Origin of the sequence: Mesorhizobium temperatum, from assembly GCF_002284575.1 — a bacterium.
In the GTDB taxonomy this organism is placed as follows: Bacteria; Pseudomonadota; Alphaproteobacteria; order Rhizobiales; family Rhizobiaceae; genus Mesorhizobium; species Mesorhizobium temperatum.
Genome location: NZ_NPKJ01000062.1, coordinates 55137 through 109730, shown reverse-complemented (window position 1 = coordinate 109730; position 54594 = coordinate 55137). Strand labels below are relative to the sequence as shown.

Annotated in this window: 61 protein-coding genes and 1 pseudogene (2 of these 62 running past the window's edge); 50 read left to right on the top strand and 12 right to left on the bottom strand. The window is 61.9% G+C overall.

Going from position 1 to position 54594, the window contains the following annotated elements:
* The 23 genes from rpsN to CIT26_RS24115 all read left to right on the top strand — a co-directional run.
* Positions 1 to 178: the 3' portion of a 30S ribosomal protein S14 gene (gene rpsN, locus CIT26_RS24230; RefSeq protein ID WP_029352223.1), read on the top strand. 128 nt of this gene lie to the left of the window's left edge; the window shows 178 of its 306 coding nt (coding positions 129-306); its start codon lies beyond the left edge, outside the window; its stop codon occupies positions 176 to 178.
* A gap of 12 nt (positions 179 to 190) precedes the next feature.
* The gene (gene rpsH, locus CIT26_RS24225; protein WP_006205453.1) at positions 191 to 589 is read left to right on the top strand and encodes a 30S ribosomal protein S8; all 399 of its coding nucleotides are present in this window, start codon (positions 191 to 193) and stop codon (positions 587 to 589) included.
* Between the two features lie 112 nt (positions 590 to 701).
* Positions 702 to 1235, top strand: coding sequence for a 50S ribosomal protein L6 (rplF, locus tag CIT26_RS24220; protein ID WP_023799285.1), 534 nt, complete (start codon positions 702 to 704; stop codon positions 1233 to 1235).
* 85 nt (positions 1236 to 1320) lie between these two features.
* Positions 1321 to 1680, top strand: coding sequence for a 50S ribosomal protein L18 (rplR, locus tag CIT26_RS24215; protein WP_029352225.1), 360 nt, complete (start codon positions 1321 to 1323; stop codon positions 1678 to 1680).
* 155 nt (positions 1681 to 1835) lie between these two features.
* Complete coding sequence (gene rpsE, locus CIT26_RS24210; RefSeq protein ID WP_006333394.1) at positions 1836 to 2399, top strand: 30S ribosomal protein S5; 564 nt, start codon at positions 1836 to 1838, stop codon at positions 2397 to 2399.
* Between the two features lie 25 nt (positions 2400 to 2424).
* Positions 2425 to 2622, top strand: a complete 198-nt coding sequence (gene rpmD, locus CIT26_RS24205) for a 50S ribosomal protein L30 (protein ID WP_006205449.1) — start codon at positions 2425 to 2427, stop codon at positions 2620 to 2622.
* A gap of 22 nt (positions 2623 to 2644) precedes the next feature.
* A complete protein-coding gene (rplO, locus tag CIT26_RS24200; RefSeq protein WP_095494913.1) occupies positions 2645 to 3118 on the top strand; it encodes a 50S ribosomal protein L15 in 474 nt (157 codons plus the stop codon).
* A 192-nt stretch (positions 3119 to 3310) separates the two neighbouring features.
* Complete coding sequence (gene secY / locus CIT26_RS24195; protein WP_095494912.1) at positions 3311 to 4651, top strand: preprotein translocase subunit SecY; 1341 nt, start codon at positions 3311 to 3313, stop codon at positions 4649 to 4651.
* Positions 4648 to 5268 (top strand): adenylate kinase, encoded by a 621-nt coding sequence (locus CIT26_RS24190; RefSeq protein WP_095494911.1) that lies wholly within the window; start codon positions 4648 to 4650, stop codon positions 5266 to 5268. Before secY ends, CIT26_RS24190 begins: the two co-directional genes overlap by 4 nt.
* 191 nt (positions 5269 to 5459) lie before the next feature.
* The gene (gene rpsM / locus CIT26_RS24185) at positions 5460 to 5828 is read left to right on the top strand and encodes a 30S ribosomal protein S13 (protein WP_029352234.1); all 369 of its coding nucleotides are present in this window, start codon (positions 5460 to 5462) and stop codon (positions 5826 to 5828) included.
* Between the two features lie 156 nt (positions 5829 to 5984).
* Positions 5985 to 6374 (top strand): 30S ribosomal protein S11, encoded by a 390-nt coding sequence (rpsK, locus tag CIT26_RS24180; RefSeq protein WP_023799279.1) that lies wholly within the window; start codon positions 5985 to 5987, stop codon positions 6372 to 6374.
* A gap of 102 nt (positions 6375 to 6476) precedes the next feature.
* Positions 6477 to 7487, top strand: coding sequence for a DNA-directed RNA polymerase subunit alpha (locus tag CIT26_RS24175; RefSeq protein WP_023799278.1), 1011 nt, complete (start codon positions 6477 to 6479; stop codon positions 7485 to 7487).
* A gap of 96 nt (positions 7488 to 7583) precedes the next feature.
* Positions 7584 to 8015, top strand: a complete 432-nt coding sequence (gene rplQ / locus CIT26_RS24170; RefSeq protein ID WP_023799277.1) for a 50S ribosomal protein L17 — start codon at positions 7584 to 7586, stop codon at positions 8013 to 8015.
* A 191-nt stretch (positions 8016 to 8206) separates the two neighbouring features.
* Positions 8207 to 9694, top strand: a complete 1488-nt coding sequence (locus CIT26_RS24165) for a DegQ family serine endoprotease (RefSeq protein WP_095494910.1) — start codon at positions 8207 to 8209, stop codon at positions 9692 to 9694.
* A gap of 51 nt (positions 9695 to 9745) precedes the next feature.
* A complete protein-coding gene (locus CIT26_RS24160; protein WP_095494909.1) occupies positions 9746 to 11056 on the top strand; it encodes a replication-associated recombination protein A in 1311 nt (436 codons plus the stop codon).
* Between the two features lie 79 nt (positions 11057 to 11135).
* Complete coding sequence (gene crcB / locus CIT26_RS24155; RefSeq protein ID WP_095494908.1) at positions 11136 to 11525, top strand: fluoride efflux transporter CrcB; 390 nt, start codon at positions 11136 to 11138, stop codon at positions 11523 to 11525.
* Between the two features lie 125 nt (positions 11526 to 11650).
* Positions 11651 to 12022 (top strand): fluoride efflux transporter CrcB, encoded by a 372-nt coding sequence (crcB, locus tag CIT26_RS24150; RefSeq protein ID WP_245319538.1) that lies wholly within the window; start codon positions 11651 to 11653, stop codon positions 12020 to 12022.
* Complete coding sequence (locus CIT26_RS24145; protein WP_095494906.1) at positions 12019 to 12357, top strand: DUF190 domain-containing protein; 339 nt, start codon at positions 12019 to 12021, stop codon at positions 12355 to 12357. The genes crcB (CIT26_RS24150) and CIT26_RS24145 overlap by 4 nt, the downstream gene beginning before the upstream one ends.
* Positions 12358 to 12421: 64 nt before the next feature.
* Positions 12422 to 13402 carry an RluA family pseudouridine synthase gene (locus CIT26_RS24140; protein WP_095494905.1) on the top strand — a complete coding sequence of 327 codons (981 nt, stop codon included), beginning with the start codon at positions 12422 to 12424 and terminating at the stop codon, positions 13400 to 13402.
* Between the two features lie 19 nt (positions 13403 to 13421).
* Positions 13422 to 13628 carry a hypothetical protein gene (locus CIT26_RS24135; RefSeq protein ID WP_095494904.1) on the top strand — a complete coding sequence of 69 codons (207 nt, stop codon included), beginning with the start codon at positions 13422 to 13424 and terminating at the stop codon, positions 13626 to 13628.
* Entirely contained in the window at positions 13625 to 14542 is a 918-nt protein-coding gene (locus CIT26_RS24130; RefSeq protein WP_095494903.1) for a DMT family transporter, read from the top strand. The genes CIT26_RS24135 and CIT26_RS24130 overlap by 4 nt, the downstream gene beginning before the upstream one ends.
* 11 nt (positions 14543 to 14553) lie before the next feature.
* A complete protein-coding gene (locus CIT26_RS24125) occupies positions 14554 to 15345 on the top strand; it encodes an ATP12 family chaperone protein (RefSeq protein ID WP_095494923.1) in 792 nt (263 codons plus the stop codon).
* A 278-nt stretch (positions 15346 to 15623) separates the two neighbouring features.
* Positions 15624 to 17513 carry an MFS transporter gene (locus CIT26_RS24115; protein WP_095494901.1) on the top strand — a complete coding sequence of 630 codons (1890 nt, stop codon included), beginning with the start codon at positions 15624 to 15626 and terminating at the stop codon, positions 17511 to 17513.
* An 88-nt stretch (positions 17514 to 17601) separates the two neighbouring features.
* Here CIT26_RS24115 and CIT26_RS24110 read toward each other — a convergent pair whose 3' ends face one another.
* Entirely contained in the window at positions 17602 to 17796 is a 195-nt protein-coding gene (locus CIT26_RS24110; protein WP_095494900.1) for a DUF2735 domain-containing protein, read from the bottom strand.
* A gap of 318 nt (positions 17797 to 18114) precedes the next feature.
* Here CIT26_RS24110 and CIT26_RS24105 point away from each other — a divergent pair, with 318 nt between their 5' ends.
* Positions 18115 to 19155, top strand: a complete 1041-nt coding sequence (locus CIT26_RS24105) for a glutamine synthetase beta-grasp domain-containing protein (protein ID WP_095494899.1) — start codon at positions 18115 to 18117, stop codon at positions 19153 to 19155.
* Between the two features lie 171 nt (positions 19156 to 19326).
* Here the strand turns inward: CIT26_RS24105 and glnA are convergent, their stop codons facing one another.
* Together glnA and CIT26_RS24095 are read right to left on the bottom strand one after the other, a co-directional pair.
* Positions 19327 to 20736, bottom strand: a complete 1410-nt coding sequence (gene glnA, locus CIT26_RS24100) for a type I glutamate--ammonia ligase (protein WP_095494898.1) — start codon at positions 20734 to 20736, stop codon at positions 19327 to 19329.
* 54 nt (positions 20737 to 20790) lie between these two features.
* A complete protein-coding gene (locus CIT26_RS24095) occupies positions 20791 to 21129 on the bottom strand; it encodes a P-II family nitrogen regulator (RefSeq protein WP_095494897.1) in 339 nt (112 codons plus the stop codon).
* Positions 21130 to 21508: 379 nt separating this feature from the next.
* Between CIT26_RS24095 and CIT26_RS24090 the strand changes: the two genes are divergently transcribed.
* Positions 21509 to 23041, top strand: a complete 1533-nt coding sequence (locus CIT26_RS24090; RefSeq protein ID WP_095494896.1) for an NAD(P)H-hydrate dehydratase — start codon at positions 21509 to 21511, stop codon at positions 23039 to 23041.
* Positions 23038 to 25041: a hypothetical protein gene (locus CIT26_RS24085; RefSeq protein ID WP_095494895.1), complete on the top strand. Its 2004-nt coding sequence runs from the start codon at positions 23038 to 23040 to the stop codon at positions 25039 to 25041. The genes CIT26_RS24090 and CIT26_RS24085 overlap by 4 nt, the downstream gene beginning before the upstream one ends.
* 371 nt (positions 25042 to 25412) lie before the next feature.
* Here the strand turns inward: CIT26_RS24085 and CIT26_RS24080 are convergent, their stop codons facing one another.
* Both CIT26_RS24080 and CIT26_RS24075 read right to left on the bottom strand, forming a co-directional pair.
* Positions 25413 to 26138 carry a M48 family metallopeptidase gene (locus CIT26_RS24080; protein ID WP_143747899.1) on the bottom strand — a complete coding sequence of 242 codons (726 nt, stop codon included), beginning with the start codon at positions 26136 to 26138 and terminating at the stop codon, positions 25413 to 25415.
* Between the two features lie 8 nt (positions 26139 to 26146).
* A complete protein-coding gene (locus tag CIT26_RS24075; protein WP_095494893.1) occupies positions 26147 to 27679 on the bottom strand; it encodes an acyl-CoA carboxylase subunit beta in 1533 nt (510 codons plus the stop codon).
* Between the two features lie 388 nt (positions 27680 to 28067).
* Between CIT26_RS24075 and CIT26_RS24070 the strand changes: the two genes are divergently transcribed.
* On the top strand, positions 28068 to 29471 hold the full coding sequence (locus tag CIT26_RS24070) for a DEAD/DEAH box helicase (protein WP_095494892.1): 1404 nt from the start codon (positions 28068 to 28070) through the stop codon (positions 29469 to 29471).
* A gap of 101 nt (positions 29472 to 29572) precedes the next feature.
* On the opposite strand, the gene CIT26_RS24065 is transcribed toward CIT26_RS24070, so the two are convergent.
* Positions 29573 to 30547, bottom strand: coding sequence for an alpha/beta hydrolase (locus CIT26_RS24065; protein WP_095494891.1), 975 nt, complete (start codon positions 30545 to 30547; stop codon positions 29573 to 29575).
* A gap of 96 nt (positions 30548 to 30643) precedes the next feature.
* Positions 30644 to 31465, bottom strand: coding sequence for an SDR family oxidoreductase (locus tag CIT26_RS24060; RefSeq protein ID WP_095494890.1), 822 nt, complete (start codon positions 31463 to 31465; stop codon positions 30644 to 30646).
* 212 nt (positions 31466 to 31677) lie between these two features.
* Between CIT26_RS24060 and CIT26_RS24055 the strand changes: the two genes are divergently transcribed.
* From CIT26_RS24055 to CIT26_RS24025, 7 genes are all read left to right on the top strand, one after another.
* The gene (locus CIT26_RS24055; RefSeq protein WP_095494889.1) at positions 31678 to 32712 is read left to right on the top strand and encodes a cysteine synthase A; all 1035 of its coding nucleotides are present in this window, start codon (positions 31678 to 31680) and stop codon (positions 32710 to 32712) included.
* Entirely contained in the window at positions 32712 to 33455 is a 744-nt protein-coding gene (locus CIT26_RS24050) for an alanyl-tRNA editing protein (protein WP_095494888.1), read from the top strand. The genes CIT26_RS24055 and CIT26_RS24050 overlap by 1 nt, the downstream gene beginning before the upstream one ends.
* A gap of 35 nt (positions 33456 to 33490) precedes the next feature.
* Positions 33491 to 34348, top strand: coding sequence for a 3-mercaptopyruvate sulfurtransferase (gene sseA / locus CIT26_RS24045; protein ID WP_095494887.1), 858 nt, complete (start codon positions 33491 to 33493; stop codon positions 34346 to 34348).
* A complete protein-coding gene (locus CIT26_RS24040; protein WP_095494886.1) occupies positions 34348 to 34911 on the top strand; it encodes a GNAT family N-acetyltransferase in 564 nt (187 codons plus the stop codon). Before sseA ends, CIT26_RS24040 begins: the two co-directional genes overlap by 1 nt.
* A 99-nt stretch (positions 34912 to 35010) precedes the next feature.
* On the top strand, positions 35011 to 35568 hold the full coding sequence (locus CIT26_RS24035; protein ID WP_095494885.1) for an OmpA family protein: 558 nt from the start codon (positions 35011 to 35013) through the stop codon (positions 35566 to 35568).
* 318 nt (positions 35569 to 35886) lie between these two features.
* Positions 35887 to 36693: a 4-hydroxy-tetrahydrodipicolinate reductase gene (gene dapB / locus CIT26_RS24030; protein WP_095494884.1), complete on the top strand. Its 807-nt coding sequence runs from the start codon at positions 35887 to 35889 to the stop codon at positions 36691 to 36693.
* A gap of 77 nt (positions 36694 to 36770) precedes the next feature.
* Positions 36771 to 37238: a DUF1203 domain-containing protein gene (locus CIT26_RS24025; RefSeq protein ID WP_095494883.1), complete on the top strand. Its 468-nt coding sequence runs from the start codon at positions 36771 to 36773 to the stop codon at positions 37236 to 37238.
* Between the two features lie 240 nt (positions 37239 to 37478).
* Here the strand turns inward: CIT26_RS24025 and CIT26_RS24020 are convergent, their stop codons facing one another.
* Both CIT26_RS24020 and ald read right to left on the bottom strand, forming a co-directional pair.
* Entirely contained in the window at positions 37479 to 38780 is a 1302-nt protein-coding gene (locus tag CIT26_RS24020; protein ID WP_095494882.1) for an outer membrane protein, read from the bottom strand.
* A gap of 201 nt (positions 38781 to 38981) precedes the next feature.
* Positions 38982 to 40097, bottom strand: coding sequence for an alanine dehydrogenase (ald, locus tag CIT26_RS24015; protein ID WP_095494881.1), 1116 nt, complete (start codon positions 40095 to 40097; stop codon positions 38982 to 38984).
* A gap of 158 nt (positions 40098 to 40255) precedes the next feature.
* On the opposite strand from ald, the gene CIT26_RS24010 reads away from it, so the two are divergent.
* The gene (locus CIT26_RS24010; protein ID WP_023675099.1) at positions 40256 to 40729 is read left to right on the top strand and encodes an Lrp/AsnC family transcriptional regulator; all 474 of its coding nucleotides are present in this window, start codon (positions 40256 to 40258) and stop codon (positions 40727 to 40729) included.
* On the opposite strand, the gene CIT26_RS24005 is transcribed toward CIT26_RS24010, so the two are convergent.
* Positions 40726 to 41379: a 5-formyltetrahydrofolate cyclo-ligase gene (locus tag CIT26_RS24005; RefSeq protein WP_095494880.1), complete on the bottom strand. Its 654-nt coding sequence runs from the start codon at positions 41377 to 41379 to the stop codon at positions 40726 to 40728. The genes CIT26_RS24010 and CIT26_RS24005 overlap by 4 nt on opposite strands.
* A 262-nt stretch (positions 41380 to 41641) precedes the next feature.
* Here CIT26_RS24005 and CIT26_RS24000 point away from each other — a divergent pair, with 262 nt between their 5' ends.
* Positions 41642 to 42907 carry an NAD(P)/FAD-dependent oxidoreductase gene (locus CIT26_RS24000; protein WP_095494879.1) on the top strand — a complete coding sequence of 422 codons (1266 nt, stop codon included), beginning with the start codon at positions 41642 to 41644 and terminating at the stop codon, positions 42905 to 42907.
* A 132-nt stretch (positions 42908 to 43039) separates the two neighbouring features.
* Positions 43040 to 43250: pseudogene (locus CIT26_RS37895) on the top strand (5'-nucleotidase C-terminal domain-containing protein); the annotation flags it as partial.
* Here the strand turns inward: CIT26_RS37895 and CIT26_RS23990 are convergent.
* On the bottom strand, positions 43251 to 44507 hold the full coding sequence (locus CIT26_RS23990; RefSeq protein ID WP_095494878.1) for an SAM-dependent methyltransferase: 1257 nt from the start codon (positions 44505 to 44507) through the stop codon (positions 43251 to 43253).
* A 240-nt stretch (positions 44508 to 44747) separates the two neighbouring features.
* Here CIT26_RS23990 and CIT26_RS38345 point away from each other — a divergent pair, with 240 nt between their 5' ends.
* From CIT26_RS38345 to CIT26_RS23965, 6 genes are all read left to right on the top strand, one after another.
* Positions 44748 to 44882: a hypothetical protein gene (locus CIT26_RS38345; protein WP_280951127.1), complete on the top strand. Its 135-nt coding sequence runs from the start codon at positions 44748 to 44750 to the stop codon at positions 44880 to 44882.
* A 106-nt stretch (positions 44883 to 44988) separates the two neighbouring features.
* Entirely contained in the window at positions 44989 to 45291 is a 303-nt protein-coding gene (locus CIT26_RS23985) for a Dabb family protein (protein ID WP_095494877.1), read from the top strand.
* A 285-nt stretch (positions 45292 to 45576) separates the two neighbouring features.
* Positions 45577 to 46500, top strand: a complete 924-nt coding sequence (locus CIT26_RS23980; protein ID WP_095494922.1) for a VOC family protein — start codon at positions 45577 to 45579, stop codon at positions 46498 to 46500.
* Positions 46497 to 47327 (top strand): 3-deoxy-8-phosphooctulonate synthase, encoded by an 831-nt coding sequence (gene kdsA, locus CIT26_RS23975; protein ID WP_095494876.1) that lies wholly within the window; start codon positions 46497 to 46499, stop codon positions 47325 to 47327. The genes CIT26_RS23980 and kdsA overlap by 4 nt, the downstream gene beginning before the upstream one ends.
* A gap of 100 nt (positions 47328 to 47427) precedes the next feature.
* A complete protein-coding gene (locus tag CIT26_RS23970) occupies positions 47428 to 47631 on the top strand; it encodes a dodecin family protein (protein ID WP_095494875.1) in 204 nt (67 codons plus the stop codon).
* Positions 47632 to 47817: 186 nt separating this feature from the next.
* Complete coding sequence (locus CIT26_RS23965) at positions 47818 to 48183, top strand: PRC-barrel domain-containing protein (protein WP_095494874.1); 366 nt, start codon at positions 47818 to 47820, stop codon at positions 48181 to 48183.
* Between the two features lie 117 nt (positions 48184 to 48300).
* Here CIT26_RS23965 and CIT26_RS36780 read toward each other — a convergent pair whose 3' ends face one another.
* Entirely contained in the window at positions 48301 to 48573 is a 273-nt protein-coding gene (locus CIT26_RS36780; RefSeq protein ID WP_167391526.1) for a hypothetical protein, read from the bottom strand.
* Between the two features lie 14 nt (positions 48574 to 48587).
* Here CIT26_RS36780 and eno point away from each other — a divergent pair, with 14 nt between their 5' ends.
* The 7 genes from eno to CIT26_RS23935 form a co-directional block, all read left to right on the top strand.
* Positions 48588 to 49862, top strand: coding sequence for a phosphopyruvate hydratase (gene eno, locus CIT26_RS23960; RefSeq protein ID WP_095494873.1), 1275 nt, complete (start codon positions 48588 to 48590; stop codon positions 49860 to 49862).
* A gap of 173 nt (positions 49863 to 50035) precedes the next feature.
* On the top strand, positions 50036 to 50359 hold the full coding sequence (locus CIT26_RS23955; RefSeq protein WP_095494872.1) for an FtsB family cell division protein: 324 nt from the start codon (positions 50036 to 50038) through the stop codon (positions 50357 to 50359).
* A 171-nt stretch (positions 50360 to 50530) separates the two neighbouring features.
* Entirely contained in the window at positions 50531 to 51571 is a 1041-nt protein-coding gene (gene pdhA / locus CIT26_RS23950) for a pyruvate dehydrogenase (acetyl-transferring) E1 component subunit alpha (RefSeq protein WP_095494871.1), read from the top strand.
* 15 nt (positions 51572 to 51586) lie between these two features.
* Entirely contained in the window at positions 51587 to 52972 is a 1386-nt protein-coding gene (locus CIT26_RS23945) for a pyruvate dehydrogenase complex E1 component subunit beta (RefSeq protein ID WP_095494870.1), read from the top strand.
* Between the two features lie 18 nt (positions 52973 to 52990).
* Positions 52991 to 54364 (top strand): pyruvate dehydrogenase complex dihydrolipoamide acetyltransferase, encoded by a 1374-nt coding sequence (locus CIT26_RS23940; RefSeq protein WP_095494869.1) that lies wholly within the window; start codon positions 52991 to 52993, stop codon positions 54362 to 54364.
* 14 nt (positions 54365 to 54378) lie between these two features.
* Positions 54379 to 54513: a hypothetical protein gene (locus CIT26_RS38340; protein WP_280951126.1), complete on the top strand. Its 135-nt coding sequence runs from the start codon at positions 54379 to 54381 to the stop codon at positions 54511 to 54513.
* Positions 54510 to 54594: the 5' portion of an SGNH/GDSL hydrolase family protein gene (locus tag CIT26_RS23935; RefSeq protein ID WP_095494868.1), read on the top strand. Its footprint extends 554 nt past the window's final position; the window shows 85 of its 639 coding nt (coding positions 1-85); its start codon is at positions 54510 to 54512; its stop codon lies off the right edge, out of view. The genes CIT26_RS38340 and CIT26_RS23935 overlap by 4 nt, the downstream gene beginning before the upstream one ends.

Sequence of the window (54594 nt, the reverse complement as noted above, 5' to 3'; positions counted from 1 at the left end):
CGCTCAGCTGAAGCTTGCGGCACTGCCGCGCAACTCGGCCAAGATCCGCATCCGCAACCGCTGCGAAGTCACCGGACGCCCGCGTGCCTACTATCGCAAGCTCAAAGTATCGCGCATCGCGCTTCGGGATCTCGGCAACAACGGCCAGATCCCGGGCCTGGTCAAGTCGAGCTGGTAAGGAGGACATAACATGTCATTGAGCGATCCTCTCGGCGATATGCTGACCCGCATCCGCAACGCCTATGGCCGCAAGAAGTCGAGCGTTTCGACGCCGGCCTCGCGCCTGCGTACCCGCGTCCTCGACGTGCTGAAGGCGGAAGGCTATATCCGCGACTACAGCCAGACCGACTTCGACAACGGCAAGTCCGAAATCGAGATCGAGCTGAAGTATTTCGACGGTGCGCCGGTCGTTCGCGAAATCGCCCGCGTCTCGAAGCCGGGCCGTCGCGTTTACGTTTCGGCGAAGTCGATCCCGCACGTCGCCAACGGCCTCGGCATCGCCATCCTTTCGACGCCGAAGGGCGTGATGGCCGACCACGAAGCGCGTGAACAGAATGTCGGCGGGGAAATCCTCTGCCAGATCTTCTGATCTGGAGCGCGATCCCGAACCGAACCACGCAGTGAAAAGTGGAACCCGGCTTTCGGACAAGATCACGCTCGAAACAGAGACCTGAAACAAGAGAAGTGACGAGGACAACAAAATGTCTCGTATTGGAAAGAAACCCGTTTCGCTGCCGCAGGGCGTGACCGCGACCGTCGACGGCCAGACCGTCACGGCGAAGGGCCCCAAGGGTGAGCTGAAGTTCGTGGTGAACGACGAAGTGCTGGTCAAGATGGAAGGCAGCGAGATCGCTGTCCAGCCACGCGACCAGACCAAGACCGCCCGTTCCAAATGGGGTATGTCGCGCACGCAGATCGTCAACATCCTGCAGGGCGTCAAGGACGGTTTCGAAAAGAAGCTTGAGATCACCGGCGTCGGCTATCGCGCCGCCATGCAGGGCAAGAACCTGCAGCTGGCGCTCGGCTTCAGCCATGACGTCGTCTACGAAACGCCGCAGGACATCACGATCACCGTGCCGAAGCCGACGGAAATCACCGTGACCGGCATCGACAAGCAGAAGGTCGGTCAGGTTGCTGCTGAGATCCGCGAATATCGCGGTCCCGAGCCATACAAGGGCAAGGGCGTCCGTTACGCTGGCGAGAAGATCGTCCGCAAGGAAGGCAAGAAGAAGTAATTTCAACGCCGCGGGGAGCGGTCGCGGGAGGCCTGTCCTACCGCATAGGGTTGCCCCCGTTTTTTGAAGGCAAGGAACTGATATCATGGGCTCGAAAGAATCCACACAACGCCGCGCTCAGCGCGTCCGCCGCCAGATCAAGAAGGTCGCGGGCGAGCGTCCGCGTCTGTCGGTCCACCGCACGTCGAAGAACATCTACGTCCAGGTGATCGACGACGCCAAGGGCCACACCATCGCTGCCGCCTCGACGCTGGAGAAGGACCTCAAGGGTTCGCTCAAGACCGGTGCAGACACTGCCGCCGCTGTGGCAATCGGCAAGCTGATCGCCGAGCGCGCTTCGAAGGCCGGCGTCAAGGAAGTCGTCTTCGACCGCGGACCGTACATCTATCACGGCCGCGTCAAGGCGCTGGCCGAGGCCGCCCGTGAAGGTGGCTTGAGCTTCTAAAGCATGATCCCGAACCGGAGGTCAGCGCAGCAAAAAGTTGCAGATTTTTCGGATAAGATCATGCGAAGGGAAAAATGAGTTTCGCCCCCGGCAACCCACAGAGGTGCCGGATATCATCATCAACCGTGCTTCCGGAAAAAAACAAGGAACAGGATATGGCACAGGAACGTAGGGATGGCGGCCGCGGCCGTGATCGCGAAGAGCGCGACGACGGCATGGTGGACAAGCTCGTCCACATCAACCGCGTCGCCAAGGTCGTCAAGGGCGGCCGCCGCTTCGGCTTTGCAGCACTCGTCGTCGTCGGCGACCAGAAGGGCCGCGTTGGCTTCGGTCATGGCAAGGCGCGCGAAGTGCCTGAGGCGATCCGCAAGGCGACCGAATCGGCCAAGCGCGACATGATCTTCGTGCCGCTGCGCTCGGGCCGTACGCTGCACCACGACGTCGAGGGACGCTGGGGTGCCGGACGCGTTCTGCTGCGCGCTGCCAAGCAGGGTACCGGCATCATCGCCGGCGGCCCGATGCGCGCCGTCTTCGAGACGCTCGGCATGCATGACGTGGTCGCCAAGTCGATGGGTTCGTCGAACCCGTACAACATGGTTCGCGCCACCTTCGACGCGCTGAAGAGCCAGATGCATCCCAAGGATGTGGCTGCTGCGCGCGGCATCAAGTATTCGACCCTTCAGGCCCGCCGCGGCACCGCCGTTGCGGCCGAAGAATAGTCGACGCTGACCAGGGATTTTGACCATGGCCAAGAAAGCAACCAAGACCATCACCGTCGAGCAGATCGGTTCGCCGATCCGCCGGCCGAAGGAGCAGCGCGCGACGCTGGTCGGCCTCGGCCTCAACAAGATGCACAAGCAGCGCACGCTGGAGGACACGCCCTCCGTGCGCGGCATGATCGCTGCCGTCCAGCATCTCGTCCGCGTCGTGGACGAGGGCTGAACCAGAGCGCAGGAGAACTCAGATGAAACTCAACGATCTGCGTGACATGGACGGCGCGACGCATTCCAAGAAGCGTCTCGGCCGCGGCATCGGTTCCGGCTCGGGCAAGACCGCCGGTCGCGGCGTCAAGGGCCAGAAGGCGCGCTCCGGCGTCGCCGTCAACGGCTTCGAGGGCGGCCAGATGCCGCTCTACCGGCGTCTGCCGAAGCGTGGCTTCAACAACATCTTTGCCAAGAGCTTTGCCGTCGTGTCGCTGGCCCGCATCCAGGCCGCGCTCGACGCCAAGAAGCTCGACGCCAAGACGACCGTGACAGCCGAAGCGCTGGTCGCGGCCGGCGTCATCCGCCGCGTCAAGGACGGCGTGCGCATCCTCTCGGACGGCGACATCAAGGCCAAGCTCGCCTTCGACGTGGCCGGCGCCTCCAAGGCTGCCATCGAGAAGATCGAAAAGGCCGGCGGTTCGGTGAAGCTGCCGGAAAAGGCAGCCGCCGAGTAACGGCGATTTGAAGCGCGATCGGCAAGAGTGGGACACGTTTCGCTTTCGATTTGCGCTTTGATCCGATCAATATGGCGGCCGCATCAACGCGGCCGCTTGCATGTTTGCAGTCCGGAGCTTATCTCGTGAGCTTCGGTGACACGCGCCGCCTGAGTTGCGGGCCATCGAGCGTGACCAAGCGGAGAATCAGGCATGGCTTCGGCTGCTGAACAACTAGCCTCGAATCTGAATTTCTCGGCCTTCGCCAAGGCGGAGGATCTGAAGAAGCGCATCTGGTTCACCATCGGCGCGCTGCTCGTCTACCGCCTCGGCACCTATATTCCGCTGCCCGGCATCAATCCCGACGCTTTCGCCCAGGCCTTCTCGTCGCAGAGCAAGGGCGTGCTTGGCATGTTCAACATGTTCGCCGGCGGCGCCGTGGAGCGCATGGCGATCTTTGCCCTCGGCATCATGCCCTATATCTCCGCTTCCATCATCATGCAGCTGATGACCTCCGTCATCCCGTCACTGGAGGCGCTGAAGAAGGAAGGCGAACAGGGCCGCAAGGTCATCAACCAGTATACCCGCTACGGCACCGTGCTTTTGGCACTGGTCCAGGCCTACGGCATTGCGGTCGGGCTGGAAGGCGGCAACGGCATCGTCAGCGATCCCGGCATGTTCTTCCGCATCTCGACCGTCATCACGCTGGTCGGCGGCACCATGTTCCTGATGTGGCTCGGCGAGCAGATCACCGCCCGCGGCATCGGCAACGGCATTTCGCTGATCATCTTTTCCGGTATCGTCGCCGGCCTGCCGCAAGCCATCTCCGGTACGCTGGAACTTGGCCGCACCGGCGCGCTGTCGACCGGCCTGATCCTGGCGATCATCGTTCTCGCCGTCGTCGTTATCGCGCTGATCGTGTTCTTCGAACGCGCCCAGCGGCGCTTGCTGATCCAGTATCCAAAGCGCCAGGTCGGCAACCGCATGTTCCAGGGCGACACTTCGCACCTGCCGCTCAAGCTCAACACGGCCGGCGTCATTCCGCCGATCTTCGCGTCTTCGCTGCTGTTGCTGCCGGCGACGGTCGCCGGCTTCTCGCAGACGACCAACATGCCAGCCTGGGCCAGCACCGTCCTGGCGGCACTCGGCCATGGCCAGCCGCTCTACATGGCGTTCTATGCGGCGATGATCGTGTTTTTCGCCTTCTTCTATACGGCGATCGTCTTCAACCCGAAGGACACCGCCGACCAGCTCAAGAAGCATTCGGGTTTCATTCCGGGCTACCGTCCGGGCGAGCGCACCGCCGATTACATCGACTATGTTCTCACCCGCATCACCGTCGTCGGCGCCATCTATCTGGTGCTGGTGTGTCTGCTGCCCGAGTTCCTGATTTCAGCGACTGGCGTACCATTCTACCTCGGTGGCACATCGCTTCTGATCGTGGTCAGTGTAACGCTCGATACGGTGGCGCAGATTCAGGGTCACCTGATCGCGCACCAGTATGAGGGCCTGATCAAGAAGTCGAAGCTGCGCGGGGGGAAGAAGGCCAGATGAGGTTGATATTGCTTGGGCCGCCAGGGGCGGGCAAGGGGACGCAAGCACAAAGACTGGTAGAAAAATATGGCATACCCCAACTCTCCACGGGCGATATGCTGCGCGCTGCTGTCCAGGCCGGCACCGAAGTCGGCAAGCGCGCCAAGGCGGTGATGGATGCTGGCGAACTGGTTTCCGACGCCATCGTCAACGCCATCGTGGCCGAGCGTATCGATCAGGCCGATTGCGCCGGGGGATTCATCCTTGACGGATACCCGCGAACCTTGGTGCAAGCGGACGCGGTTGAATCGATGCTCTCGGATCGTGGCCTCACTCTCGACGCCGTCATTGAACTTGTCGTTGACGACAAGGCGCTGGTTGGTCGAATCGGCAAGCGCGTCGAAGAGGCCAAGGCCGCGGGTCTGCCTGTGCGCAAGGACGACAATCCGGCGGTGTTCGAAGAGCGCCTGAAGGAGTACTACAAGAAAACGTCGCCGCTGATCGGCTACTACTATGCCAAGGGCAAGCTGAGAGGTGTCGACGGCATGGCCGACATCGATGCGGTGACGCGACAGATCGAAGTGGTGCTCACGGCTGCGACGCAAGGGGCGGCCCAAGGGTCTGCGTACGGAAAATAAACGATTACGCTTGACTGGAGCGGTTCGCTGGGGTATGGCGGCCCGTCTTCCTATCAGGCATGAGGCTTGCTTGCCCGCAAGGGCAAGGCAGCCGCTTTGAACTGGAAACTCCCGCATGGGCCGGCCTCCACCGGACGCGGGGCAACTTTGATAGCGCCGGCTTGTCCGGCCCACATGGAGAAGAGAAGAACATGGCTCGTATAGCCGGCGTCAACATTCCGACCAACAAGCGCGTTGTCATTGCGCTTCAGTACATTCACGGCATTGGCAAGAACTTCGCCCAGGAGATCGTCGACAAGGTCGGCATCCCGGCCGAGCGCCGCGTCAACCAGCTGACCGACGCGGAAGTGCTGCAGATCCGCGAGACGATCGACCGCGACTATCAGGTCGAGGGCGATCTGCGCCGCGAAGTGTCGATGAACATCAAGCGGCTCATGGACCTCGGCTGCTATCGCGGCCTGCGTCATCGCCGCTCGCTGCCGGTTCGCGGCCAGCGCACGCATACCAATGCGCGCACCCGCAAGGGCCCGGCCAAGTCGATCGCCGGCAAGAAGAAGTAATTTAGGGGAATATGGGAGTAGGGCAGTAGGGCAGTATGTAATACGGCGCGGGCATCCGCGGCCAAGACATACTCCCCTACGGCCCTATTCCCCTACTCCCTTACAGGTGGAGCCGCTGGCATTACGGCGGTGTAGAGATCAACTGAAAGGACCATCATGGCCAAGGAAGCCACACGTGTTCGCCGTCGCGAACGCAAGAATATCTCGTCGGGCGTTGCCCACGTCAACTCGACCTTCAACAACACGATGATCACCATCACCGACGCGCAGGGCAATTCGATTGCCTGGTCGTCGGCGGGAGCCCAGGGCTTCAAGGGGTCTCGCAAGTCGACCCCGTTTGCTGCCCAGATGGCTGCCGAGGACGTTGCCAAGAAGGCCCAGGAACACGGCATGCGCATGCTCGAGGTCGAGGTCTGCGGACCCGGCTCCGGTCGTGAATCGGCGCTGCGTGCGCTGCAGGCAGCCGGCTTCACCATCACCTCGATTCGTGATGTGACGCCGATCCCGCACAATGGCTGCCGCCCGCGCAAGAAGCGCCGCGTCTAAAGAATTACCGAACGCCGCGCGAACGCCCAGTAGCGTTCCTCCACGGCATTCCAGGTCGCCCGCCACGATTGGATGGTGGCGGGTCAACGGAAGGAAAGCATCATGATCCAGAAAAATTGGCAGGAACTGATCAAGCCGAACAAGATCGAGTTTTCGTCGAAGAAGAAGACGCTGACCACGCTGGTCGCCGAGCCGCTCGAGCGCGGCTTTGGTCTCACCCTCGGCAATGCGCTGCGTCGCGTGCTTCTGTCTTCGCTGCGTGGCGCGGCTGTGACCGCCGTGCAGATCGACGGCGTTCTGCATGAATTCTCGTCCATCGCCGGCGTGCGCGAGGACGTGACCGACATCGTCTTGAACATCAAGGAGATCGCCATCCGCATGGAAGGTGACGGCCCCAAGCGCATGGTCGTGCGCAAGCAGGGACCGGGCGCTGTTCTCGCCGGCGACATCCAGACGGTCGGCGACGTCGAGATCCTCAATCCCGACCACGTCATCTGCACGCTGGACGAGGGCGCTGAAATCCGCATGGAGTTCACCGTCGATACCGGCAAGGGCTATGTGCCGGCCGACCGCAATCGCGCCGAAGACGCGCCGATCGGCCTCATCCCGGTCGACAGCCTCTACTCACCGGTCAAGAAGGTCTCCTACAAAGTCGAGAACACCCGCGAGGGCCAGGTCCTCGACTATGACAAGCTGACCATGACGATCGACACCGACGGTTCGATCTCGGGCGAGGACGCGGTGGCTTTCGCCGCTCGCATCCTGCAGGACCAGCTTGGCCTGTTCGTCAATTTCGACGAGCCGCAGAAGGAAGTCGCCGCCGAGCAGGTGACAGAGCTTGCCTTCAACCCGGCGCTGCTCAAGAAGGTCGACGAGCTCGAGCTTTCGGTGCGTTCGGCCAACTGCCTGAAGAACGACAACATCGTCTATATCGGCGACCTGATCCAGAAGACCGAAGCCGAGATGCTGCGCACCCCGAACTTCGGCCGCAAATCGCTGAATGAGATCAAGGAAGTCCTGGCGGCGATGGGCCTGCACCTTGGCATGGAAGTGCCGGATTGGCCGCCGGAAAACATCGAAGACCTCGCCAAGCGTTACGAAGATCAATACTAAGCTTGATCCCGAAAAGTTGCAGACTTTTCGGACAAGATCATGCGGCTAACCAACAGAGGCTGTGGCCTCTTGAACCCGGAATGAAGGAGAAGAGCCATGCGCCACGGATTTAAAGGCCGCCGGTTCGCCCGCAGCATAAGCCACCGCAAGTCGATGTTTGCCAACCTTGCCGTGTCGCTCATCGAGCATGAGCAGATCCTCACCACCTTGCCGAAGGCGAAGGATCTGCGTCCGATCGTCGAGAAGCTGGTGACGCTCGGCAAGCGCGGCGATCTGCATGCCCGCCGCCAAGTGATTGCCCAGATCGGCAATGAAGGCGTCGTGAAGCGCCTGTTCGACACGATCGCGCCGCGCTACGCCACCCGCAACGGCGGCTATCTGCGCATCATGAAGGCGGGCTTCCGCCACGGCGACAATGCCGCCATGGCGGTCATCGAGTTCGTCGATCGCGATACCTCGGCCAAGGGCGCCGGCGACCGTGCCCGCATCGAGGCAGAAGGCACTGACGAGGAAGCCGCAGCCGCATAAGCTTCGGTTTGCGTAAAGAGTTCAAAGGGGCCTGCGGGCCCCTTTTGCATTCCAGAATGCGGCAGGGAACATTTGCGACCATTTCTTGGCTCAGCTCAGACCTTATCGCTCAAAATAATTCGATTTCATTGCCTTAGCCTTTCATTTTGCACAATCGTCGGGACAATGGCGCCCGACCCGGAGGATTCGGAATGCGCGTAAAACGGATGTCCCTTGTTCTACTCTGCGCCTTGATGGCGCTGGCAGTCGTGCCGGCGGCCAGGCAGGCGTTGGCTCAGGACACCAAGGCCGATCCAGGTCTGTCCGATGTGCTGACCGACATGCTGCGCGGCGCCGAAGGCGAAAATGCCACCTCCGGTCCAGACAAGCGCGTGCCGTTCGGCCGCGAGGAGGTGCAACTGTCCTTTGCGCCGCTGGTCAAGCAGACGGCGCCGGCCGTCGTCAATGTCTATGCCTCGCAAACGGCCAAGTTGAGGTCGCCCTTCGACGGCGATCCTTTCTTCGAAGAGTTCTTCGGCCGTTCGCAGCCGCGCGCGCAGTCCTCGCTCGGCTCCGGCGTGCTGGTCGATCCGACAGGCATAGTGGTCACCAATTTCCACCTCATCAAGGACGCCGATCAGGTCAAGGTCGCCACAGCGGACGGGCGTGAATTCGACAGCAAGGTGCTGCTCAAGGACGAGACGCTTGACCTCGCCGTGCTCAAGATCTCCGCCGACAAGCCATTTCCGGTCGTCGCCATCGGCGATTCCGACGCGCTCGAGGTTGGCGACCTGTTGTTGGCCATCGGCAACCCTTTCGGTGTCGGCCAGACCACCACCAGCGGCATCGTTTCGGCGCTTGCCCGCAGCCACATCGGCGTTTCCGATTCCAGTTTCTTCATCCAGACCGACGCCGCGATCAACCCCGGCAATTCCGGCGGTGCGCTGATCAACATGGGTGGCCAACTGGTCGGCATCAACACGGCGATCTACAGCCGCAGCGGCGGCTCGATCGGCATCGGCTTTGCTATTCCCTCCAACATGGTTCGCGCGTTTGCCGATGCGGCCAAAGCCGGCCGCGACTTCTTCGAGCGGCCCTATATCGGTGCCGAATTCGAGCGCGTGACGCCGCAGATCGCCGAATCACTCGGTCTGGAGACCCCGACCGGGGCGCTGGTTTCGTCCGTCGAAGAAGCAGGGCCGGCGGCCACGGCGGGGCTCAAGCCCGGCGATGTCGTGCTGTCGCTCAACGGCACGCCGGTCGGGAGTATCGAGGCGCTGGATTACCGGATGGCGACGCTGTCGATCGGCACCAATGCCAGCTTCGCCGTCCTCAGCAAAGGCCAGCAAGCGACGATGGAGATTGCGCTGGAGCGCGCGCCGGAAGGTGCAAAACTCGCGGAAGTGACACTGCGCGGTCGCAGCCCGTTTTCCGGTGCCAAGGTTGCGGAACTGTCGCCGCGGCTCGCCCAGCGGCTCGGCATGCGTACCGATGTCAAGGGTGTTACTGTGATCGACATCAATCGCGGTTCGCCCGCAGCCGATTTCGGCTTCCAGCCGGGCGACATCGTTCGCGAGGTCAATGGCTTGACCATCGATACCGCCGCGACCCTGGAACAGGCAGCCATGGAAGAGACGCGCTGGTGGCGCTTTACCGTCGAGCGCGGCGGGCAGATACTGCGCCAGGTGTTGCGTTACTGAGCCCGAGCGTCGATCCTTCGGACGAGATCGCGCTCCAACGAAACGAAGTGCATGGCCGATCTGTTCAGTGTCGATGAACCGGAAAAGGCGCCGCCCGGTAGGCCGCTGGCCGACCGGCTGCGCCCGAAGAACCTCGGCGAGGTCGTTGGCCAGGAGCATTTGACCGGGCCCGACGGCGCACTGACGCGGCTGATCGGCTCCGGCTCGCTCGGCTCGATGATCTTCTGGGGGCCGCCCGGGACGGGCAAGACCACGGTCGCGCGGCTGCTTGCCGGCGAAACCAGCCTTGCCTTCCAACAGATATCGGCGGTGTTTTCCGGTGTCGCCGACCTGAAGAAAGTGTTCGAGGCGGCGAAGCTGCGCCGCTCCAACGGCCGTCAGACGCTGCTCTTCGTTGACGAGATCCATCGCTTCAACCGCGCCCAGCAGGACAGTTTTCTGCCTGTCATGGAAGACGGCACCGTCGTGCTGGTTGGCGCCACCACCGAGAACCCGTCCTTCGAGCTGAACGCGGCGCTTCTCTCCCGCGTGCGCGTGCTGGTCTTCCATTCGCTCGGTGAGGACAGCATCGCAAGACTGCTGGCGCGTGCCGAGGAGACCGAGGGCAGGGCGTTGCCGCTCGACGACGAGGCGAGGGCGATGCTCATCCGCATGAGCGATGGCGATGGCCGCGCGGCGCTGACGCTGGCCGAAGAGGTCTGGCGCGCCGCCAAGTCAGGCGAGGTGTTCGGCGCCGAGGGCCTGCAGCGCATCGTCCAGCGCCGGGCGCCGATCTACGACAAGGGCCAGGACGGCCACTACAATCTGATCTCGGCGCTGCACAAATCGGTGCGCGGCTCCGACCCGGACGCCGCCCTCTATTATCTCGCCCGTATGTTCGACGCCGGCGAGGATCCGCTCTATCTCGGCCGCCGGCTGGTGCGCATGGCGATGGAGGATATCGGGCTGGCCGACCCGCAGGCGCTGGTCATCGCCAATGCCGCCAAGGATGCCTACGACTACCTGGGCTCGCCAGAGGGCGAGCTCGCCTTCGCTGAGGCCACCGTCTATCTCGCCAGCGCGCCCAAATCCAACGCCGTCTACACCGCCTTCAAGGCCGCCACTCAGGCGGCGAAGGAGTTCGGCTCGCTGCTGCCGCCCAAACACATCCTCAACGCGCCGACCAAGCTGATGAAAGAAGAAGATTACGGCGCCGGCTACCGTTACGACCACGACGAGCCGGACGCTTTTTCCGGACAGGATTATTTTCCGGAAAAGATGGGCCGCCGCACATTCTATGATCCGCCGGAGCGCGGTTTCGAGCGTGATATCAGGAAACGGCTCGACTATTGGGCGAAGCTGCGCGGCGAGCGGCAAAAGTAGGCTCGCGCGGCCCTGCGGTCTCTTGAGACCAAGAAGGCCGGAGGTGCCTGACACCGTAGCTTGACCGGCAAGAGGGAGCATGATGTATCATCTGTTGCTTGTCTGTCTTGGCGGCGCGATCGGCGCAATGGCCCGCTTCTTCCTGTCCGGCTTCGTCGCCCGCCGGGTCGGCGAGACCTTTCCCTGGGGCACAATGGTCGTCAACGTTTCGGGGGCATTTGCGATCGGTGTCGTTGCGCATGCGGTGGCGCGCGACAGCATGCCCGCCATCTGGGCCTTTGCCGCAACCGGCAGCCTCGGCTGCTACACCACGGTTTCCTCCTTTAGCCTGCAGACGCTAGCACTGGCGCGTGAGGGCGAATGGCTGCGCGCCGGTGGCAATGTGCTGCTTTCGGTCTTTCTGAGCCTCGGTGGTGTGACGCTGGGCTTTGCCGCAGGAAGTCTTCTGATTGGCAGTGGGGCGCCATGAGCAACCCGCGGAAGCTCCGCTCCGGCGGGACGGACACCGCCGCAGCAGAGCATGCGGCGCGCCTTATTAGCTGGCGCAAAACGAACGAAGCGGTTCGGATCTATGCGACCGTGGCCGCAGGCAGCATGATTGGCGGCGTGCTGCGGGCGCTTGCCTCGCTGACGAGCACTGCCCTGTGGGGCAATGGATTCCCATTCGGCACGCTCCTCGTGAATATTGTCGGCTCATTCCTCATCGGCTTCTACGCGACATTGACGGGGCCGGATGGCCGCGTCTTCGCCAGCCCGTTGCAGCGCCAGTTCTTCATGACCGGCTTCTGCGGTGGCCTGACAACCTTCTCCGCCTTCAGCCTTGAAACGCTCACCCTCGCGCAAAGCGGGAAGCTTATGGCGGCTGCGCTCAATATCGCGATCTCCGTGGTAACGTGGCTTGCCGCCGTCTGGCTTGGCCACATCCTTGCAGTGCGCCTCAACCGGCTGAGAGGATCCAGGCAATGAAGATACCAAAACAGGCGCAGTTGCTGCGCATATTCATCGGCGAGAACGACAGGGCAGACGGCCGTCCGCTGTATGAGGCGATTGTGCTGAAGGCCCGCGAAATGCAGATTGCCGGCGCTACCGTCCTGCGCGGGGCGATGGGGTTCGGCCATTCCAGCCGGCTTCACACCACGAAGATCCTCCGTCTGTCGGAGGATCTGCCCCTTGTGATCGAGATCGTCGATGACGAGGAAAAGATAGCCGCTTTCCTGCCCGTCCTTGAAACAATCATGACAAGTGGTTTGATCACACTGGAGAAAGTTCAGGTTCTGCAATATGGAACCGATAACGAATGATCGAGTGTGAGGTTGCGGGTGCCGGTGAATGCCGTTGCATGCCCGCGAAACGGCGATTGGAATTATGGCAGGAGTTGAACAGATCACGGTGGAGGCCGGCGAGGCGGGTATGCGGCTCGACCGCTGGTTCAAGACCCATTTTCCGGGTCTTGGCTTCGGCCATCTGCAAAAGCTGCTGCGATCCGGCCAGATCCGTGTCGACGGTGGCAGGGTGAAAGCCGATACCCGCGTCGAGCCAGGCCAGATGGTCCGCATTCCGCCGCTCGAAGTGGACAAGAAGGGCGAGAGCCCGCTCACCGGTCACTCGATCCGCAACCAGGGCGACGCCGACGTTTTGGCCAAGATGCTGATCCATGAAGATCCGAAAGTCTTCGTCTTCAACAAGCCTGCAGGCCTTGCCGTTCAGGGTGGCTCGGGTGTCACCCGCAATGTCGACGACATGCTGGAAGCCTGGCGCAACCAGAAGGGCGAGAAACCGCGTCTGGTGCACCGGCTCGACCGCGACACGTCAGGCGTGCTGGTCGTCGCCCGCACCAGGCTCGCCGCCATGAAGCTTGCCGAGGCGTTCCGGGCGCGTGAGACCAAGAAGACCTATTGGGCGCTGGTCAAGGGCGTGCCGCCGAAGCGCGAAGACAAGATCTCGACCTGGCTGATCAAGGAGCCGACGCCCGACGGCGACCGCGTGCGCGTCGCCAAGCATGGCGAAAAGGGCGCCGACCACGCGGTATCATATTACCGGATCGTCGAACAGGCGGCGCAGACCCTGTCCTGGCTGGAAATGGAACCCTATACCGGCCGAACCCACCAGCTTCGCGTCCATGCCGCTCACATCGGCTGCCCGATCATCGGCGACCCCAAATATTTCGAGGCCGACACCAATTGGGATTTTCCCGGCGGCATGCAGAACCGCTTGCACCTGCACGCGCGCCGCATCGTCATCCCGCATCCCGACAAGGGTCTTATCGACGTCACCGCACCGATGCCGCCGCATATGCGCCAGAGCTGGAACCTGATCGGCTTCGACGACGCCAGCGCCGAGGACTAAATGAGCGAGGGAGTAAACCATGGATGAGGCGTCGCTCGTTCGTCAGTTGGTGAACTGGTTGCCGTTCATCCTGATTTTCGTCGTCTGGTTCGCTTATATGCGCCGCGTTGCTACCCGGCAGGGGTCGATGGCCGAAATCGGCCGTGAGAACACTGAAGCGGTAAGGCAAAATACCGAAGTGCTGAAAGCGCTGCTCGCGAAGCTAGAAAGCCAATCGAAGCAATGACCGCAGCGACCGCAATGGATCGCCGCAGTTCCGTTGACGCTGCCGCCGCCGCCATCATGGTCGGACTGACCTTTTCCTGGGGGCTGAACTACGTCGCTGCCAAGATCTCCTATGCCGGCTACGATCCCGTTTTCCTGTCGATCGCACGGTCGGTCATTGGCGGGCTGTGCGTTCTCGTCTGGTGTCGCTGGCGCGGCATTGTGCTTTTTACCCGCGACGGAACGCTTGTCGCCGGCATTCTGGCGGGCGCGCTTTTTGGTCTCGAGTTCCTGTTTCTCTATGTCGGGCTCGAACAGACGACCGTCGCGCGCAACACCTTGCTGGTCAACACCATGCCGTTCTGGGTACTGGTCGGCGGACATTTCCTGCTGAACGAACGCATCACAGCGCGCCGGCTCGTTGGACTTCTGCTCGCATTCGCCGGATTGGTCGCGGTATTCTCCGACCAGTTGAGCGCCGATAATGGTGCGACACTGACCGGTGACCTGCTCAGTCTTGGCGCCGGCATTCTTTGGGCATTGACCTACATCGTCATCAAGCGGACGAAATTGGCGGAAACGAGCGCCGAGAAATTGCTGCTCTACCAATTGGCCGGCGCTGCCGTGGTCGGCGCCTTGGTGCTGCCTTTCGCCGGACCGCCCGTCCGCGACTTCGCCGCTTTGCCGACCTTGGCTCTGTTTTTCCAGGCGGTCTACATCGTTGCTTTCACCTATGTGCTGTGGTTCTGGCTGCTGCGGCGCTATCCGGCATCGGGCCTGTCGAGCTTCACCTTCCTGTCGCCGGTGTTCGGCGTGCTGTGCGGCGCCATCTTCTTGAACGAGCCGCTGACCATTCGTATTTTCCTGGCACTCGGCCTCATCGCAGCCGGTCTGATCATTGTGAATCGGCCGGCCCGAAAACAGATCCCCGGATGAAAGGCTCCGGCATGCGCGATATTCTCAACGACCTCGAAGCGGGAAAGCAGCTCTCCGATCCGGATCCGGTACGCCGTGCCCAGATCCAGATGAAGACGCACCTGCCGAAACGCTTCTACAAAGCCGTCTCGGTCGCACCGGCCGAAAATGGTTTTGCCGTTCATCTCGATGGCAAGCCGGTTCGCACGCCGGGCAAGGCGCTGCTGGTGCTGCCGACCGAAAAAGCGGCCGCTCTGGTCGCTGACGAGTTCGCTGCGCAAGGTGAGACCATCGACCCGGTGACAATGCCGGTCATGCGTCTGGTCAATACAGCCATCGACGGCGTCGCCAGCGACCCGCAGGCGGTACTGGAGGACGTCCTGCGCTTCGCCTCGTCCGACCTGCTCTGCTATCGCGCCGAGACCCCGCAAGGGCTGGTCGACCGTCAGAACGAACATTGGGATCCCATCATCGACTGGGCGCGGAGCGCGCTTGGCGCCCGGTTTCACCTCGCCGAAGGGGTGATCCATGTCGAGCAGCCGCGCGAGAGCATCGCGGTGCTCGGGGTTCATCTTGCCCAGCGTGCCGACCCGCTACGACTGGCGGCCATCCACGTCATGACGTCGCTGACAGGATCGGCTCTGCTGGCGCTGGCCGTCGAGTTCGGCGAGATCGACGGCGACGCCGCCTGGACTGCCGGCCATGTCGACGAGGACTGGCAGGCCGAGCACTGGGGCCATGACGCGGAGGCTGTCGCCCGCCGTGCCCACCGCAAACGCGATTTCATGGCGGCGGTCGGTCTTATCGAGGCGCTCAAGGGCTGACCGCAATCGCCGGCCCGTCGTTTCGCGTTACACATTGGAGCGACGTGCGTCCAGACGCACAAAGTACGCTCTAACACCTTGAATCTATGCATCATGCTTTCCGAAGATCGATTCCGATCTTCGGGCCGATGCATTGGACCAAAGTCATAATCCCAAAGGCGGGCTGCCTCTGGGCGGCGCTTTCTGTCATTTCTCGCGGCGATTGCTGCCCGAGTTCGTGTCTAGGCACGACACTGCGCAGCATCAAGCACAGCGAGATGTCACGGGAGGACGAATTCATGGCAATGGCAGCGACCGCCGGCAGAGTAAGCCGCGGCATGACGCGGGAAGAGAAGAAAGTCATCTTCGCTTCCTCACTCGGCACCGTTTTCGAATGGTATGATTTTTATCTCTACGGCACTTTGGCGGCCGCGATCGGCGCTGCGTTCTTCACGCAATATCCCGAAACAACGCGCAACATCTTCACGCTGCTGGCTTTCGCCGCAGGCTTCCTCGTGCGCCCGTTCGGTGCGCTGGTATTCGGCCGCATCGGCGATCTCGTCGGCCGTAAATACACCTTTCTCGTCACCATCCTGATCATGGGTCTATCGACCTTCCTGGTCGGCATACTTCCTGGCGCGGCCAGTTGGGGCATCGCGGCGCCCATCATCCTGGTTGCGCTGCGCATGCTGCAAGGCCTGGCGCTCGGTGGCGAGTATGGCGGTGCCGCGACCTACGTCGCCGAGCACGCGCCCGACGACCGTCGTGGCTTCTACACGTCGTGGATCCAGACGACGGCCACGCTCGGCCTGTTCCTGTCGCTGATCGTCATCCTGACCGTGCAGAATTCGCTGAGCAAGGAAGACTTCGCGGACTGGGGCTGGCGCATTCCGTTCCTGGTCTCAGCGATCCTGCTGGGCATTTCGGTCTGGATTCGCCTGTCGCTCGCCGAATCGCCGACATTCCAGCGGATGAAGGACGAAGGTAAGGGTTCCAAGGCGCCGCTGACGGAAGCGTTCGGCCAATGGAAGAATGCCAAGATCGCCATTCTGGCGCTTCTCGGCCTTACTGCCGGCCAGGCCGTGGTCTGGTACAACGGCCAATTCTACGCGCTGTTCTTCCTGCAGAACGTGCTCAAGGTCGATGGCCAGTCGGTCAACATCATGATCGCCATCGCGCTGGCGCTCGGCACGATCTTTTTCGTCGTGTTCGGCTGGCTCTCCGACAAGATTGGCCGCAAGCCGATCATCATGGCTGGCCTGGCGCTGGCGATCGTCACCACCTTCCCGCTGTTCAAGGCGCTGACCTGGGCAGCCAACCCGGCGCTCGCCACTGCGCAGCAAAACACCCGTGCCACGATTACCGCTGCGCCTGGCGACTGCAAGTTCCAGTTCAATCCGACCGGAACGCGCAAGCCTCTCACGTCGTGCGATATTGCGACGGATTTCCTTGCCAAGAGCTCCGTGCCTTATGACATTGTCACGACAGCGGCAGCGGGGACCGCGGCCAGTGTCAAGATCGGCAACGAAACGGTGACGTCCTATGATGCCGTGGTAGCCGCAGACAAGGCAGCTTCAAGCGACGCCGCGTTCAAGAAGGCAATCAACATTGCGTTGCAGGACGGCGGCTATCCGCTGAAGCGTGCTGCGGCCAAGGTCGCCGACCAGAAGCTTGACGCCTTTGTCGCGGCCAATCCGGAACTGAAGCTCGACGCCGCGGCAATCCGCGCCGGCGACAAGACGACGGTTGCGGCCGACCAGGCGATCAAGGACAAGCTGCTGACGGCCGATGAGGCCGCGGCGGGAGCGCCCGAGATCACCGTCTACAATGTCCCGGGAGCAGGCGCCTTTGCGATGTTTGCCGACCCTGAACAGGTCAGCTGGGCAAAGGTCATCGGCATCCTGTTCGTCCTGGTCCTTTACGTGACCATGGTCTACGGACCGATCGCCGCGATCTTGGTCGAGATGTTCCCGACACGCATCCGCTATACCGGCATGTCGTTGCCCTATCACATCGGCAATGGCTGGTTCGGCGGCCTGCTGCCAGCAACGGTGTTCGCGCTCAGCGCCTACAAGGGCGATATCTATTACGGCCTCTGGTATCCGGTGGTGATTGCGGCGATGTCGCTGATCATTGGTATGATCTTCGTCAGGGATACGCTGGGAACGAACTTGCACGCCAAGACCTGATCCTGGCCTAATAGCAAAAATGCAAAGCCCGGCGCGAGTGATCGCGCCGGGCTTTTCAATTCGTCAAAAGCGATGCGGAAGGAAGGGCTTAGCTCTTCCGGTCCTGTTTCGCCTCCTCGATGGCCGCCTCGTGATACCAGCCGCTTCCGAAATCCGTACGGTTGCGCAATGAAGCAAGCTCTGCCGCGAACTTAGCCTTTCCGCTTAAATTTGAGGCAGAAGCACGCGCTGCCACCGGGAACATCAGGATTTTGGCCGACTGACGGGTGGAAGTGATTTCCATTGTCGGTCTCCTTTCTTCCGCAGAATCTTGCCGATTCAATCTTTCCCCAAGATAGGTTCTGCAATCGCGTTAGGCAACATGATTACGAAAAGATCAGTAGTTGCCTATTATTTGTGCGAAATGTGCTTGTGATTGATCCGGACGCTTTGCGGTGACGGCGCAATGAATTTTGTCGGGATCCGGCGTCACTTCTGCCGCATCCTTTGCCGGCGAGAATGGCACACGAATTGCTTTTTAATAATCCGGCAGGTCGGCTGCAGGGTGGCTGGCACGCCGGCGCCGTCCAAGGTTCGGTGATCAAAGCAACGAGAGGCTAGAATGACGAAATACAAGCTCGAGTACATTTGGCTCGATGGATACACCCCGGTTCCCAACCTTCGCGGAAAGACGCAGATCAAGGAATATGCCGAGTTCCCGACGCTCGACCAGCTTCCGCTGTGGGGCTTCGACGGTTCTTCGACCATGCAGGCCGAAGGCCACTCGTCCGACTGCGTGCTGAAGCCGGTCGCCATCTATCCGGATCCCGCGCGCACCAATGGCGTGCTCGTCATGTGCGAAGTGATGATGCCGGACGGCGTGACGCCGCATGCATCCAACAAGCGCGCAACCATCCTCGACGACGAGGGCGCCTGGTTCGGCTTCGAGCAGGAGTATTTCTTCTACAAGGACGGCCGCCCGCTCGGCTTCCCCGAGAGCGGTTACCCGGCGCCGCAAGGCCCGTACTACACCGGCGTCGGCTACAGCAACGTCAGCAGCGTCGCCAGGCAGATCGTCGAGGAGCATCTCGACCTCTGCCTTGCCGCCGGCATCAACCATGAAGGCATCAATGCCGAGGTGGCCAAGGGCCAGTGGGAATTCCAGATCTTCGGCAAAGGCTCCAAGAAGGCCGCCGACCAGATGTGGATGGCCCGCTACCTGATGCAGCGCCTCACCGAGAAATACGGCATCGACATCGAATACCACTGCAAGCCGCTCGGCGACACCGACTGGAACGGTTCCGGCATGCACGCCAATTTCTCGACCGCTTATATGCGCGAGGTCGGCGGCAAGGACTATTTCGAGGCGCTGATGGCCGCCTTCGACAAGAATCTGATGGACCATATCGCCGTCTACGGCCCGGACAACGACAAGCGTTTGACCGGCAAGCATGAGACCGCGCCGTGGAACAGGTTCAGCTATGGCATCGCCGACCGCGGCGCCTCGATCCGCGTGCCGCATTCCTTCATCAGCAACGGCTACAAGGGTTATCTCGAGGATCGCCGCCCGAACTCGCAGGGCGACCCCTACCAGATCGCCTCGCAGATACTGAAGACGATCGCCTCCGTCCCGACCAGCGCCGAGGTTTCGGCTGCCGCTTGAACATGTAGTCACGGTGCGGACCTGAGTGTCTGCGCCGTGTCTCGCTCTCGTCGCGTCGGCGTTTTGCCAAGGGCGACTACACCAACTGCTCGATTGAGTATTTTCTCCATCCCAAACAAAACCCCGCAGGATCGCTCCGGCGGGGTTTTGTTTGTCGCCTAGCCGATCCGGTCAGACCGAATAATACATGTCGTACTCGACCGGATGCGGGGTCATTTCGAAGCGCATCACTTCGGCCATCTTGAGCTCGATATAGCTGTCGATCTGGTCGTCGTCGAACACGCCGCCAGCCTTCAGGAAGCCACGGTCCTTGTCGAGGCTCTGCAAGGCTTCGCGCAGCGAGCCGCACACGGTCGGGATTTTCTTCAGTTCCTTCGGCGGCAGGTCGTAGAGATCCTTGTCCATCGGCTGGCCGGGATGGATCTTGTTCTTGATGCCGTCGAGGCCGGCCATCAGCATGGCGGCAAAGGCGAGGTAGGGGTTCGCGCCGGGATCGGGGAAGCGGACCTCGACGCGCTTGGCCTTCGGCGACGAGCCGAACGGGATGCGGCAGGAGGCAGAGCGGTTGCGGGCCGAATAGGCGAGCAGCACCGGCGCTTCATAGCCCGGCACCAGACGCTTGTAGGAATTGGTCAGCGGGTTGGTGAACGCATTGATCGCCTTGGCGTGCTTGATGATGCCGCCGATGTAAAACAGGCAGCTCTCGGACAGGCCGGCATATTCATTGCCGGCGAAGGTCGGCTTGCCTTCCTTCCAGATCGACTGGTGGACGTGCATGCCCGAGCCGTTGTCGCCGAAGACAGGCTTCGGCATGAAGGTGGCCGTCTTGCCGTAGGCATTGGCGACCTGGTGCACGACGTACTTGTAGATCAGCATCTTGTCGGCGTTGCGGACCAGAGTGTCGAACTTGATGCCGAGTTCGTGCTGGGCAGCGGCCACTTCGTGGTGATGCTTTTCGACCCGCACGCCCATTTCGGCGAGCACGGTCAGCATCTCCGAGCGCATGTCCTGCGCCGAGTCGATCGGCGGCACCGGGAAATAGCCGCCCTTGATGCGCGGACGGTGACCGAGGTTGCCGGTCTCATAGTCGGTGTCGTCGTTGGACGGCAATTCGGTGGAGTCGAGCTTGAAGCCGGTGTTGTACGGGTCGGCCTTGTACTTGACGTCATCGAACACGAAGAACTCGGCTTCCGGGCCGACGAAGATCTGATCGCCGATGCCTTCCGCCTTCATGTAGGCTTCGGCCTTCTTGGCGGTGCCGCGCGGGTCGCGGTTGTAGGATTCTCCGGAGATCGGATCGAGGATATCGCACAGGATGACCATGGTCGACTGCGCGAAGAACGGGTCCATATGCACCGTCTCGGTATCGGGCATCAGCACCATGTCGGACTCGTTGATCGCCTTCCAGCCGGCGATGGAGGACCCATCGAACATGACGCCGTCGGCAAACATGTCTTCCTCGACCTCGACGACATCCATCGTCACGTGCTGCAGCTTGCCCTTCGGATCGGTGAAGCGCAGATCAACGAATTTAACGTCGTTGTCCTTGATCTGCTTCATGATGTCTTTGGCTGTCGTCATGTCATGTATCCCTGTCTGATGACGTTTCGAGGAGATGATCTGAAATCAGAAAGCTCAGACCGCGTCCATCCCTGTTTCGCCGGTGCGGATGCGCACGACTTCCTCGATGTTGGAGACGAAGATCTTGCCGTCGCCGATGCGGCCGGTCTGGGCCGCCTTGCGAATGGCTTCGATCGCGCCTTCGACCGCCTCGTCGCCGAGCACGACCTCGATTTTCACCTTGGGCAGAAAATCCACGACATATTCAGCGCCGCGATAGAGTTCGGTATGGCCCTTCTGGCGGCCAAAACCCTTGGCCTCCGTAACGGTGATGCCTTGCAGCCCGGCCTCCTGAAGCGCTTCCTTCACTTCGTCTAGCTTGAACGGCTTGATGATCGCTTCGATCTTTTTCATGTAAAAAGTGGCCTCCACTGCCAAAAAGACGGGTTGTGAGCCCCGCTTGCGCCTCCTTCAAGCACGAATTGTGCCAATTTGAGGGGATTTGAAGCGGTATCACGCGATTTCGATGCCATGCCGCGTTGGGGGGTAAATTCGCGTCATTCGCTGCGTTGGATGCGTCATGGATACTGGGAACCTACACATTGTCGGCGCTTTCGTCCGCACAATAATTGGGCAGACAGAGCATTTCGTGAGCATTTGTGCTTCGACGAAGCCATTGTCCCCAACGATGTGCTTATGGATCGTGCCACCTCATCACCGTTTGCTTCGAACCGAAAACTGGACAATGTTTTGACCACAAGGATCGGGCTTGAGCCAATGCGGATCGGCATCCATGAACAATGAAATTTTGTCTCCGGCCGAAATGGCTGAGGCCGACCGGTTGACGATCTCCGCCGGACCTCTCGACGGCATTGGCCTGATGCGCAATGCAGGTGCCGCGGTCGCTGCGGTGGTGCTCGCCCATTTTCCGGCTGCCAGGCGCGTCCACGTGTTGTGCGGGCCGGGCAACAATGGCGGCGACGGATATGTCGTCGCCCGCATTCTTCAGGACAGCGCCATCGACGTCTTGATGTGGGCATCCGGCTCGCCCAAAGCCGGCAGCGACGCGGCGCTCGCCGCTTCGGAATGCCCCGTCAGGCCTCGGCCGCTGTCGGAATTTGCCGCCGAGACAGGGGCGATCTTGGTCGATGCGCTTTATGGGGCAGGGCTGTCCAAGCCGCTATCCGGCGATGCCGCCAGATCGGTCGAGGTTGCGACAGAACTGAACCTGCCCGTCGTTGCGGTCGATCTGCCCTCAGGCGTGTCAGGCGAGAGCGGCCAGATTCTCGGCCAGGCATTCCGCGCCCAAGTCACGGTGACGTTCGCGCGAAAAAAGCCCGGCCATCTGCTGTTGCCTGGGCGCGAGATGTGCGGCGAGCTGGTGCTTGCCGACATCGGCATCGGCGATAGGATCATTGCGCAGCTTGAACCGCGGACCTTCGAGAATACCCCGCCGCTTTGGTTAGAAAGTTTCCCGATTCCAGCCGTCGACACCCATAAATACAGGCGCGGCCATGTCGGCGTTTTTTCGGGTGGGCCATCGGCGACGGGTGCGGCACGGCTGTCGGCGCTTGCCGCGGCCAGGAGCGGGGCAGGGGCGGTGACCGTGCTGTCGCCGGGGAACGGGCTGCAGGTGAATGCCGCGCATCTGACTTCGATCATGTTGCGCAAGGCCGACAGCATCGCGGATGTACAGGAATTCATCGGCGACCGCCGGCCGTCGGCTTTTGTCCTCGGACCCGGATTTGGCGTCGGCGAAAAAACATGCGATTTTGCCCTCGGCGTACTGGCCGCCGGACAACAGCGAGACGGCAGGGTCGACGGGCTGGTGCTCGATGCCGATGGCATCACCGCGTTTCGCGATACGTCCAACGTTTTGTTCGAAGCCGCCCGCCGCCCGAACGCGCCGGCGCTGGTGCTGACGCCGCATGAGGGCGAATTCGCCAGGCTGTTTCCGGACATCGCCGGAGACAAGAACCTGTCCAAGCTGGCCAAGGCGCGCATTGCCGCCGAGCGCGCCGGCGCCATCGTCGTCTATAAGGGCGCGGACACGGTGATCGCGACAGCCGATGGCAGGGCGGCGATCAACGGTAACGGCGCGCCATGGCTGGCCACCGCCGGTTCGGGTGACGTGCTGTCGGGCATCATTGCCGGATTCCTGGCGCAAGGCATGCCGGCTTTCGAAGCCGCCTGCGCGGCGGTCTGGATCCATGCCGAGGCCGGCAGCCGTTTCGGGCCTGGGCTGATCGCCGAAGACTTGCCGCTGGCGCTGGTGCCGGTGCTGCGCGAGGTTACCGAAAATCGCAACGGGATGACCGCTGAATGAACCATCGGCTCGCCTTGATCGCTGTGATTTTCGCCAACCTTTTCTTAGCCAACCTCGCGCGTGCCGAAGGTCCGGTGATGATCGTCGACGATCCGGCCTTGCTCGCCGCCCTCGACGCCAAGGGTTTTGGCTTCGCCGGCATTTTCGGCGTCGATGGCAAGGGCGACCTGAAGGCGCTCTATGATAAGGCGCCTGCCTATCACCAGATCGTCGAAACGGTTGCCGGCGATGTCGCCGCGCTGCGGGCCGAGATGAAGGCTGGCGGGCGGCCGCTCTACGAAGTTACCGACGGCAATGTCGGCCGCATCATGGACATGCGTTGGCTGAAGACCGACGCCGCCCGTTTCCGGCTGGTCGGCGTCGTCAACCGGCTCGATAAGCGCGATTTCGCCGAGATGCGCGGCGACGGAAGCTGCGGCGAGGTGCGTTTCATCTATCGCCTTGCCTACAGTTTCAAGAAAAAAGGCAAGGTTCTGGCCTCGCGCCTGCCGTTCAACTTCAATGCCATCTACAGCGCCGCGCCGGACGCCGACGGCGGCTGCGTCGGCGTTGCCGGGCGCTGGACGCCGCAGCTCGACGAGACCGTCGATACCGGCTGGCTCATCGGCGGGCCGCTGGAGAAGGCCGGGCTGAGCTTCAAGCAGCTCGAGCTCAACGCCCAGGTGGTGCGCTTCCCCTCCGGCCAAGAGACCGAATTCGGCGGGCAGGCCGCCTATCTCATGCGGATTTTCGGTATCGATGGAGAGATGGTCAGCGAAAAGCCGCTGGAAAACACGCTGGATGTGGCGCTGCTCTCGGAAGACGCCGCTCTGAAAGCAAAACTTGCCGACTATATCAGCGCCAATCTCGCGGCGATCGATCTCGGTGTCTACGAAATCCCGCATGAATTCCTGGCGAATAAAGTCATCTCGTGGTCGACTGTCGGCAGCACAAGGCAGGCCAATCACCCGTTCAGGCCGCTGTTCCAGCCCGCGGATTTTTCTGCGCTCGACTATTCCGCGCTGAAGCTGGTGCGCACGCCGGAAGCGCTGGTCGAGCGGCTGGATAATGGCGCCTGCCAGGGTTGTCATCAGGCGGGTTCGAGCGCCGGTTTCCATTTCATCGGCCTCGACGACAAGACCACGTCGCCGCTGAACCGCATCGAGGTCGGTATCTCGCCGCATCTTCACGCCGAGATGCCGCGGCGCGAAGCGTGGCTGCGCGCGACCGTCGAGGGCAAGGAGCCGAACCGCCTCCGCCCGCTGTCCTTCGCGCCGCCGGCCGCATGGAAGGACGCCGGCGAGGTCGCCTATCTGCCGGCCGAGGTGGCGATGCCGTGTCTGATGCCGGAGGATGCGGCCCGCTTCGGCACGACTTGGCAATGCGGCGGCGGTACCGTCTGCACGGCGCTGGCGAGCGCATCGGGCGTACGGACGAAACTGGCGCAATGCCTATTGCCCAAGGACAGCGGAAAGATGTTTTCCGGCCATCCATGTCTGACCGGCTCTATCGCCAGCAACCCGGCGCAGCCTTTCAATGACCGCTACAGCATATCAGGCCAGTTCGCGGCCTTCGCCACCGATATTTCGCGCACCGCCTACACTTGCCGGCCGCCGAAGATCGGCGTGCCGGCCGGCATCGCCTATCGCGGCTGCGATGACAAGGATCGTGCCTTTGCCGGCTTCAAGCCGGGCAAGCCGATGCCGAACGAGATCTGCGGGCTCGTCGGCGGGAAAAAATTCGACATTTGCGTGGCGACCAACAATTTCGACCAGTGCCTCGGCGGCGCCGTTAATCGCGGCAACCGGCCGGCCTGCTCGGCCGATCATTTCTGCCGCGAGGATTATATGTGCCAGTCGCTGCCGCCCGATACGCCTGGTATCGGCAAGGTGAAAGGTATCGGCTTTTGCTCGCCGACCTATTTTATCTTCCAGATGCGCATCGACAATCATGCCACGCCGTGGTCGGGCGCCGTCCGCGCGACGATGGGCGCGGGGTTCGGCGCGGCGGAAGCGGAGTGACCGGTACCTCGTCGCAAAAATCCAAAGGGATCGCCTATCGATCGAGATAATCGGCGATTTTCGATGTCCATTCACTGTCGAAATGGCGAACTCGCTCTGCGACCATTTCATTGCTCAGCAGGCTCGACAGGGCAGGAACCAAAACCGGCTCTATCGATGGAACGGAGCTATATCCAAGCGCAGTCAGACGTTCCGACCATGGTGGATGGTCCGCCTTCTCGTCATCGGGGGCGTCCCAGGCCTTCAGTGCATATTCTTGCAGAAGGCTCGTTCTCGACAAGTCGCTGCACACCGCCAGAACTCTATTAAGCGGCGGGCGAGGCGGTGCCATCGCGCCAAGCAACTCACGCTTTAGCGGATTGTAGACCTGGTCATTGAAGAACTTGTCGGCCGCTGCGCAGGGCGCGTGCTGCTTCGTACGAATCGCCTGACATTGCCGCATGACGATCGGCATCGATTTCCGCTCGTCGCGATAGCCGTATTCCTTCACGTTCCAGAGAGTACGACAGCGGAGCCAGTATCCAGTAAAACAGACTGCCGGAAACGGTCTTTCCGGGAGGAGCATATTCGAAGATCAAATCGAAACTTTTGTCGAGCTCGGCGAGATTGAGGCCGCCGTTTGTATCCCTGTTTTTCAGATGAGCGTTTTCGTGAGCAAGGATCGCCGAAAATGCCTTTTCGTCGGTCACGGCAAGCAACGGGATACCGACGGTCAAGATCGCTCGACGGCCGAGCAGACCCAGAAACGGGCGCTCTTCCCCAATGCTGGCGTTCAGGTCACTGCTCAGCACAATCGTCGTCCGGCTGGCGCGATGTTTGCCGGCAACACTTTCCCACACTGCCCACAGTTTTGGGGCCGATTCCCGAGTAATCCCTTCCACCCTGCTAGGCCGAAAACCGGCAAACAATGCTCCAATTAACAGAACGAAAGCCAGCATTGTAGCCGGTACGGCAATAACACCGCCCGCGATAACCGCGAGCGGACGCCGGTCAAGGAGCAGCAGCCAGAGGAGCACTGGGCAGAAAAGCGGCAGAACGAAAAGCAGGACGGCAAATCTGCCGAAGTGCTCTCCCGTGTAGAGGACCAGGCGCGACATCAGCGATGTCACAGCGGGATGTTGTCGTGCTTCTTCCAGGGGTTTTGCATATTCTTGTTGCGCAGCATGCGGAGCGCACGCGCAATGCGGCGGCGGGTCGAATGCGGCATGATCACCTCATCGACATAGCCGCGCTCGGCGGCGACGAAGGGCGACAGGAAGCGATCCTCGTAAGCCTTTGTGTGCGCTGCGATCTTCTCCGCATCGCCGATGTCCTTGCGATAGATGATCTCGACCGCGCCCCTAGCGCCCATCACCGCGATCTGCGCCGTCGGCCAGGCATAGTTCATGTCGCCGCGCAGATGCTTTGAGGCCATCACGTCATAAGCGCCGCCATAGGCTTTTCGGGTGATGACGGTGATCTTCGGGACGGTCGCTTCGGCATAGGCGAACAAGAGCTTGGCGCCGTGCTTGATCAGCCCGCCATATTCCTGCGCGGTGCCGGGCAGAAAGCCTGGAACGTCGACGAAGGTGACGATCGGAATCGAAAAACAGTCGCAGAAGCGTACGAACCGCGCCGCCTTGCGGCTGGCGTCCGAATCGAGCACGCCGGCCAGCACCATCGGCTGGTTGGCGACGAAGCCGACCGTGCGGCCCTCGACACGGCCGAAGCCGGTGACGATGTTTTTCGCAAAATTCTGCTGGATCTCGAAGAAGTCACCCTCATCGGCAACTTTAAGGATCAACTCCTTGATGTCGTAGGGTTTATTGGCGTTGTCGGGGATCAGTCGGTCGAGCGACAGATCGTGATCGGTGACCGAATGGTAGCATTCGATCTCGGGGATATCAGCCGTATTGGAGGCAGGCAGCAGATCGACCAGCCGGCGCATCTGCAGCAACGCCTCGACGTCATTGTCGTAGGCGCCATCGGCGATCGAGGACTTGGTCGTGTGGACGAAGGCGCCGCCGAGGCTCTCGGCAGTCACCGTTTCGTTGGTGACCGTCTTCACCACGTCCGGCCCGGTGACGAACATGTAGGAGGTGTCGCGCACCATGAAGATGAAGTCAGTCATCGCCGGCGAATAGACGTCGCCGCCGGCGCAAGGGCCCATGATTAGTGAAATCTGCGGGATGACGCCGGAGGCGAGCACATTGCGCTGGAAGATCTCGGCATAGCCGCCAAGTGCTGCCACGCCTTCCTGGATGCGGGCGCCGCCGGCGTCGTAGAGGCCGATGATCGGTGCGCGGTTGCGCAGCGCCATCTCCTGCACCTTGACCACCTTTTCGGCGTGGGCCTCGGACAGGGAGCCGCCGAACACGGTAAAGTCCTTGGCGAAGACATAGACCGGGCGGCCATTGACGGTGCCCCAACCGGTGACGACGCCGTCGCCGGCGATCTTGGTCTTCTCCATGCCGAAATCGGTCGAGCGATGCTCGACATACATGTCGAACTCCTCGAACGAGCCCTCGTCGAGAAAGACGTCGATGCGTTCGCGCGCGGTGAGCTTGCCCTTTTTGTGCTGAGCATCGATACGAGCCTGGCCACCGCCCATGCGCGCCATATCGCGGCGGCGCTCGAGTTCCTTCAGCACGTCCTTCATCGGTCGATCCCCAAAACGGAAGCTGACTTGTGGTAATCATGGCGGCAGGGGAGCGCAAGCGCCGCTTCGCCATGGCTTTCGCTGCACTGCAACATGACGCCGCTTGCATTTCGCAACGAACTGGGCCATATGCGGCGACATAGGCGCTTGGGCCGGGACTATCCGGCCTTCTCGACGAATGAGACTGGTTGCGTCTGTTTTCCCTCTTTCCGACATATCGGCAAGGCGGCGAAAAAGCCCCGTGGCATGATGCCTGCGGGCACGACAGCGCAGCCGTGCGGACGATAACGTCCGCCGCCTTGTCGTTTCATGACAGTTTTTTCGACGGCAGGTTGCGCCCTGCCGCCATCGATGTTTGCGGCCAGGAGCCGCGTGAAAGAAGAATATTTTGACCAACGAAAACACTTTGACCGGCAAGGACACTGGGGGACTTTCGGGTTTCGCAGCACTTGGAATTACGGGCGCGCTGCTCAAGGCCACCCATGGCGCCGGCTTCACCGATCCGAAACCGATCCAGGCGCAGGCGATCCCGCCGCAGCTGGAAGGCCGTGACATTTTCGGCATCGCCCAAACCGGTTCCGGCAAGACCGCGGCGTTCGCGCTGCCGATCCTGTCGAAGATCATCGCGCTCGGCACCAAGCGCCGGCCGAAGACCGCTCGCGCGCTGATCCTGGCGCCGACGCGCGAACTCGCCGTGCAGATCGAAGAGATGATCAAGCTGCTCGCCAAGGGCGCGCATGTCTCGACAGCACTCGTGCTTGGCGGCGTCTCGCGCTTCAGCCAGGTAAAGAAGATTGCTCCCGGCGTCGACATTTTGATTGCTACGCCCGGCCGGCTGACCGACCTGGTGCGTGAGGGCGATCTCGTGCTGGCCGACACCAAATGGCTGGTGCTGGACGAGGGCGACCGCATGCTCGACATGGGCTTCATCAACGACGTCAAGCGCATCGCCAGGGCGACCGCGCCGGACCGTCAGACGGTGCTGTTCTCGGCAACCATGCCGGCCGAAATCGCCGAACTGGCAAAGGGCCTGCTGAAGAACCCGATCCGCGTCGAAGTGGCGCCTCACAGCACTGCGGCGGCCGAGATCGTGCAGGGCGTCGTCTTTGCCCGTACCAAGCAGAAGCGCCAGGTGTTGTCGACGATGCTCGCCGACGAGGCAATGAAGTCGGTCATCATCTTTTCGCGCACCAAGCATGGCGCCGACAGGGTGACCAAGGACCTCGAGCGCGACGGCTTCAAGGCCGCCGTCATCCACGGCAACAAGTCGCAGAACGCCCGCCAGAAGGCGCTGAACGATTTCCGCGAGGGTTCGGTGCGCATTCTTGTGGCGACCGATATCGCGGCGCGCGGCATCGACGTGCCCGGCATCAGCCATGTGGTGAATTTCGACCTGCCGGACGAGGCGGAGAGCTATGTCCACCGCATCGGCCGCACCGGTCGTAACGGCATGGACGGCATCGCCATCACGCTTTGCGACCCGTCCGAGAACAGCAAGCTGCGCCAGGTCGAGCGCATCATCCGCACCAAGCTGCCGATCGTTGCCGACCATCTCGGCAGCCCCGATCCGCAGCGCAATCCCGCCGAAAAGAACGAGCGCAGCTTCGAGCCGGCCAACGACCGCAATGGCCGTCGCGACGGCAGGCGTCCCGGTGGCCAGAACAACGGCTTCGGCAAGAAGCGCTTCGGCGAGGCCTTCGCCGGCGAGCGTAAGCCGGAAGGCGCCAAGCCCTTCAAGGGCAACAACAAGCGTCGTTTCGGCGGCAAACGGCCAGCGGCGCGGGCTGCGTAATCAGATAGTGCATCCGGCCGAGCCTGTCGGGCTCGGCTCGGCTGCTCGCAATTGAAAAAGGCGATCGGAGCGATGCTTCGGTCGCCTTTTTCGCCTGAGATCTACTTCACCACCGCCTGTACCCACACGACAATGCGCTGCGCGAGGAAAGCTGTGGTTGCTGGCGACAGCGCGTCACCGGCTATGACGTGGTTGTCCCGATCACCGGTATCGTCGACCGGCACCAGTTCGTGCGCGGCGCCCCAGCGCCCGGCGATTTCGCGCGTGCGGTCGGACCGCACGATCCTGCCCGAATCCGAAAAGATGAAGAGGGCAGGGATGGTCGCCTTCTCCACCGGCGCGCCATAGGCAAGCTCGGTCAGCGCCACCATCGGCAGGGTCGCCGCGATCGGATAGCGGTAGGTCCAGAATTTCTCGTGCAGCGCATTGCGTGGCACGAAGCTGCGCTGCTTGCCGGCGACCAGCTCGGCGATCTCTCGACCCCACGGCATGGTCAGGAGTTCGGCGCCGGAAGCCTTGACGCCGAAATTCGGCGAGATGAACGCTATTGCCGCCACCCCCTCCGATGCGCCCGGCTGCGTCGCAGCCCAGGTTGCCAGCGAGCCGCCGGTCGAGGTGGCGATGACGATCACCTTGTCGCCGATCGCCCGGCCGATGGCGAGGGCTTCCTCATAGTCGTTGATCCAGGCGTTGACGCTGCCGTCCGCCATTGCGGCACCGCCCTGTCCGTGGCCGGTGAGGCGGGTGTAGTAAAGATTGGCGTCGAGCTGGTCGGCCACCTCGTCCGGCAGCGGACGAACCTCGCCCTTCGACGCCGAAAAGCCGTGGATATAGACGATCGACAGCGGCGTCCTGGCGTGAACCATCGGATTGGCCCAGATGATTTCCTTTTCCAGCCCGTCGTGAATGCCCGGTACGGCAGCCTCCTTGCGTGCCAGATAGGCTTGCGGATCATCGCCGACCACGGAAGGATCGAAGCGGATCGTGGTGTCGGCTTGGATGCGCGGGCCAAGCACGAAGGCCAGGACAAGAATGGCGGCGAGGCCCAATACCGCAAGCACGATCCGTCGCCCCATCGCAGACTCCACGCAACAATCCGCAACCTATGGCCGCGATGGCAAACAGGCAACGGCGTCCCGCCGGCGGCGGGATCGCCAACTTTGAAGGCCCGTCTATTCACTCGGCGGCTTGCGGTCGAAATTCAGCGGACGCGCCTTCCAGCGGGTCGCGGTGCTGATGACCCATCGGCAGAACGGTCTCGGCAGGATTCTGAGCAGCTTCAGGCCCCAGCTCAAGCGGCGCGGGAAGGTGACTTCGAAGCCGCCGGACTTGATGCCGCGCGCCATGCGGCGCGAGGCGCGATTGACGGGCATCAGCCCGGGCATCGGCAGCAAATTCTTCTCGGTCAGCGGGGTGTCGACGAAGCCCGGATTTATCACCTGGATGCGGACGTTCATCTTGTCGAAATCGTATTTCAGCGACTCTGCGAGGATATTGACCGCCGCCTTGGTGCCGCCATAGGCGGCCGTGGTCGGCCAGCCGAAATAGGCGGTGACCGAACCGACCAGGACGATATGGCCGCGCGCGCGGACGCGCATGCGTTCGATGACCGGCACCAGGCCGTTGATGATGCCGAAATAATTGACATCGAAGGACTGGCGAAATCCACGGACGGTGAGGTCTTCGCCGGCGGTCGCAATATAGCTCCCGGCATTGAAGACGGCCAAGACGATCGGGCCGAGATCCTTCTCGATCGCCGCCACCGTCTTTGCCATGCGTCTCTCGTCGGTGACGTCGCAAGGATAGGGCGTGACATGGCCCGGCATCTGCGCCGTCTCGACAACAAGCGTATCGATCGGATCGTCGTCGAGCGCCGTCACCGCGACGGCATAGCCTTGCGCCGCAAGGTCCTTGGCCAATGAACGGCCGATGCCGCTGCTGCCGCCGGTGATCCACGCGACGCCGTCTTTCGGGTTGGCCCGGTAGAGAGTCATGCTATGCCCTGCGACTTTTTCTTAGCCTGTGCTCTAGCGACGAAGAAATCGAATGAAAAGAGCGCTTTTCAGTGGGAGCTTCAACGAATAGCGGAAGGCGACGTCGATTTTAGGAATTGCAGCCCAGAAATGCAGCTGGACCAGACAAATTCTTGCCTTGAAACCGAAGCTTCGGGTTTCTAGGGTTCCGCCGCAAGCATAAAGGAATCTCCATGCCCCGTTCTGTGATCGAAGCGATCGGCAATACGCCTCTGATCCGCCTCAACAAAGCCTCGGAAGAAACCGGCTGCGAAATCCTGGGCAAGGCCGAATTCATGAATCCGGGCCAGTCGGTCAAGGACCGTGCCGCGCTGTTCATCATCCGCGACGCCGAGCAGCGCGGGCTCTTGAGGCCGGGCGGGGTCATCGTCGAGGGGACGGCCGGCAACACCGGCATCGGATTGACGCTGGTGGCCAAGGCGCTTGGCTACCGCACCGTGATCGTCATCCCCGAGACGCAAAGCCAGGAGAAGAAGGACACGATCAAATTGCTCGGCGCCGAGCTGATCGAGGTGCCTGCCGTTGCCTACAAGAACCCCAACAATTATGTGAAACTGTCGGGCCGCCTGGCCGAGCAGATGGCCCGGTCCGAGCCGAACGGCGCGATCTGGGCCAATCAGTTCGACAACGTCGCCAACCGTGACGGCCATACCCGCACCACGGCGCAAGAAATCTGGGCCCAGACCGGCGGCAAGGTCGACGGTTTCGTTTCGGCGGTCGGCTCCGGCGGAACACTGGCCGGCGTAGCCTTCGGGCTTAAGTCCAAGAGCAAGGACGTCAAGATCGCGCTCGCCGATCCGCTGGGTGCGGCGCTCTATAGTTTCTACACCACCGGAGAGCTGAAATCCGAAGGTAGCTCGATCACCGAAGGCATCGGGCAGGGGCGGGTTACCGCCAATCTGGAAGGGTTCACACCGGATTTCTCCTTCCAGGTTCCGGACGAGGATGCACTGCCGATCGTCTTCGATCTTATCCAGGAGGAGGGCCTATGCGTCGGCGGCTCGACCGGTATCAACATTGCCGGCGCGATCCGGTTGGCGCGTGAGATGGGTCCCGGCCACACCATCGTGACCGTGCTTTGCGACTACGGCACGCGCTATCAGTCAAAATTGTTCAATCCGGAATTCCTGCGTCAAAAGAAACTGCCGGTACCGGGCTGGATGGAACAGCGGAGCACAATTTCGGTGCCGTTCGAGAAGGTCGCGTGATGGCTTACAAAACGGAAGCGCTGTTTCGCGACGACGCCTATCTCAGGACGGCTGACGCCACGATTGTCGCCGTCAACGACCGTGGCGGCATCATCCTGGACCGGACGATCTTCTATGCCACGTCGGGCGGGCAGCCGGGCGATACGGGCACTCTCGAACGCGCCGACGGCAGCCTGATCGCTGTTGCCGCCACAATCACCGGTGAGACCAAGGACGTGATCATTCATGTGCCGCCGCCTGAGCAGGCGGTGCTTGAGGTCGGCGAACCGATAAAGCTCGCCGTCGATTGGGAGAGGCGGCATTTGCTGATGCGTATGCACACAGCCTGCCATTTGCTCACCGTCGTCTGCCCGTTCCCGATCACCGGCGCCTCGGTTTCCGAGGACGACAGCCGTATCGATTTCGATATTCCGGATGCCGGCTTCACCAGGGAAGACGTGACGGCCCGGCTGATGGAACTGGTGCGGGCCGATCACCCGGTCTTTGTCAGGCTGATCACCGACGAGGAACTGGCGGCCAATCCGGGACTGGTGAAATCCAAGAATGTTCGGCCACCCGTCGGCACGGGCAAGATCCGCCTGGTCTGCATTGGCGAGAACGCCTCGATCGACAGCCAGCCTTGCGGCGGCACCCATGTGAAGAGCACAGGAGAAGTCGGCGAGATCCATATCGGCAAGATCGAGAAGAAGGGTCGCGAGAACCGGCGCTTCCGAATACGCTTTGGACCGATGCCGCCGGCCTGATAAACAGATTGTCAAAGGCGGGCAGGAGAAGAAGAATGGCCGAAGACAGCCCTTTCACCGTCGATGCGGACTGGTTGCAGAAGCGCCTCGGCGAGCCTGGCCTGACCATCGTCGACACGTCCTGGTATCTGCCGGCGCAGAAGCGCGACGCGCGCGCCGAATATGACGCAGCGCACATTCCAGGCGCCCGCTTCCTGGATCAGGATGCGATCTCGGATCCTGATTCCCCACTGCCGCACACGCTGCCGTCGCCGCAGCATTTCGCCCAATATGTCGGCGCCATGGGCATTTCGGCCGACGACACCATCGTCGTCTATGACGGTCCGGGCTTCTTCTCGGCGCCGCGCGCCTGGTGGATGTTTCGTGTCATGGGGGTGTTCCAGGTCTACGTATTGGGCGGCGGTTTCGACCGCTGGAAAGCGGCGGGACGGCCGGTGACGGCGGAGCCGACGAAGATCGCGCCCTGCGTGTTTCATGCCGACTTCGATACCGCTCGCGTCGCCAGCCTGGCCGATATGCGCCGGATCGTCGAGACCGGGGAAAGCCAGATCGCCGACGCGCGTTCGCCTGGCCGGTTTGCCGGTACCGAGCCGGAGCCTCGCGCCGGCATCCGCTCGGGCCATATGCCCGGCGCGCACAATGTGCCGTTTTCGGCGCTTGCCGAGGACGGCGAGCTGCTGCCGAAAGACCGATTGCGCAAGGTGATCGAGGACGCCGGCATCGACCTGTCGAAACCGGTTGTCACCTCTTGCGGCTCAGGCGTCACTGCGGCGGCGATCACGCTGGCGCTCGAGACGCTTGGCCATACCGACAACAGGCTCTACGACGGTTCATGGACGGAATGGGGAGGGCTTGGCGATACGCCCGTCGTGACGGGCAAGGATCGACAGTGATGGAAAACGGAGCGCTTGAAGACATCGAGGTCACGGTGACGTTTCTCGAAATGCATGTGCCGCCGGCCTATTCGCCGCCGGTGCCGTACAACCGCCAGATCGCTCTGCTGAAAACCAAGGACATTCCTCTGCATTTCTACCGCTATTTGATGGATCGGGTGGGTCGCAAATGGCACTGGGTCAACGTGCTGAGGCTGAGCGACGAGGAGCTTTCTGCAGGCATCCATCGCGAGGACCGCGACATCAGGGTGCTGTATCTCGATGGGTCGCCGGCCGGCTTCTTCGACCTAAAGCCGCATCTGCCGGAAGAAGTGGAACTTGCCTATTTCGGCATGATGGAGCACGCGACCGGCCAAGGCATCGGCCGCTGGTTCCTCGGTGCGGCGATCGCCGCCGCCTGGTCGCACGGCCCAAGGCGGGTGACGGTGCAGACCTGCACGCTCGACCATCCGGCGGCATTGCCGCTCTACCAGAAGCTCGGCTTTGCACCGGTCGCGCAAAAGAAGGAGATCGTGCATCCAATGACCTTCGCCGAGCGTGCGGCCAGCGTCATGCGGCCATGATTTTCTCCGCAAACTGAACCTATTGTTCATCAATGCTTCAGCTTGTCTTTGCCATCTTGCCGGCACCATCAATGCGGCAGAGGCCGAAGGAGAAAAGACATGCTGACCCGACGCACATTTGCCGCCGCGCTGATTGCGGCCCTCGCCGTGCCGACCCTTGCCGCCGCCCAGGCAACCACGCCTTCGGCGGCGACGATCGAGCGTCAGCTCGAGGCCGCGCCCCGCGTTAAGCTGCGCCCGAACCAGCGCGTCACCATCCGCGAATTCAAGAGGCGGCCGGACCTGCGGCGCATGGCCCGTTCGATCGATATCCAGTCGATCAATTTCGCCTTTGGCTCGGCGGCCATTTCCGAATCGCAATATGGCAAGATCGAAAATATCGCCGATGCGCTTCGGCGCATCCTGCGGCGCGACCGCGGTGCCCGCGTGCTGATCGAAGGCCATACCGACGCGGTCGGCTCTTTCCAGTCGAACCAGATCCTCTCCGAACAGCGCGCCGCTTCGCTGAAGCGCACCTTGGTGCGCGAATTCGGCGTGCCGGGCTATACACTGGAAACCGTCGGCTACGGCGAGGAATTCCTGCTGGTGCAGACGCAGAACGAGAATTGGCGCAATCGCCGGGTGACGCTGCGCCGCTTTGACGACTTCATCCGCTGAGCGCCTGTCCGAAATCCGCATTGGCGGCCATCTGAAGGCGTTTTCTGCGCTTCCGGTTCTCGAAGACACCATCATCTGACTCGCCGCTGTAATTTTCGAAACAGGCTCAGTCACTGCGGTCTGGATCAACACCCGAAAAAGAGCCTGGCTTGAATGAGCCGCGCTCTTTCCATATCGCTGTCGGTCAAAGCCTACCGCATCGGCCCGAAAATCGGGATCGATTCTCGAAAAGCACGATGCGTAGACTCAAATGTTGGAGCGTCCTTTGCGCGTCCAAAAAGGACGCGTGGCGCTCCAATGATGATGGAGGATCAAACGATGACGATTCGGGTGGTGATGGCCGGTGCGACCGGCTGGGTCGGCAAGGCACTGGTTCCGGCGATCGGGGCGCAAGGCGACATGGCACTGGTCGGGGCTGTGTCGCGCAGCGGCGCGGGGCAGGATTCCGGCCTCCTGGTTGGCATGCCGGCCAACGGCATCACCGTTTCCGCATCGCTGGCCGAGGCGCTGGAGGTACCGTCGGACGTGCTGGTCGACTACACCAAGCCGCATGTGGTGAAAGACCATGCGCTGCTGGCCATAGAGAAGGGGCGGCACGTTGTGATCGGCACGTCGGGGCTGGGTGCGACCGATTTCGGCGAGATCGACGCTGCAGCACGCGCCAATCGTGTCGGCGTTATTGCAGCCGGCAATTTTTCGATCACCGCCACGCTGATGAAGCGGTTTGCCCTGATGGCGGCGAAATACGTGCCGGATGTCGAGGTGATCGACTATGCGAGCGCCAAGAAACCTGACGCGCCGTCCGGCACCGCGCGCGAGCTTGCCGAAGCGCTGGCCGATGTCCGCAAGGCTTCGACGGTGCGGCCGGTCTCGGAGGTCTCGGGTGTGCCGGGAACCCGCGGTGCGGCGGTCGGTACGGGCGAGGGGGTGCAGGTGCATGCGCTTCGCCTGCCTTCCTACATCCTGTCCTGTGAGGCGCTGTTCGGCCTGCCCGACGAGCGGTTGACCATTCGTCACGACGCCGGCTCGTCCGCTGCTCCTTACGTGGCCGGCACACTGCTCGCTATCAGGCGGGTACAGGAGATCACAGGGCTGGTGCGCGGTCTCGACGCCTTGATGGACTGATCCGAATTGGCAGGAATCGGGTGGGAGACGCTGGCGCAGCGGCGTAATTTCCGGTCGACGATACCGGAGATTTCGCCATGACCATCCAGTTCAAAGCCTTGCCCACGGAAGATGTCAGAGCCTTGCAGCGCGGCGCGCCGGACGCCTACGGCCTGATACCAGAGCGGACAATATCCGACGGCGACGGCGTGCCTTGCCGCCACTGCCTGAAGAACGTGACCGCCGGAGACGCCTATCTCATCCTCGCCTACCGGCCATTCCCGGAATTGCAGCCCTACGCCGAAACCGGACCGATCTTTCTGCATGCCGAGGAATGCGAGCGCGCCGCCGAAGCCGAGGCGCTTCCCGAAATTCTCGAAAGTGCCGACTACATCATGCGCGGCTACGGCAGGGACGACCGCATCGTCTATGGCAGCGGCGGCGTCATTCCAACGGCCGCTATAGCGGCGCGGGCCGAGACCTTGTTCGAGCGCAACGATATCGCCTATGTGCATGTCCGCTCGGCGCGCAACAATTGCTACCAGTGCCGGATCGAGCGCGCGTGACGATCCGGGCGGTATTCATCGGTCGCAGCTGTCGTACGCCTGTCGCATTGTCGCGTTACGGAATGATTGTCGATCGATTTGCCGACCGCGGATGAACCGGCGGGAAGTCTCGATATCAGAGGAAGCGGGGCTTTGGCTCCGCTTTTTTGTTGCCCGCCCTGTCCGCCCCGCATTTCTTCCGCCCCAAAGAAAAAGCCCGCCGGAATGACCGGCGGGCTTTTACTGTTGTCTGGACGGTCTTTAGTTGAACTTGTACTTCGCGCCGATGCGGACGGTATGGAACGAAGGCGTGGAGGTGAGAGTGTCGTCCGGCAGCCCAAGTTCCGACGAAAAATCCTTCTCGGAGAACTGCGAATAGCGGTACTCGAGGCCGACGGTCACGTTGCTGGACATGGCCGTTTCCAGACCACCACCCACCGAGAAGCCGCTGGAGTCCCAATCGAGGATATCGCCGATGGGTGAAGACGCGTTCAGATCGAAGTGCTGCCAACTGTAACCACCGAGCACGTAGGCGAGGGTTGACTCGTTGACTTTCATACCGACACGACCAAGCACATCGAATCCGTAATCAGTATCCAGATTGATCGACCCGCCCGGGACCTCAAGTTCCGAAGTCATGCCGGAGTAGCGGGCATCCACCATGACGCCTGCGACCCAGCTGCCGAAATCATGGTCGTAGCCGACGTTCAATTCGCCGAACACGCCTTCGCCACCGATCCCGTTGAACTCGAGGTCGCCAGCCGGCGGAACGTCGATCTGATGCACCGATGCACCCGCACCGGCGGCGCCGCCGACGTAGAAGCCGGTCCAGTTGTAGGCAGGAGCCTCAAAAGAGGCGACGCCACCATTCTGGGCGCCAAAGCGATAGTTGGCCGCAACCTGGAACGTATGCCGCGACGTGTCGAGGTTGAGGGTGCCATCCGGCACACCGAAATCGGAAAGGAGATCATCATTAGTACCGAAGCGGGTATAGCGATATTCTGACTTGATGGTCCAGTTGCTGTTGATGGCCGTTTCAACGCCAGCTCCGACGAAGTAGCCGCTCTGGTCCCAATCGAAATCAAAACCAGCGTTCGTGTCGAGTTTGTATTTCTGCCAGGAATAGCCACCCAGCACATAGCCCAAAGTGTTTGGCGTGAAGAGATAACCAAGCCGCAACCCAGCGTCGAAACCGTAGGTCTCGCGGACCGAAGCTTCAAAACCAGCAACATCGAGCGTGGTTTCAATGTTGCCGGCATGGGCATCCAAAAGTCCGCCGATCAGGAAGCGCGGCGACACCATATAGTCGTACCCAACTGTCAGTTCACCGTATACGCCTTCACCGCCAATGCCGTTGAACGAGAAGCCAGGAACCAAATCGCTGCTGATCTCGTGGACATTGGCGCCGGCGCCAACACCAAAGCCGACATAGAGGCCACTCCAGTTGAAGGCCGACGTCTCGACGACCGGCACAACCGCGTCGGCGGCATGGGAAACCGATCCGAGCGCCAGAACGGAAACTGCGCCAAGAAGAAGAGATTTTGCGAATCGTTTGCTGGTCATTGCCCCTACCTTTTGAAAAACCCACCACCCGTCTAGCACCCGCCCATGCTGGCGGCTGTAACAAAAAAGCCACAGGAAAGACACATTGCACGCATGACGGGCAAAGCCGGTCAGCCAATCGCAAACCGTGAAATTTGCTTGTAAAAAAAAGAGCCGCCGAGGGCGTCGGCGGCTCTGTCGGGAGAGGATTGAGCGGCGGGTTCAGGCGGCGAGAACGGCCTTCGGCTCGACCAACTCATAGCCGAGTGATTCGGCCACTGCGCGGTTGGTGATCTTGCCCTTGTGGACATTCAGGCCGTTGCGCAAATGATGATCGTCGATCAGCGCATTCAGGCCCTTGTCGGCGAGCTGCAGGCCGTAATGCAACGTTGCGTTGTTGAGCGCGTGGGCCGAAGTGACCGGCACCGCACCCGGCATATTGGCGACGCAATAGTGAATGACGCCGTCGACCTCATAGGTCGGCGCGGCATGAGTTGTGGCGTGCGAGGTCTCGAAGCAGCCGCCCTGGTCGATGGCGACGTCGACAAGCACCGAGCCTTTCTTCATGCCCGACAGCATCTCGCGCGAAACGAGTTTCGGCGCGGCGGCGCCCGGGATCAGCACGGCGCCGACGACGATGTCGGCCGAAAAACATTCCTCTTCCAGCGCCTCGACGGTCGAATAGCGGGTGTGGACGCGGCCGCCGAAGATATCGTCGAGCTGGCGCAGGCGCGGGATCGAGCGGTCGATGATGGTGACGTCGGCGCCAAGGCCGACCGCCATCCGGGCGGCGTGCAGGCCGACGACGCCGCCGCCGAGCACCGTGACCTTGCCGGGCAGAACGCCGGGCACGCCGCCAAGCAGCACGCCGCGGCCGCCATTGGCCTTCTGCAGCGCGGTGGCGCCGGCCTGGATCGACAGGCGGCCGGCGACTTCCGACATCGGCGCCAGCAGCGGCAGGCCGCCGCGGTCGTCGGTGACCGTCTCGTAGGCGATGGCCGTCACGCCGGAGGCCATCAGGCCCTTGGTCTGCTCCGGATCCGGGGCGAGATGGAGATAGGTGTAGAGGATCTGGCCGTCACGGAGCTGGACCCATTCGTCGGGCTGCGGCTCTTTGACCTTGACGATCATGTCGGACTTGGCAAACACGTCGGCGGCCGTCTTGGCGATGGTGGCGCCGGCTGCGCGATAGGCGTTGTCGTCGGCGCCGATGCCGGCGCCGGCACCGGCCTCGATCAGTACTTCGTGGCCATGCGCGACATATTCGCGGACCGAGCCCGGCGTCAGGCCGACGCGGTATTCGTGGTTCTTGATTTCCCTGGGGCAGCCGACGCGCATCTCTTCTCCTCCTGATCCGGCCCTTTGGGGCACGTTCCCTGTCTAGAGATAGTGAACCATGAATCGTCCCGTAGGTGTTTGCGAATGCGCTTGCGCAAGAGGGCACGGTTCGATAATCGTTGCGCAAAACAGCCGGATTGTCGCAGGAATCCTGAAAAATGCCACTCGACAGGATCGATATCGCCATTCTCGAAACGTTGCAGAAGGATGGGCGGATACCCAACGCGGCGCTTGCCGAGAAGGTCGGCCTGTCGCAGTCGGCCTGCTCGCGGCGGCTGGACAATCTGGAGAAATCCGGAACCATCCGCGGCTATCACGCCCGGCTTTCCAATGCCGCTCTTGGCCACCAGATGACGGCGATCGTGCATATATCGCTGTCGGGGCAATTCGAGAAGACGCTGTCGGATTTCGAGGCGGCGATAAAGCGCTGCCCGAATGTCCTGTCCTGCCACCTGATGTCGGGTGAATACGATTATATCCTGCGCATCGCGGCAAAGGACCTCGTCGACTATGAGCGTATCCACAAGGAATGGCTGTCGGCGATGCCGCATGTGACGAAGATCAATTCATCCTTCGCCTTGCGCGAGATCGTCGACCGGACGGCGGTGGGGATGAAGCCGGAACTTGCTTAGGCCTTGAAGGTCCCCGTCACCACCCGGTCCATCGGGATGTCGTGCGGCTGCGGATAGATGGTGGCAATGCGCTGCAGTTCGTAGCCGACACCGATGACCAGCGGCTTGAAAGGCATCGCCGCCAGTGTGCGGTCGAAGAAGCCACCGCCATAGCCCAGCCGATACTGTCCCGGATCGATGCCGACGATCGGTGAGATGACGATGTCGGGCAGCACCGGATCGCCTTCAGCCGGGATCGGGATATTCCAGACGCCCTTCTCCAGTCGGTCGCCCGGTGTGTAGGCGCGAAAGACAAGCGGCCGGCCTTTCTCGATGACAACAGGCAGTGCGGTACGGCCGCCGCGCTCATTGACGGAAGCCATCCATGGCCGCAGATCCGGCTCGCCGCGGAACGGCCAGTAGAGGCTGACCACGCGGCCGGCGACGTCGCCGATAACCGCGTCGAGGCTTTCGCTGATGCGCTGCGACATTGCCGTTCGCGCGTCAGCCGAGACAGCGAGGCGCGCCGCAATCAGCCGCTCGCGCTCGGCCTTGCGCCATCGTTTCACGTCGGTCCAGTCGGATAGGGGCGCCCGGAGTTCCGGGTCGTGCATGAAGCAAGGGGGCGAGGAATAGTGAGCCGGACCTTCATCGTCATGATCGCTATCCAAGTTCCACTCCTGTCGTCAGTTTCAATGAAATTATACTCGGCGGCAGGATAGGGCATGTACATTCGCGACATCTTAGGGCGGGCAGTCAGCAAAGTCGGATGTTGTTGCAGCGCACAAAAGTCCCTACATCAGATTTGGCGAAATTGCTCTCCAGCCTGCTCTCCCGGCCGACCTGCTCTCCCGGCCGACCTGCTCTCCCGGCCAACCTGCTCTCCCGGCCAACCTGTTCTCCCGGCCAACCTGTTCTCCCGGAGTGAATGAGATGAACGAATCCAGCCATCATGTCGTCGTCGTCGGGGCGGGCTTTGGGGGGCTCGAATTCACCCGCGCGCTTGACGGTGCGCCGGTGCGCATCACCATGATCGACAAGCGCAACCATCATCTCTTCCAGCCGCTGCTCTACCAGGTGGCGACCACGGCGCTGGCGACCTCGGAAGTCGCCTGGCCGATCCGCCATCTCCTGCGCAAGCGCAAGGACGTGACGACGCTGCTCGCCACCGTCAGCGGCGTCGACCGCGTCGGCAAGCGCGTGCTGTTCGATGATGGCGGCGCGGTCGCCTACGACACGCTGCTGCTGGCCACCGGCGCCCGCCACGCCTATTTCGGCCATGACGAATGGGAGCCTTTCGCGCCAGGGTTGAAGACGCTGGAGGATGCCACCACCATTCGACGGCGCATTCTGCTGGCCTTCGAGCAGGCCGAGCGGGAAACCGATCCCGCCAAGCGCCAAGCGCTGCTGACGCTGGCGATCGTTGGCGGCGGACCGACCGGCGTGGAACTGGCCGGCACCATTGTCGAACTGGCGCACGACATGCTGCGCGGTGAGTTCCGCAACATCGATACCAGGCAGACGCGCGTGGTATTGATTGAGGCCGGTGACCGCATTCTTCCCAATTTTGCGCAAGAACTCTCCGACTATGCCAGCAAGGCGCTTGAGCGGCTTGGCGTGACGGTCGAACTCGGCCGGCCCGTTACACGCTGCGATGCCGAGGGCGTCGTCTTTGGCGACACGCACCTGCCGGCCAGAACCATTCTGTGGGCAGCAGGCGTTGCCGCTTCGCCGGCCGCCGAATGGCTGGGGGTGGCAGCGGACCGCGCGGGCAGGGTGCTGGTCGAGCCCGACCTGACCGTGCCGGACAGCCCGGAGATTTTCATCGTCGGCGACGCAGCACACGTCCTGCGGCCGGATGGCCGCATGGTGCCCGGCGTAGCACCCGCCGCCAAACAGCAGGGCCGGCATGTCGCCGCGACGATCAAGGCCCGGCTTGCCGGCGACATGACCCCGCGGCCTTTCCGCTACAAGCATGACGGCGATCTGGCGACGATCGGCAAGCGCGCCGCCGCGATCGATTTCGGCTGGATCAAGCTCACCGGCCGGCTGGCCTGGTGGCTGTGGGGTCTCGCGCACATCTATTTCCTGATTGGATTCCGTAACCGGCTTGCGGTTTCGCTGAGCTGGCTATGGATTTACGCGACAGGTCAGCGCAGCGCGCGGCTAATCACCCAAGGCGACGACGACAGGAACTGACGTCTCCGCGCGCGCATGCATCCGCACGTTATCTGTTCCTGATGGACTCGACTGGATTCAGGCGCGAAGCTCTGCCTTCGGGCAGGACTTGGCACGCTGTTGAGGGCTGGCACGTCTTGAACGGGAGCCGCCTCGAACCGCATCATCCACTTGATGTTCGACGGAAAACCAATTGATCCCATGCGGAAATTCGTCGTCGCCACCAAAAAATTACCGTGCCAGCGGCGGCGGCAATTCCCGGAGATCAACGCCTCGAAGATCATCTGCGAGGCGCCGGACACCAACCGCGACGTGATTGTGCTACCTTATCAGCCAGGGCACGATCAACCCGTCGGCGGTTGCCCTAAGCCCTGTAAACCACCTGGCGGACATCGATGTAGCTGGCGCGGAAGCCGGCTTCGCAATAATGCAGGTAAAACACCCAGAGCTTCTTGAAGCGGTCGTCGAAACCGAGTGGGACGATCTTTTCCCATGACCCCCAAAAGCGGTGGCGCCATTCGGCGAGCGTGCGGGCATAGTCGTCCGGGAAAATGCGCTCGCGCAGATGAGCAAGGCCATGGTCTTTGCCGAGCGTTTTCAGGATCGACGGCGTCGGCAGCATGCCGCCCGGGAAGACGTAACGCTGGATGAAATCCGGCCGGGCGCGATAGGTGTCGTAGGCTTTCTCGTTGATCGTGATGATCTGCAGACCGGCGGTGCCGCCAGGTCGCAGGCAATCCTTCATCTTGCCGAAAAACACAGGCCAGTATTTTTCGCCGACCGCCTCGAACATCTCGATCGAAGCAATGCGGTCGTAGGAACCGGTTTCGTCGCGGTAGTCCTGCAGCTTGATGTCGATCTTGTCGGCAAGTCCAGCCTTCTGGACGCGTGCTCTGGCGAAATCATGCTGCTCGCGGCTGATTGTCAGCCCGGTGACGCGGCAGCCGATCTCGCGTGCGGCGAACTCGGCAAAGCCGCCCCAGCCGCAACCGATTTCAAGCACGTGGTCTTTCGCGCCGATGCCCGTGTCCTTGGCCAGCGCGCGATATTTGGCGGCTTGCGCGCTTTCCAGATCGTTGGCGCCAGCCGCATAGAGCGCCGACGAATAGGTCATGCTCGGATCCAGCCATTCCTTGTAAAAGGCGTTGCCGAGATCGTAATGGGCCGAAATGTTGCGCTTCGAGCCGGTGCGGGTGTTTTGGTTGAACCAGTGGCGGACACGCTGGACGGCGTTGATCAGCCAGCTGGCGCCGCCGGCGATGCGCTCTCCGATTTCTGAATTGACTACGAACAGTTCCAGGAAACTGGTCACATCGGGACTGTCCCAATCGCCGTCCATGTAGGATTCGGCGATGCCGATGGTGCCGCCGGTGAAGGCGCGGCCGGGCAAGCGCCAGTTCTTGAGCACCAGTTCGGCGTCCGGACCCGGCGACTTGCCGCCGACGAGGACGGCGCGGCCGTCCGGCATCCTCACCTTGAGCGAGCCACGCGGCAGGTTCATCGCCGCCGACAGCACCATGCGCGCCTTGGCCGGCAGGCCTTTGACGGTCTCGGCGAAATTGAATTCGTCCAATCTGACCGCGTCGCCCGACGCAACGCCAGTGTCTTCCTTGTGAGCCATGTCACGCCCCCGGGGACTCCTGCGGCGCCGGCGCAAAATGGCCGGTTTCCACTCTCTCGCAGTTCATCGCCAGGGCGCGCCGCTTCCCGATGAATCCCCGCAGCAATCTTTCACGTCATCAAGGGGAACTTCAAGAGCCAAGGCAAGCGAACATGGGTCAATGGATAGATTTTGGGGGAGGGCGCGGATCAACGCCGGAATCACTATGGTTGCAGCCACCCAGGTGCAGTAGTTATAGCCATGCGTTATGTCATCGTCATCTGCGCCGTCACGTTCTTCCTGATCTGGGACGGACTCTACAATCAGGGCCACTATCTCGACACCACGGTCAGGGAGATAACGCGCATCGTGCGCTACATCACTGGGATGGTGTAGGTTTCTTTTCCCCGCCCAGCGCGTTGTCGCCGCGACATCGTTGCCGGTTGACGCGACCGTTTTGCCCACACAAAACACACTTGCACATCGATCGAGGAGGCTGGGGTTGATCCGGCATATCGTTTTCTTCAGCGCGCGGCACAAAGAGGATGTCGAGGTCGTACGCACGGGCTTGCTGGCGCTGGGCAACATCCCCCATTCCCGTCTTTTCGAGGTGACGCTCAACAGCAAGGTCGACCCGCTTTCGGACGAGATCGACGTGGTCGTTTATGCCGAGTTCGAGGACGATGCCGCTCTGGCCGCCTACAAGGCGCATCCGCTCTATGCCGAGACGACCAGCCAGATCAAACCGCTGCGCGAATTGCGATATTCGGCGGATGTTGTGGCTGCAACCTTGAAGAGAAATTGAGCGAAGCAGGAGCAACGTTACGCTGTCTGAGCGGCGGTCGGTTCTGTCGAATCGGCGCCCGGCCGCTTCGGCGCGTCCCAGACCAGCATGGCGAGAACAGCCATCGCGACGCTGCCGCTATGAACAGGATCTTTCTCATTTTGGACCACGTAGGTTGGTTTTCCGGCAGCGGCAAGTATCCCGGAGGTTCGCGTAATGCGGCCACGCGATCGGCTGCCTTGGATCCTTGCGGCGTCAGGCGAGGCTCTTGAACCAACTTCCGGAATGATGCACACCGCGCCCGGCATGACCGAGACGAAGACAGCAGGCCCTTATCCGCCAGGCCCTTATCCGCCGGGCACCTACCCGCTTGACCATCTTGTGCTGCCGACCGCGAGCCTCGGCGTGGCGCGGGCGCGGCTGGTTTCGCTTGGCTTTGTCGTGGCGCCGACCGGCATCCATCCTTTCGGGACGGAAAACTGCTGCGTCTTCCTTGAGGACGGCACCTATCTCGAGCCGCTGGCGGTGGGCAACGAGAAGGCGGTGGCGAAAGCGATCGCCGACGGCAATATCTTCGTCGCGCGCGATCGCGCCTATCGCGACAAGCGCGGCAATGAGGGATTTTCCGCCCTGGCCTTGGGCACCGAAGATGCGGATGCCGATCACGTGCGCTATGTCGAAGCCGGCCTGTCTGCCGGAGACATGCTGAGCTTTTCGCGCGCCTTCACCGACCCGGCGGGAAAGAGCGACACGGCATCGTTCAAACTGGCCTTCGCCTCCGGCACCGGGGCGACGGACGCATTCCTGTTCGCCTGCGAGCGGATCAATGCGCCGAAAGTAGACCGCACCGCATTGCAGATCCACCCAAATGGCGCAACCGGCATCATCGAAGTCGTGGCGGTCAGCAACCAGCCATCGGAACAGCACCGATTGATTTCGATCGCGACGCGCAGTCCGGCTGCCGGACAGGGGAGCAGCACTGCATTTGTCCTACCGAACGCAAACTTGACCCTGCTTGACCCGGTTGCTTTCGAAACGCGCTTCGGCATACCTGCCGGCGCGCCATCGGAACTCCGCTTCGCGGGGATCGTCTTTTCAGTTCGCTTCGCAGACACGGTCGCCAGGCTGCTTGCAGCCAGTTCCGTCGAACACGAAATACGCGGCAATGATATTGTCGTGCGGCCGGCATCCGGGCAGGGTGCGGCCTTCATTTTCCGGGAGATCGCATGAACAAGCCCAAGTCGTCCGTAACTGTCGGCAATGTCGTCTTCAGCAACACCGCGCCGTTATCGCTGATTGCCGGCCCGTGCCAGCTTGAATCGCGCCAGCACGCCTTCGACATGGCTGGGGCGCTGAAGGAACTGACTGAGAAGCTGGGGCTGGGCCTCGTCTATAAGACCAGTTACGACAAGGCCAACCGCACCTCGCTTGGCGGCACGCGCGGCGCCGGCCTCGATGCGGCGCTGCCCGTCTTCGACGATTTGCGCAAGGCGTTTTCGCTGCCGATCCTGACCGATATCCACACCGAGGAACAGTGCGCGGTCGTGGCGCCGCATGTCGATATCCTGCAGATCCCGGCTTTCCTCAGCCGGCAGACTGATCTGCTGATCGCGGCGGCAAGAACCGGCAAGGTCGTCAACGTGAAGAAGGGCCAGTTCCTCGCACCGTGGGACATGAAGAACGTTGTCGCCAAGATCACCGGTTCCGGAAACGCCAACGTGCTGGTCACCGAGCGCGGCGCGTCCTTCGGCTACAACACGCTGGTGTCCGATATGCGCGCCCTGCCGATCATGGCCGAGATCGGCGCGCCGGTGATTTTCGACGCCACGCATTCGGTGCAGCAGCCGGGCGGCCAGGGCGGCTCCTCGGGTGGCGATCGGCGCTTCGTCGAGACGCTGGCGCGCGCCGCGGTTGCGGTCGGTGTCGCCGGCGTCTTCATCGAGACGCATCAGGATCCCGACAATGCCCCCTCCGATGGTCCCAACATGGTGCCGCTGAAGGACCTTCGGGCGCTGCTCGAAAGGCTGATGGCATTCGATCGCGTCGCCAAGGGCTGAGCAAGCTGAGGGCCGGGCCTAAGTCCCGGCCCCTAAACTTGTGGTCAACAGGTGCCGGTTGTACGCTGCCCAGGCACAGAGTGCCTTGGAGGAGGAAGCCATGTCCGTCGCCCGCGTCACCGAAATCACATCATCGTCTAATAAGAGTTTTCAAGAAGCCATCGAACTGGGAATTGCGCGCGCCGCAAAGACCTTGAAGAACGTCGAAGGAGCCTGGATCCAGGACCAGAAGGTGGTCGTCGAGGACGGCAAGATCTCCGCGTATCGCGTCAACATGAAGGTCACCTTCATCCTCGCTGAGTGACCGGTTAGAGCATTTTTGCAGCCAAGTGGATTCACTTGACGTCGCTGAAATGCAGCTAAAACAAATAGATAGAGCGGGATGCTCAGTTCAATTTGAATGCATCCCGCTCTAGTGTCGAAAACTCTGGAACCTTCATCCGCGCCCCTCATTGTCAGGCATAGCGTCAACGACAACGAGGAGTACACAATGACCACCCAGACAGGACACACTGAAGCCATCGCTGCCTCGCGGGTCATCGGCACATCCGTCTACAACACGGAAGGCACGCACATCGGCGACATCGAGGATGTCATGCTCGACAAGTTGTCGAATGGAATCATGTTTGCCGTGATCGGCTTTGGCGGATTTCTCGGCATCGGCGAGAAGTACCACGCCATTCCGTGGGCGAGCCTCGACTATGACGAGAACAAGGGCGGCTATGTCGTGCCGTTCACGAAGGAGCAACTGAAGGCTGCTCCCGCCTATTCGATCAACGAATTGACGGGCGCCGACGGCGAGGCCGCGCGTGATGCTTCATACAGCTACTACAAGGTGGAGCCTTATTGGCATTGACCTTGCTCTGCCGGAATCAAAAAAGGCCCCCGGGTTGGACCGGGGGCCTTTTTGCAGGATATCTACTCCGCCGCAAGGGTCGACAACTCTACCGCGCCCTGTTGAGGCTGCTGAGTGTCACACGACGTCAAAAACGCCGCCGCGATCAGGAACAAACTCACGATACCGCTCAACTGAGACATGGCGAAACTCCTCCTGTTTCGCCCCGCGCAGTGCGAGCATAAACCAGAAAGCCGCATGCCGCCAAGACTTATGACTGACATGACTTATGATGACAGCAATTTGTGCTTCGTGAACCGGCATGGCGGAGGTGGCGGCACTATTTGCGGACGCCCCGATTGCGTTTTGCAGCACTTTGGCTAAGACGTGCGCGACGCTTCGTCGGATCAATCGGGGACATCGCAATGACTGCCATCATCGACATTGTCGGGCGTGAAATCCTGGACAGCCGCGGAAACCCGACCGTCGAGGTCGACGTCGTGCTCGAAGACGGCTCGATGGGCCGCGCTGCGGTGCCTTCCGGCGCCTCGACCGGCGCGCATGAGGCGGTCGAACTGCGCGACGGCGGCGCCCGCTACCTCGGCAAGGGGGCTCTGCGGGCGGTAGAGGCCGTCAATGGCGAGCTATTCGAGGCGATCGGCGGTATGGAAGCCGAGAACCAGATCCACATCGACCAGACCATGATCGAGCTCGACGGCACGCCCAACAAGAGCCGGCTCGGTGCCAATGCCATCCTCGGCGTCTCGCTGGCTGTCGCCAAGGCTGCGGCGGAAGCGGCCGGACTGCCGCTCTACCGTTATGTCGGCGGCACCAAGGCGCATGTGCTTCCAGTACCGATGATGAACATCATCAACGGTGGCGCCCATGCCGACAACCCGATCGACTTCCAGGAATTCATGATCCTGCCGATCGGTGCGCCGACACTGCGCGACGGCGTGCGCTGGGGCTCGGAAATCTTTCATACGTTGAGGAAGCGGCTGAAGGACGCCGGCCACAACACCAATGTCGGCGACGAGGGCGGCTTCGCTCCTAACCTGAAGAGCGCGCCCGCTGCGCTCGATTTCATCATGGAATCGATCGAGCAGGCTGGCTTCAAGCCGGGCGAAGAGGTTGCGCTCGGCCTCGATTGCGCCGCGACCGAATTCTTCAAGGACGGCAACTACGTCTATGAAGGCGAGAAGAAGACCCGCGATCCGAAGACCCAGGCCAAATATCTGGCCAAGCTCGCGGCGGACTATCCGATCATCACGATCGAGGACGGGTTGGCCGAAGACGATTGGGATGGCTGGAAAACGCTGACCGACCTCATCGGCAAGAAAACCCAGCTGGTCGGTGACGATTTGTTCGTCACCAATACAGCGCGGCTGCGCGACGGCATCCGCATGGGCGTCGCCAATTCTATCCTGGTCAAGGTCAACCAGATCGGCTCACTGACCGAAACGCTCGACGCCGTCGAGACCGCGCACAAGGCCGGCTACACCGCTGTCATGTCGCACCGCTCGGGCGAAACCGAAGATTCGACCATCGCCGATCTCGCCGTTGCCACCAATTGCGGGCAGATCAAGACGGGCTCTCTGTCGCGCTCGGATCGCATGGCCAAGTACAACCAGCTCATCCGCATCGAGGAGGAGCTCGGCAAGCAGGCGCTCTACGCCGGCAAGTCGATCGTGAAAGGCTGAGTCCACGAATGAAAAGGCGGGACATTCCCCGCCTTTTCTGTTCAACACCGCCAAATCCGGTCGTCCGTAACCGTTCATTAAGCACAATCGAGCGAGAAAGGGCTAGGTCGCAGAGTGTTAGAGCGTCCTTTGCGCGTCCAAGAGGAGGCGCGGCGCTCTAAGGGATTTGGATCATGTGGACACGTCAGCACAAGCAGAGAAATACCGGTCGACTGATCATTCCCTCGCTCTGCGTGGCATTCCTGGCCTATTTCGGCTTCCACGCCTATCACGGCGAATTCGGCATCTATTCCAAGTATCGGTTGCAAGCCGAAGCCGTCGATCTGCAAAGTAAGCTCGATGCCGTCAAGGCGCGCCGGATCGACCTGCAGCGACGCGTTCAGCTGATGCACCAGGGTACGCTGGAGAAGGATATGCTCGACGAGCAGGCGCGCAAGGCGCTCAATATGTCCCATGCCGACGAAATCACCATCATGTTACCGGCTACGGCAAGATAACCAAATTCAAGTTAATCGCCGATATTTTCAATGATTTTAACCGCTTAGATGCATGTCAGCCATGCATTTTTCAGCATGGCGAAACGCTTTCTCGCGTGTTAGCCTTCCTAAATCGGTGGGGAGAACTGATCTCCCTCAGTGTCCGCAAGAGACGCCAACAGGGAGTGATGCATGGCCACCGCCGCCAGAAAAGCGCCTGCCAAATCCAGATCCGACGGCAAATCGGCGGGGCTTTCAGCCCCTAAACCTGTCGACTTCACCAAGGACGAGGAGCTTGACGCCTACCGGCGCATGCTGCTTATCCGCCGCTTCGAGGAAAAGGCCGGCCAGCTCTACGGCATGGGCTTCATCGGCGGCTTCTGCCATCTCTATATCGGCCAGGAAGCAGTTGTCACCGGCATGAAGATGGCGCTGATCGACGGCGACCAGATGATCACCGCCTACCGCGACCATGGTCACATGCTGGCGATGGAACTGTCGCCGCGCGGCGTCATGGCCGAATTGACCGGGCGCCGCGGCGGCTTGTCCAGGGGCAAGGGCGGCTCCATGCATATGTTCTCCAAGGAGAAGCATTTTTACGGCGGCCACGGCATTGTCGGCGCGCAGGTTTCGCTCGGCACCGGCCTCGCCTTCGCCAATCGCTATCGCGGCAACAACAACGTGACCCTGACCTATTTCGGCGACGGCGCCGCCAATCAAGGCCAGGTCTATGAGAGCTTCAACATGGCCTCGCTGTGGAAGCTGCCGGTGATCTACATCATCGAGAACAACCGCTATGCCATGGGCACCTCGGTATCGCGTTCGTCGGCCGAGACGGATTTTTCGCACCGCGGCGCCTCCTTCAAGATCCCCGGTATCCAGGTCGATGGCATGGACGTCCGTGCAGTCAAGGCAGCCGGCGATCTCGCAACCGAATGGTGCCGTGACGGCAAGGGGCCGCTGATTCTCGAAATGCAGACCTACCGCTACCGCGGCCACTCGATGTCCGATCCGGCAAAATATCGCTCTAAGGAAGAAGTGCAGAAGATGCGCTCCGAGCGTGACCCGATCGAGCAGGTCAAGGCGCGCCTGCTCGACAAGAAGTGGGCCGACGAGGACGAGCTCAAAACCGTCGACAAGGAGGTTCGCGACATTGTCGCCGACGCCGCCGAATTTGCCCAGAACGACGCAGAGCCGGATCCGTCCGAGCTCTGGACCGACATCGTATTGTAACGAGAGGGCAAGGACATGCCGATCGAAATTCTCATGCCCGCTCTCTCGCCGACCATGGAAGAGGGCAATGTTTCCAAATGGTTGAAGAAAGAGGGTGATAAGGTTGTCGCTGGTGATGTCATCGCCGAGATCGAAACCGATAAGGCCACGATGGAAGTCGAGGCCGTCGACGAAGGCACGCTAGCCAAGATCGTGGTTCCTGCCGGCACCGAAGGTGTTAAGGTCAACACGCTGATCGCCGTGCTCGCCGTTGATGGTGAAGACATCGACAAGGCAGGCGAAGGCATCGGCGAGGAACCTGCCAAGGCTGAAACAGCAGCGCCAGCGCCTGCTGCGGCCAAAATCGAGGGCGCAGCACCTGTCGCCGCGGCGCCGAGAACCGAAATCGCCGCCGATCCCGACATCCCCGCCGGCACGGAAATGGTCTCGACCACCGTGCGCGAAGCGCTGCGTGACGCGATGGCCGAGGAAATGCGCCGTGACGACGACGTCTTCGTGATGGGCGAGGAGGTCGCCGAGTACCAGGGCGCCTACAAGATCACGCAAGGGCTGCTGCAGGAATTCGGGGCGCGGCGCGTCGTCGATACGCCCATCACCGAACACGGTTTTGCCGGCGTCGGCGTTGGCGCGGCGATGGCCGGCCTGAGACCGATCGTCGAGTTCATGACCTTCAACTTCGCCATGCAGGCGATCGACCAGATCATCAACTCCGCCGCCAAGACGCTCTATATGTCCGGCGGCCAGATGGGCGCGCCCATCGTGTTTCGCGGGCCGAACGGCGCGGCCGCCCGTGTCGCCGCCCAGCATTCGCAGTGCTATGCCGCCTGGTACAGCCACATTCCCGGCCTGAAAGTGGTGATGCCCTACACCGCCGCCGACGCCAAGGGGTTGCTGAAGGCCGCGATCCGTGACGCGAACCCGGTCATCTTCCTCGAGAACGAAATCCTTTACGGCCAGTCCTTCGACGTGCCGAAGATGGACGATTTCGTGCTGCCGATCGGCAAGGCGCGCATCCACAAGTCAGGCAAGGATGTCACCATCGTCTCCTTCGGCATCGGCATGACCTACACGGTGAAGGCCGAGGCCGAATTGCGCGGCATGGGTATCGATGCCGAGGTCATCGACCTCAGGACCATCCGCCCTCTCGATTTCGACACCATCATCGCCTCGGTCAAGAAGACCAATCGGCTGGTGGTGGTGGAAGAAGGGTTTCCGCAGAGCTCGGTCGGCGATCATATCGCCAACCAGGTGTCGCAGCGCGCCTTCGATTTCCTCGACGCGCCGGTCATCACCATTGCCGGCAAGGACGTGCCGATGCCCTATGCGGCAAACCTCGAAAAGCTGGCGCTGCCCAATGTCGGCGAGGTCGTCGAGGCGATCAAAGCCGTCACATATCGCTGAGCAGGGCCGGAGGAAAACATGCCGATCAACATCACCATGCCGGCCCTGTCGCCCACGATGGAAGAGGGCAATCTTTCGAAGTGGCTGGTCAAGGAGGGCGACAAGGTTTCGCCGGGCGACGTGATCGCCGAGATCGAGACCGATAAGGCGACGATGGAAGTCGAAGCCGTTGATGAGGGCACGGTGGCCAAGCTGGTCGTTCCGGCCGGCACCGAAGGCGTCAAGGTCAACGCGCTGATCGCCGTGCTCGCAGCCGAAGGCGAGGATGCGGCGGCTGCCGCGAAGAGCGGTGACGGCGCGGCGCCGGCAAAGGCCGAGGCTCCGAAAGCGGATGCCCCCAAAGCTGACACACCAAAGCCCGAAGCGCCGAAGCCGGAACCTGCCGCCGCACCTGCGCCCAGGGCGGAAGCGGCTCCGGTCGCCGACGGCCATGCAAGCGAGCGCACCTTCGCCTCGCCGCTTGCCCGTCGCATCGCCCGGGAAGCCGGTGTCGATGTCTCCGCGGTGACCGGCTCCGGCCCGCATGGCCGCGTGGTCAAGGCCGATGTCGATGCAGCGATTTCCGGTGGCGGCGCCAAGGCGGCACCAGCCGCGAAAGCCGCACCTGCCGGCGCTCCGGCGCCGGCTGTCGCGCCAAAGCCAATGTCGGACGACCAGGTGCTAAAACTGTTTGCCGAAGGCTCCTACGAGCTTGCCCCGCATGACAACATGCGCAAGACCATTGCGCGCCGGCTGGTCGAGGCCACGACCACCATCCCGCATTTCTACCTGACGCTCGACTGCGAGCTCGACACGCTTCTGGCACTGCGCACGCAGATCAACGCGGCCGCCCCGGTGAAGAAGACCGATAAGGGGGAGGCGCCGGCCTACAAGCTGTCAGTCAACGACATGGTCATCAAAGCGATGGCAATGGCGCTGATGGCGGTGCCGGACGCCAATGCCTCATGGACCGAGAGCGCCATGGTCAAGCACAAACATGCCGATGTCGGCGTTGCCGTATCGATCCCCGGCGGCCTGATCACGCCGATCATTCGGCGCGCCGACGAAAAGACGCTGTCGGTCATCTCCAACGAGATGAAGGATCTTGCCAGCCGTGCCCGCAGCCGCAAGCTGAAACCGGAGGAATACCAGGGCGGCACCACGGCGGTTTCCAATCTCGGCATGTTCGGCATCAAGGACTTTGCCGCCGTCATCAATCCGCCGCATGCGACGATCCTGGCGGTCGGCGCCGGCGAGGAGCGCGCGGTGGTCAAGAACGGTGAGATCAAGATCGCGACAATCATGTCGGTGACGCTGTCGACCGATCACCGCGCCGTCGACGGCGCGCTCGGCGCCGAACTGCTCGGCGCCTTCAAGCGCATGATCGAAAATCCGATGGGCATGCTGGTCTAGAAAGGAAGAAGGCGGTGCGGAAATTCTTCGCCAGCCTTTTTCCCTTCAGCCTTCCAGGCATCGTGACGATCATCGTGCAATGGCTGTTCGTGGGCTGGCGGGTAAAGCGCGCACAAGCAGGCTTTGGCAGGAGCGGGGCAAGCGCATGAAAACAGTCCTTTGCTACGGCGATTCGCTGACCTGGGGCTATGATGCGGCAAGTTTGGATCGCCACCCGCTCAAGGACCGCT

Bases quoted from the DNA above. Each gene is read 5' to 3' on its own strand.
- CIT26_RS24140 (WP_095494905.1), top strand. From the start codon at position 12,422: ATGGCAGGAGTTGAACAGATCACGGTGGAGGCCGGCGAGGCGGGTATG.
- CIT26_RS24035 (WP_095494885.1), top strand. From the start codon at position 35,011: ATGCTGACCCGACGCACATTTGCCGCCGCGCTGATTGCGGCCCTCGCC.
- ald (WP_095494881.1), bottom strand. From the start codon at position 40,097: ATGCGCGTCGGCTGCCCCAGGGAAATCAAGAACCACGAATACCGCGTC.
- rpsK (WP_023799279.1), top strand. From the start codon at position 5,985: ATGGCCAAGGAAGCCACACGTGTTCGCCGTCGCGAACGCAAGAATATC.
- CIT26_RS24065 (WP_095494891.1), bottom strand. From the start codon at position 30,547: ATGGGGCGACGGATCGTGCTTGCGGTATTGGGCCTCGCCGCCATTCTT.
- CIT26_RS24110 (WP_095494900.1), bottom strand. From the start codon at position 17,796: ATGGAAATCACTTCCACCCGTCAGTCGGCCAAAATCCTGATGTTCCCG.
- CIT26_RS24190 (WP_095494911.1), top strand. From the start codon at position 4,648: ATGAGGTTGATATTGCTTGGGCCGCCAGGGGCGGGCAAGGGGACGCAA.
- CIT26_RS24060 (WP_095494890.1), bottom strand. From the start codon at position 31,465: ATGACTCTCTACCGGGCCAACCCGAAAGACGGCGTCGCGTGGATCACC.
- CIT26_RS24020 (WP_095494882.1), bottom strand. From the start codon at position 38,780: ATGACCAGCAAACGATTCGCAAAATCTCTTCTTCTTGGCGCAGTTTCC.
- CIT26_RS24050 (WP_095494888.1), top strand. From the start codon at position 32,712: ATGGCTTACAAAACGGAAGCGCTGTTTCGCGACGACGCCTATCTCAGG.
- CIT26_RS23940 (WP_095494869.1), top strand. From the start codon at position 52,991: ATGCCGATCAACATCACCATGCCGGCCCTGTCGCCCACGATGGAAGAG.
- CIT26_RS24175 (WP_023799278.1), top strand. From the start codon at position 6,477: ATGATCCAGAAAAATTGGCAGGAACTGATCAAGCCGAACAAGATCGAG.
- rpmD (WP_006205449.1), top strand. From the start codon at position 2,425: ATGGCCAAGAAAGCAACCAAGACCATCACCGTCGAGCAGATCGGTTCG.
- CIT26_RS38345 (WP_280951127.1), top strand. From the start codon at position 44,748: ATGCGTTATGTCATCGTCATCTGCGCCGTCACGTTCTTCCTGATCTGG.
- CIT26_RS24135 (WP_095494904.1), top strand. From the start codon at position 13,422: ATGGATGAGGCGTCGCTCGTTCGTCAGTTGGTGAACTGGTTGCCGTTC.
- crcB (WP_095494908.1), top strand. From the start codon at position 11,136: ATGATGTATCATCTGTTGCTTGTCTGTCTTGGCGGCGCGATCGGCGCA.
- CIT26_RS24125 (WP_095494923.1), top strand. From the start codon at position 14,554: ATGCGCGATATTCTCAACGACCTCGAAGCGGGAAAGCAGCTCTCCGAT.
- CIT26_RS23955 (WP_095494872.1), top strand. From the start codon at position 50,036: ATGTGGACACGTCAGCACAAGCAGAGAAATACCGGTCGACTGATCATT.
- crcB (WP_245319538.1), top strand. From the start codon at position 11,651: ATGATTGGCGGCGTGCTGCGGGCGCTTGCCTCGCTGACGAGCACTGCC.
- CIT26_RS23990 (WP_095494878.1), bottom strand. From the start codon at position 44,507: ATGGCTCACAAGGAAGACACTGGCGTTGCGTCGGGCGACGCGGTCAGA.
- CIT26_RS23970 (WP_095494875.1), top strand. From the start codon at position 47,428: ATGTCCGTCGCCCGCGTCACCGAAATCACATCATCGTCTAATAAGAGT.
- rpsM (WP_029352234.1), top strand. From the start codon at position 5,460: ATGGCTCGTATAGCCGGCGTCAACATTCCGACCAACAAGCGCGTTGTC.
- CIT26_RS23945 (WP_095494870.1), top strand. From the start codon at position 51,587: ATGCCGATCGAAATTCTCATGCCCGCTCTCTCGCCGACCATGGAAGAG.
- eno (WP_095494873.1), top strand. From the start codon at position 48,588: ATGACTGCCATCATCGACATTGTCGGGCGTGAAATCCTGGACAGCCGC.
- CIT26_RS24105 (WP_095494899.1), top strand. From the start codon at position 18,115: ATGACGAAATACAAGCTCGAGTACATTTGGCTCGATGGATACACCCCG.
- CIT26_RS24165 (WP_095494910.1), top strand. From the start codon at position 8,207: ATGCGCGTAAAACGGATGTCCCTTGTTCTACTCTGCGCCTTGATGGCG.
- CIT26_RS24075 (WP_095494893.1), bottom strand. From the start codon at position 27,679: ATGAAGGACGTGCTGAAGGAACTCGAGCGCCGCCGCGATATGGCGCGC.
- rplF (WP_023799285.1), top strand. From the start codon at position 702: ATGTCTCGTATTGGAAAGAAACCCGTTTCGCTGCCGCAGGGCGTGACC.
- CIT26_RS23965 (WP_095494874.1), top strand. From the start codon at position 47,818: ATGACCACCCAGACAGGACACACTGAAGCCATCGCTGCCTCGCGGGTC.
- CIT26_RS24095 (WP_095494897.1), bottom strand. From the start codon at position 21,129: ATGAAAAAGATCGAAGCGATCATCAAGCCGTTCAAGCTAGACGAAGTG.
- secY (WP_095494912.1), top strand. From the start codon at position 3,311: ATGGCTTCGGCTGCTGAACAACTAGCCTCGAATCTGAATTTCTCGGCC.
- kdsA (WP_095494876.1), top strand. From the start codon at position 46,497: ATGAACAAGCCCAAGTCGTCCGTAACTGTCGGCAATGTCGTCTTCAGC.
- CIT26_RS24090 (WP_095494896.1), top strand. From the start codon at position 21,509: ATGAACAATGAAATTTTGTCTCCGGCCGAAATGGCTGAGGCCGACCGG.
- glnA (WP_095494898.1), bottom strand. From the start codon at position 20,736: ATGACGACAGCCAAAGACATCATGAAGCAGATCAAGGACAACGACGTT.
- rplQ (WP_023799277.1), top strand. From the start codon at position 7,584: ATGCGCCACGGATTTAAAGGCCGCCGGTTCGCCCGCAGCATAAGCCAC.
- sseA (WP_095494887.1), top strand. From the start codon at position 33,491: ATGGCCGAAGACAGCCCTTTCACCGTCGATGCGGACTGGTTGCAGAAG.
- CIT26_RS24115 (WP_095494901.1), top strand. From the start codon at position 15,624: ATGGCAATGGCAGCGACCGCCGGCAGAGTAAGCCGCGGCATGACGCGG.
- CIT26_RS24040 (WP_095494886.1), top strand. From the start codon at position 34,348: ATGGAAAACGGAGCGCTTGAAGACATCGAGGTCACGGTGACGTTTCTC.
- rpsH (WP_006205453.1), top strand. From the start codon at position 191: ATGTCATTGAGCGATCCTCTCGGCGATATGCTGACCCGCATCCGCAAC.
- CIT26_RS24160 (WP_095494909.1), top strand. From the start codon at position 9,746: ATGGCCGATCTGTTCAGTGTCGATGAACCGGAAAAGGCGCCGCCCGGT.
- CIT26_RS24145 (WP_095494906.1), top strand. From the start codon at position 12,019: ATGAAGATACCAAAACAGGCGCAGTTGCTGCGCATATTCATCGGCGAG.
- CIT26_RS24080 (WP_143747899.1), bottom strand. From the start codon at position 26,138: ATGTCGCGCCTGGTCCTCTACACGGGAGAGCACTTCGGCAGATTTGCC.
- CIT26_RS24085 (WP_095494895.1), top strand. From the start codon at position 23,038: ATGAACCATCGGCTCGCCTTGATCGCTGTGATTTTCGCCAACCTTTTC.
- CIT26_RS24000 (WP_095494879.1), top strand. From the start codon at position 41,642: ATGAACGAATCCAGCCATCATGTCGTCGTCGTCGGGGCGGGCTTTGGG.
- CIT26_RS24055 (WP_095494889.1), top strand. From the start codon at position 31,678: ATGCCCCGTTCTGTGATCGAAGCGATCGGCAATACGCCTCTGATCCGC.
- pdhA (WP_095494871.1), top strand. From the start codon at position 50,531: ATGGCCACCGCCGCCAGAAAAGCGCCTGCCAAATCCAGATCCGACGGC.
- CIT26_RS24010 (WP_023675099.1), top strand. From the start codon at position 40,256: ATGCCACTCGACAGGATCGATATCGCCATTCTCGAAACGTTGCAGAAG.
- CIT26_RS24130 (WP_095494903.1), top strand. From the start codon at position 13,625: ATGACCGCAGCGACCGCAATGGATCGCCGCAGTTCCGTTGACGCTGCC.
- CIT26_RS23980 (WP_095494922.1), top strand. From the start codon at position 45,577: ATGACCGAGACGAAGACAGCAGGCCCTTATCCGCCAGGCCCTTATCCG.
- rplO (WP_095494913.1), top strand. From the start codon at position 2,645: ATGAAACTCAACGATCTGCGTGACATGGACGGCGCGACGCATTCCAAG.
- rplR (WP_029352225.1), top strand. From the start codon at position 1,321: ATGGGCTCGAAAGAATCCACACAACGCCGCGCTCAGCGCGTCCGCCGC.
- rpsE (WP_006333394.1), top strand. From the start codon at position 1,836: ATGGCACAGGAACGTAGGGATGGCGGCCGCGGCCGTGATCGCGAAGAG.
- CIT26_RS24025 (WP_095494883.1), top strand. From the start codon at position 36,771: ATGACCATCCAGTTCAAAGCCTTGCCCACGGAAGATGTCAGAGCCTTG.
- dapB (WP_095494884.1), top strand. From the start codon at position 35,887: ATGACGATTCGGGTGGTGATGGCCGGTGCGACCGGCTGGGTCGGCAAG.